This window comes from Acinetobacter sp. YH01010, from assembly GCF_013420775.1.
Taxonomy (GTDB): domain Bacteria; phylum Pseudomonadota; class Gammaproteobacteria; order Pseudomonadales; family Moraxellaceae; genus Acinetobacter; species Acinetobacter amyesii.
On the sequence record NZ_VOYF01000007.1, the window covers coordinates 1 to 57,671 of the forward strand.

General features: G+C 39.3%; 48 protein-coding genes, 2 pseudogenes and 1 riboswitch (1 of these 51 running past the window's edge). Of the genes and pseudogenes, 23 read left to right on the plus strand and 27 right to left on the minus strand.

Going from position 1 to position 57,671, the window contains the following annotated elements:
• Nucleotides 1-225 precede the first annotated feature (225 nt).
• Nucleotides 226-477 (plus strand): annotated as a pseudogene (locus FTT77_RS07810) (ATP-binding protein); the annotation flags it as partial.
• Between the two features lie 72 nt (nucleotides 478-549).
• On the opposite strand, the gene uca reads toward FTT77_RS07810, so the two are convergent.
• The 4 genes from uca to FTT77_RS07830 all read right to left on the minus strand — a co-directional run bounded on the left by uca (nucleotide 550) and on the right by FTT77_RS07830 (nucleotide 6,791).
• On the minus strand, nucleotides 550-4,155 hold the full coding sequence (uca, locus tag FTT77_RS07815; protein ID WP_180109109.1) for an urea carboxylase: 3,606 nt from the start codon (nucleotides 4,153-4,155) through the stop codon (nucleotides 550-552).
• A gap of 4 nt (nucleotides 4,156-4,159) precedes the next feature.
• Nucleotides 4,160-4,810 carry an urea amidolyase associated protein UAAP2 gene (locus tag FTT77_RS07820; protein WP_180109110.1) on the minus strand — a complete coding sequence of 217 codons (651 nt, stop codon included), beginning with the start codon at nucleotides 4,808-4,810 and terminating at the stop codon, nucleotides 4,160-4,162.
• A gap of 11 nt (nucleotides 4,811-4,821) precedes the next feature.
• A complete protein-coding gene (locus FTT77_RS07825) occupies nucleotides 4,822-5,559 on the minus strand; it encodes an urea amidolyase associated protein UAAP1 (protein ID WP_180008856.1) in 738 nt (245 codons plus the stop codon).
• Nucleotides 5,560-5,588: 29 nt separating this feature from the next.
• Nucleotides 5,589-5,700, minus strand: a riboswitch (guanidine-I (ykkC/yxkD leader).
• A 197-nt stretch (nucleotides 5,701-5,897) separates the two neighbouring features.
• Entirely contained in the window at nucleotides 5,898-6,791 is an 894-nt protein-coding gene (locus tag FTT77_RS07830; RefSeq protein WP_078190935.1) for a LysR substrate-binding domain-containing protein, read from the minus strand.
• Between the two features lie 190 nt (nucleotides 6,792-6,981).
• On the opposite strand from FTT77_RS07830, the gene FTT77_RS07835 reads away from it, so the two are divergent.
• Nucleotides 6,982-7,683: an HAD family phosphatase gene (locus FTT77_RS07835; RefSeq protein WP_180008858.1), complete on the plus strand. Its 702-nt coding sequence runs from the start codon at nucleotides 6,982-6,984 to the stop codon at nucleotides 7,681-7,683.
• A 91-nt stretch (nucleotides 7,684-7,774) separates the two neighbouring features.
• Here the strand turns inward: FTT77_RS07835 and FTT77_RS07840 are convergent, their stop codons facing one another.
• The 4 genes from FTT77_RS07840 to FTT77_RS07855 all read right to left on the minus strand — a co-directional run bounded on the left by FTT77_RS07840 (nucleotide 7,775) and on the right by FTT77_RS07855 (nucleotide 12,998).
• The gene (locus FTT77_RS07840) at nucleotides 7,775-8,092 is read right to left on the minus strand and encodes a hypothetical protein (protein ID WP_180048939.1); all 318 of its coding nucleotides are present in this window, start codon (nucleotides 8,090-8,092) and stop codon (nucleotides 7,775-7,777) included.
• Between the two features lie 223 nt (nucleotides 8,093-8,315).
• Entirely contained in the window at nucleotides 8,316-9,815 is a 1,500-nt protein-coding gene (locus tag FTT77_RS07845) for a succinate CoA transferase (RefSeq protein WP_180008859.1), read from the minus strand.
• A 133-nt stretch (nucleotides 9,816-9,948) separates the two neighbouring features.
• Entirely contained in the window at nucleotides 9,949-11,118 is a 1,170-nt protein-coding gene (locus FTT77_RS07850; protein ID WP_180008861.1) for a thiolase family protein, read from the minus strand.
• Nucleotides 11,119-11,219: 101 nt separating this feature from the next.
• The gene (locus FTT77_RS07855) at nucleotides 11,220-12,998 is read right to left on the minus strand and encodes an acyl-CoA dehydrogenase C-terminal domain-containing protein (RefSeq protein ID WP_180109111.1); all 1,779 of its coding nucleotides are present in this window, start codon (nucleotides 12,996-12,998) and stop codon (nucleotides 11,220-11,222) included.
• A gap of 606 nt (nucleotides 12,999-13,604) precedes the next feature.
• On the opposite strand from FTT77_RS07855, the gene FTT77_RS07860 reads away from it, so the two are divergent.
• A complete protein-coding gene (locus tag FTT77_RS07860; RefSeq protein ID WP_078190941.1) occupies nucleotides 13,605-14,210 on the plus strand; it encodes a TetR/AcrR family transcriptional regulator in 606 nt (201 codons plus the stop codon).
• Between the two features lie 66 nt (nucleotides 14,211-14,276).
• Here the strand turns inward: FTT77_RS07860 and FTT77_RS07865 are convergent, their stop codons facing one another.
• From FTT77_RS07865 to cysK, 5 genes and pseudogenes are all read right to left on the minus strand, one after another.
• Nucleotides 14,277-14,471 (minus strand): heavy-metal-associated domain-containing protein, encoded by a 195-nt coding sequence (locus FTT77_RS07865; RefSeq protein WP_078190942.1) that lies wholly within the window; start codon nucleotides 14,469-14,471, stop codon nucleotides 14,277-14,279.
• A 66-nt stretch (nucleotides 14,472-14,537) separates the two neighbouring features.
• Nucleotides 14,538-14,957 (minus strand): Cu(I)-responsive transcriptional regulator, encoded by a 420-nt coding sequence (cueR, locus tag FTT77_RS07870; protein ID WP_180109112.1) that lies wholly within the window; start codon nucleotides 14,955-14,957, stop codon nucleotides 14,538-14,540.
• Between the two features lies 1 nt (nucleotide 14,958).
• The gene (locus tag FTT77_RS07875) at nucleotides 14,959-17,397 is read right to left on the minus strand and encodes a copper-translocating P-type ATPase (RefSeq protein WP_373686705.1); all 2,439 of its coding nucleotides are present in this window, start codon (nucleotides 17,395-17,397) and stop codon (nucleotides 14,959-14,961) included.
• Nucleotides 17,398-17,469: 72 nt separating this feature from the next.
• Nucleotides 17,470-17,631, minus strand: a pseudogene (locus FTT77_RS17595) (cation transporter); the annotation flags it as partial.
• A gap of 571 nt (nucleotides 17,632-18,202) precedes the next feature.
• Nucleotides 18,203-19,201 (minus strand): cysteine synthase A, encoded by a 999-nt coding sequence (gene cysK / locus FTT77_RS07880; protein WP_180109114.1) that lies wholly within the window; start codon nucleotides 19,199-19,201, stop codon nucleotides 18,203-18,205.
• A 282-nt stretch (nucleotides 19,202-19,483) separates the two neighbouring features.
• Between cysK and FTT77_RS07885 the strand changes: the two genes are divergently transcribed.
• The 11 genes from FTT77_RS07885 to gcvH all read left to right on the plus strand — a co-directional run bounded on the left by FTT77_RS07885 (nucleotide 19,484) and on the right by gcvH (nucleotide 31,935).
• The gene (locus FTT77_RS07885; RefSeq protein ID WP_078193801.1) at nucleotides 19,484-19,801 is read left to right on the plus strand and encodes a helix-turn-helix transcriptional regulator; all 318 of its coding nucleotides are present in this window, start codon (nucleotides 19,484-19,486) and stop codon (nucleotides 19,799-19,801) included.
• Between the two features lie 303 nt (nucleotides 19,802-20,104).
• Nucleotides 20,105-21,841 carry a SulP family inorganic anion transporter gene (locus FTT77_RS07890; RefSeq protein ID WP_180065082.1) on the plus strand — a complete coding sequence of 579 codons (1,737 nt, stop codon included), beginning with the start codon at nucleotides 20,105-20,107 and terminating at the stop codon, nucleotides 21,839-21,841.
• Nucleotides 21,842-22,045: 204 nt separating this feature from the next.
• Nucleotides 22,046-23,239 (plus strand): serine/threonine transporter SstT, encoded by a 1,194-nt coding sequence (gene sstT, locus FTT77_RS07895; protein WP_180109115.1) that lies wholly within the window; start codon nucleotides 22,046-22,048, stop codon nucleotides 23,237-23,239.
• Nucleotides 23,240-23,273: 34 nt separating this feature from the next.
• Nucleotides 23,274-23,948 carry a YoaK family protein gene (locus FTT77_RS07900; protein WP_180109116.1) on the plus strand — a complete coding sequence of 225 codons (675 nt, stop codon included), beginning with the start codon at nucleotides 23,274-23,276 and terminating at the stop codon, nucleotides 23,946-23,948.
• A gap of 12 nt (nucleotides 23,949-23,960) precedes the next feature.
• Complete coding sequence (locus FTT77_RS07905) at nucleotides 23,961-24,497, plus strand: DUF2058 domain-containing protein (protein ID WP_168377529.1); 537 nt, start codon at nucleotides 23,961-23,963, stop codon at nucleotides 24,495-24,497.
• Nucleotides 24,498-24,743: 246 nt separating this feature from the next.
• On the plus strand, nucleotides 24,744-25,994 hold the full coding sequence (locus FTT77_RS07910) for a mechanosensitive ion channel family protein (RefSeq protein ID WP_180048933.1): 1,251 nt from the start codon (nucleotides 24,744-24,746) through the stop codon (nucleotides 25,992-25,994).
• 635 nt (nucleotides 25,995-26,629) lie between these two features.
• Nucleotides 26,630-27,913: a sensor domain-containing diguanylate cyclase gene (locus FTT77_RS07915; RefSeq protein WP_257224245.1), complete on the plus strand. Its 1,284-nt coding sequence runs from the start codon at nucleotides 26,630-26,632 to the stop codon at nucleotides 27,911-27,913.
• A gap of 95 nt (nucleotides 27,914-28,008) precedes the next feature.
• Nucleotides 28,009-29,883, plus strand: a complete 1,875-nt coding sequence (locus FTT77_RS07920) for an ABC transporter ATP-binding protein (RefSeq protein WP_078193808.1) — start codon at nucleotides 28,009-28,011, stop codon at nucleotides 29,881-29,883.
• The gene (locus tag FTT77_RS07925) at nucleotides 29,861-30,310 is read left to right on the plus strand and encodes a MaoC family dehydratase (RefSeq protein ID WP_180008877.1); all 450 of its coding nucleotides are present in this window, start codon (nucleotides 29,861-29,863) and stop codon (nucleotides 30,308-30,310) included. The genes FTT77_RS07920 and FTT77_RS07925 overlap by 23 nt, the downstream gene beginning before the upstream one ends.
• A gap of 149 nt (nucleotides 30,311-30,459) precedes the next feature.
• A complete protein-coding gene (locus FTT77_RS07930) occupies nucleotides 30,460-31,488 on the plus strand; it encodes an AraC family transcriptional regulator (protein WP_078190954.1) in 1,029 nt (342 codons plus the stop codon).
• Nucleotides 31,489-31,560: 72 nt separating this feature from the next.
• Nucleotides 31,561-31,935 (plus strand): glycine cleavage system protein GcvH, encoded by a 375-nt coding sequence (gene gcvH, locus FTT77_RS07935; protein ID WP_180008881.1) that lies wholly within the window; start codon nucleotides 31,561-31,563, stop codon nucleotides 31,933-31,935.
• A 97-nt stretch (nucleotides 31,936-32,032) separates the two neighbouring features.
• On the opposite strand, the gene FTT77_RS07940 is transcribed toward gcvH, so the two are convergent.
• Nucleotides 32,033-33,223, minus strand: coding sequence for a PilT/PilU family type 4a pilus ATPase (locus tag FTT77_RS07940; RefSeq protein ID WP_180021768.1), 1,191 nt, complete (start codon nucleotides 33,221-33,223; stop codon nucleotides 32,033-32,035).
• A 270-nt stretch (nucleotides 33,224-33,493) separates the two neighbouring features.
• Entirely contained in the window at nucleotides 33,494-34,576 is a 1,083-nt protein-coding gene (locus FTT77_RS07945) for a 3-deoxy-7-phosphoheptulonate synthase (protein ID WP_180008883.1), read from the minus strand.
• A gap of 700 nt (nucleotides 34,577-35,276) precedes the next feature.
• On the opposite strand from FTT77_RS07945, the gene FTT77_RS07950 reads away from it, so the two are divergent.
• The gene (locus FTT77_RS07950) at nucleotides 35,277-36,860 is read left to right on the plus strand and encodes an ATP-binding cassette domain-containing protein (RefSeq protein ID WP_180109117.1); all 1,584 of its coding nucleotides are present in this window, start codon (nucleotides 35,277-35,279) and stop codon (nucleotides 36,858-36,860) included.
• A gap of 122 nt (nucleotides 36,861-36,982) precedes the next feature.
• Here the strand turns inward: FTT77_RS07950 and FTT77_RS07955 are convergent, their stop codons facing one another.
• From FTT77_RS07955 to FTT77_RS07965, 3 genes are all read right to left on the minus strand, one after another.
• On the minus strand, nucleotides 36,983-38,152 hold the full coding sequence (locus tag FTT77_RS07955; protein WP_180109118.1) for an acyl-CoA desaturase: 1,170 nt from the start codon (nucleotides 38,150-38,152) through the stop codon (nucleotides 36,983-36,985).
• 35 nt (nucleotides 38,153-38,187) lie between these two features.
• Nucleotides 38,188-39,207: a flavin reductase family protein gene (locus FTT77_RS07960; protein ID WP_180109119.1), complete on the minus strand. Its 1,020-nt coding sequence runs from the start codon at nucleotides 39,205-39,207 to the stop codon at nucleotides 38,188-38,190.
• 258 nt (nucleotides 39,208-39,465) lie between these two features.
• Nucleotides 39,466-40,581 carry an S-(hydroxymethyl)glutathione dehydrogenase/class III alcohol dehydrogenase gene (locus FTT77_RS07965; RefSeq protein WP_180109120.1) on the minus strand — a complete coding sequence of 372 codons (1,116 nt, stop codon included), beginning with the start codon at nucleotides 40,579-40,581 and terminating at the stop codon, nucleotides 39,466-39,468.
• 125 nt (nucleotides 40,582-40,706) lie between these two features.
• On the opposite strand from FTT77_RS07965, the gene FTT77_RS07970 reads away from it, so the two are divergent.
• Nucleotides 40,707-42,263: a phospholipase D family protein gene (locus FTT77_RS07970; RefSeq protein ID WP_180109121.1), complete on the plus strand. Its 1,557-nt coding sequence runs from the start codon at nucleotides 40,707-40,709 to the stop codon at nucleotides 42,261-42,263.
• Between the two features lie 92 nt (nucleotides 42,264-42,355).
• On the opposite strand, the gene FTT77_RS07975 is transcribed toward FTT77_RS07970, so the two are convergent.
• Entirely contained in the window at nucleotides 42,356-43,024 is a 669-nt protein-coding gene (locus FTT77_RS07975) for a class I SAM-dependent methyltransferase (RefSeq protein ID WP_180008894.1), read from the minus strand.
• Between the two features lie 138 nt (nucleotides 43,025-43,162).
• Here FTT77_RS07975 and FTT77_RS07980 point away from each other — a divergent pair, with 138 nt between their 5' ends.
• Nucleotides 43,163-43,600 (plus strand): hypothetical protein, encoded by a 438-nt coding sequence (locus tag FTT77_RS07980; RefSeq protein WP_180008896.1) that lies wholly within the window; start codon nucleotides 43,163-43,165, stop codon nucleotides 43,598-43,600.
• A 74-nt stretch (nucleotides 43,601-43,674) separates the two neighbouring features.
• Here the strand turns inward: FTT77_RS07980 and FTT77_RS07985 are convergent, their stop codons facing one another.
• Nucleotides 43,675-45,066, minus strand: a complete 1,392-nt coding sequence (locus FTT77_RS07985) for a PLP-dependent aminotransferase family protein (RefSeq protein WP_180040324.1) — start codon at nucleotides 45,064-45,066, stop codon at nucleotides 43,675-43,677.
• A 253-nt stretch (nucleotides 45,067-45,319) separates the two neighbouring features.
• On the opposite strand from FTT77_RS07985, the gene FTT77_RS07990 reads away from it, so the two are divergent.
• Nucleotides 45,320-46,195 (plus strand): DMT family transporter, encoded by an 876-nt coding sequence (locus FTT77_RS07990; protein ID WP_180007797.1) that lies wholly within the window; start codon nucleotides 45,320-45,322, stop codon nucleotides 46,193-46,195.
• Nucleotides 46,196-46,327: 132 nt separating this feature from the next.
• Nucleotides 46,328-46,822, plus strand: a complete 495-nt coding sequence (locus FTT77_RS07995; RefSeq protein WP_180007801.1) for a pyridoxamine 5'-phosphate oxidase family protein — start codon at nucleotides 46,328-46,330, stop codon at nucleotides 46,820-46,822.
• 39 nt (nucleotides 46,823-46,861) lie between these two features.
• Here FTT77_RS07995 and FTT77_RS08000 read toward each other — a convergent pair whose 3' ends face one another.
• On the minus strand, nucleotides 46,862-47,470 hold the full coding sequence (locus tag FTT77_RS08000; protein ID WP_180007796.1) for a uracil-DNA glycosylase family protein: 609 nt from the start codon (nucleotides 47,468-47,470) through the stop codon (nucleotides 46,862-46,864).
• Between the two features lie 39 nt (nucleotides 47,471-47,509).
• A complete protein-coding gene (locus tag FTT77_RS08005) occupies nucleotides 47,510-48,226 on the minus strand; it encodes an SGNH/GDSL hydrolase family protein (RefSeq protein ID WP_180007795.1) in 717 nt (238 codons plus the stop codon).
• 192 nt (nucleotides 48,227-48,418) lie between these two features.
• Between FTT77_RS08005 and FTT77_RS08010 the strand changes: the two genes are divergently transcribed.
• Complete coding sequence (locus FTT77_RS08010) at nucleotides 48,419-49,819, plus strand: alpha/beta hydrolase-fold protein (protein WP_180007794.1); 1,401 nt, start codon at nucleotides 48,419-48,421, stop codon at nucleotides 49,817-49,819.
• 64 nt (nucleotides 49,820-49,883) lie between these two features.
• Here FTT77_RS08010 and FTT77_RS08015 read toward each other — a convergent pair whose 3' ends face one another.
• The 5 genes from FTT77_RS08015 to FTT77_RS08035 all read right to left on the minus strand — a co-directional run bounded on the left by FTT77_RS08015 (nucleotide 49,884) and on the right by FTT77_RS08035 (nucleotide 55,156).
• Nucleotides 49,884-50,930, minus strand: a complete 1,047-nt coding sequence (locus tag FTT77_RS08015; RefSeq protein ID WP_180007793.1) for a fatty acid desaturase — start codon at nucleotides 50,928-50,930, stop codon at nucleotides 49,884-49,886.
• A gap of 294 nt (nucleotides 50,931-51,224) precedes the next feature.
• The gene (locus tag FTT77_RS08020; RefSeq protein ID WP_180007792.1) at nucleotides 51,225-51,968 is read right to left on the minus strand and encodes an SDR family oxidoreductase; all 744 of its coding nucleotides are present in this window, start codon (nucleotides 51,966-51,968) and stop codon (nucleotides 51,225-51,227) included.
• Nucleotides 51,969-51,987: 19 nt separating this feature from the next.
• Nucleotides 51,988-52,686 carry a histidine phosphatase family protein gene (locus tag FTT77_RS08025; protein WP_078193820.1) on the minus strand — a complete coding sequence of 233 codons (699 nt, stop codon included), beginning with the start codon at nucleotides 52,684-52,686 and terminating at the stop codon, nucleotides 51,988-51,990.
• A complete protein-coding gene (locus FTT77_RS08030) occupies nucleotides 52,683-53,804 on the minus strand; it encodes a phosphotransferase family protein (RefSeq protein ID WP_180007791.1) in 1,122 nt (373 codons plus the stop codon). Before FTT77_RS08030 ends, FTT77_RS08025 begins: the two co-directional genes overlap by 4 nt.
• 110 nt (nucleotides 53,805-53,914) lie before the next feature.
• The gene (locus FTT77_RS08035) at nucleotides 53,915-55,156 is read right to left on the minus strand and encodes an acyl-CoA dehydrogenase family protein (RefSeq protein WP_168377546.1); all 1,242 of its coding nucleotides are present in this window, start codon (nucleotides 55,154-55,156) and stop codon (nucleotides 53,915-53,917) included.
• Nucleotides 55,157-55,249: 93 nt separating this feature from the next.
• Between FTT77_RS08035 and FTT77_RS08040 the strand changes: the two genes are divergently transcribed.
• The 3 genes from FTT77_RS08040 to FTT77_RS08050 all read left to right on the plus strand — a co-directional run.
• Nucleotides 55,250-56,167, plus strand: a complete 918-nt coding sequence (locus FTT77_RS08040; RefSeq protein WP_180109122.1) for a LysR family transcriptional regulator — start codon at nucleotides 55,250-55,252, stop codon at nucleotides 56,165-56,167.
• A gap of 217 nt (nucleotides 56,168-56,384) precedes the next feature.
• Entirely contained in the window at nucleotides 56,385-56,939 is a 555-nt protein-coding gene (locus FTT77_RS08045) for a thermonuclease family protein (protein ID WP_078193824.1), read from the plus strand.
• A gap of 139 nt (nucleotides 56,940-57,078) precedes the next feature.
• On the plus strand, nucleotides 57,079-57,671 hold the 5' portion of the coding sequence (locus tag FTT77_RS08050; RefSeq protein ID WP_180109123.1) for a DUF805 domain-containing protein. Its footprint extends 184 nt past the window's final position; the window shows 593 of its 777 coding nt (coding positions 1-593); the start codon lies at nucleotides 57,079-57,081; its stop codon lies beyond the right edge, outside the window.

The following is a 57,671-nucleotide window of genomic DNA, read 5'->3' on the forward strand; positions in this document are numbered from 1 at the left end:
TTCAGCAAGTGTTTTTTCTGCTTTGATCGCAGCAAGTGCTACCTTAGCCTTAAAGTCGTTTGAATGATTTCTTCTTGGTCTACGTGCCATAAAATACTCCATATATTGATGTTTATAACATCATTTGGGGAGCAAAATATCACTTATAAGTGTTGTTCAAATTTCCTGATCCACCTCTGGAAGACCTCTCAAGGATTTAATATCGAAAAGCTAGAGGGAATTAATTCATTAGATTATTTTGATCATAAAGATTATGGCATAGGAAAATTATTGGATGATCAAATACGAAATCCAAGAACTTCTGCTGAAAAAACTGCTTTTGCCGATGGTACAGGTGTAGGAACCATTAAATATAAACTAGATTTTTGTCGTGAAATCATCAAATATTTTGATGAAAATCCTGATTGGGAACTGACACCAAAAGCAAAGGATCTATGCATCCGAATTTTCAAACATATTGAAAAGTGTAATTCTTAAATCTCCCCTAACCCATCTTTAATAAAGAGGGGAAATTCCCTCCTTTGAAAAAGGAGGGTTAGGGAGGATTTTTTAAGACACTGGCGCTAACGTAAACAACACTTGCCCCGTTTTCACCGTTTGCCCTTTTTCAATGGTAATCGCATCTACACGCATACGTTCAGGTGCAATAATTGGAATCTCGATCTTCATTGCTTCAATCACTGCAAGCGTAGCACCTTCTTCCACAATATCACCTGATGCACATTCAATTTTCCAAATACTGCCCGGCATGTGAGACTCTACCGCACAGCCACCATCAGGTATTTGAATATCACTATCATCGGTTACAGCATCTAAACTTTCAGACACATATTCTGCAAGCCCAGCTTCATGCCAACGACGACGTTCTTCATCAAAATTGGCTTGTTGGATGGATTTAAATGCTGAGATTGATTCTGCATTTTCAGTCAAGAAGTCATTGTATTCTTTTAGGTTGAGTACACCTTCTTCTACACGCAGTTTTAAACGACCTGCTTTGAAGTCCTCACGCATTTGCATAAGTTCAGTTTCAGACACTTCATAAAACTTAATTTGGTCAAAGAAGCGTAATAACCACGGCATACCTTGCTCAAAGTCAGGGTTTTTACGATAACGAGACCACATTTGCGTAGTACGACCCACGAACTGATAGCCTCCCGGACCTTCCATACCATAGACACACATATATGCACCGCCAATACCGACAGCATTTTCAGGCGTCCATGTCCGTGCAGGGTTATATTTGGTGGTCACTAAACGTTGACGCGGATCTAATGGTGTTGCCACAGGTGCACCTAAATACACATCGCCCAAACCCATGACCAAATAACTCGCGTCATAAACCACATCTTTGACCGCTTGTTTGTCTTTTAAACCATTAATACGACGGATAAACTCAATATTGTCAGGACACCATGGCGCATCTGGACGTACGGTTTGCATATAACGCTCTGTCGCTAGCTGGGTTTGTGTATCCTCCCAAGCAAGTGGTAAATACACAGTCCGTGACGGTACTTGCATTTGGGTCACATCAGGCAGTTCAGCTTCAGCGATTTGTAGCAAACGCAATAAATCCAATTGATCAAGCTTGATCGAATCAAAATGGATTTGTAACGAACGAATGCCCGGTGTGAGATCAATAATCCCTGTGATATTTTGCTTTTCAACCCATTGCATGAGTGCATGAATACGGAAACGTAAGTTCAGATCTAAAACCAACTCACCATATTCCACCAACATGTAGTTGTTGCCAGCAGGACGATACACCACATCCGGCAAGCCATTCTGACCTTTTAAAGTGTCAAGCACCGCATTTTTTAAGGTGGAAAGTTCAGGATAGAACGATTCGTCAAAAGCTACAGCCTGCGTATCAGATGCTTCTAATTGTGCATGATATTTTTCATTTAAAAGTTTCGCTTGATGATAACTCACAGGTATAAATCTGACTTTGTCTCCTGCTTTCAATTGACCAAGTTTCCAAAGCTCAGAATTAATCACCACGGCAGGACAAACAAAGCCTCCTAAACTTGGACCATCTGGACCCAAAATAATCGGCATATCACCCGTAAAGTCGATAGCACCAATGGCATAAGCATTGTCATGAATATTCGATGGATGCAAACCGGCTTCACCACCATCCTCACGTGCCCATTCAGGTTTTGGACCAATCAAACGAATACCTGTACGGCTTGAGTTAAAGTGAATCTCAAAAGTATTGGCAAAGAAGGTATCAATGTCTTTTTTAGTAAAGAAGTCTGGTGCACCATGCGGGCCGTACATCACCGCAATTTCCCATTCATGACTAAACGTTGGCACTTGTTCAGGCGCAAGCGCTGTCACTTGTTCAGATGTAAATGCCATGATTGGCAACATATCTCCAATCAATAAATTACGACCAGCATGACCACCAAACTGACCAAGGGTAAAGGTTGCTTGTGAGCCTAAATATTCAGGTACATTCAAACCGCCTTTAATGCCGATATAGGTACGGCAACCTGTGGCGATTTTTCCACATTTTAAAATCTGACCTTTACGCACATTCACGGTTTGCCACATTGGTACAGACATACCATCAAGCGTTGATGGCATATCACCACCCGCCAATACAATTTGGCTATCACAGTGGAATTTTAAACTTGGGCCTTGCAAAGTGCATTCAAGCCCTGCCGTGTTATATGCATTGCCTAACAATTGATTCGCAACATTAAGTGACAGCGGATCAATCGCACCTGATGGTGGCACACCCACATCCCAATAGCCCAAACGACCTGTGACATCTTGCACAGAAGTTTGAATGCCTGATTGCAACACTTCAATTTTTTGGGTTTTCCACTCAAATGTATTTAAGAATCGTGTGGTTTGCGTACCGGCTTTAAATACATCGCAGTTGATAATATTTTGTAGATATTCAAGATTAGTTTCAATGCCTGCAACCGATGTTTTGGCGAGTGTTTCGGTCATTGCAGCAATTGCAGAGTCACGATCATCCGCTGTGACAATGATTTTCGCAATCATCGGGTCATAAAATGATGAGACATTTGAACCGGTTTCTACCCAAGTTTCATTGCGTGCCTGCGGATCAAAATCGACATAGGTCAACAGCCCTGCACTCGGTTGGAAGTTTTTAATTGGGTCTTCTGCATATAAACGTACTTGAATTGAATGACCTTTCGATTCAAGTTGTGCTGTTGGTGCAATCCAATCCCCACTACCGAGAGTCACCATCCATTCCACAAGGTCTACACCAAACACTTGCTCTGTCACACCATGTTCAACTTGCAGGCGGGTATTCACTTCTAAGAAATAGAATTCCTGTGTGTCGGTATCCATCACAAACTCAACTGTACCTGCCGAACGGTAACTCACCGACTTCATCAATCCAATCGCGACAGATTGAATATAGGCACGTTGCTCATCATTGATATGTGGTGCTGGGGTTTCTTCCACGACTTTTTGGTTACGACGTTGTACCGAACAATCACGCTCGCCAAGTGCCAAGACTAAGCCATTACCATCACCAAAAATCTGCACTTCGATATGACGGGCATTCTGTACGAATTTTTCTAAATATAAACCTGCGTCTTTAAAGTTGGCTTGGGCAAGATATGACACTGTAGAATAAGCATCTTTCAGCTCTTCTTCACTCCACACCAAACGCATACCAATACCGCCACCGCCCGCGGTACTTTTCAGCATCACAGGATAACCAATACGATTGGCTTCAAGCAGTGCTTCAGCTTCATCTGCCAAAAGCTGACTGCCCGGAAGAAGTGGTACATTGGCTTGAATCGCGAGTTGACGCGCGGTATGTTTTAAGCCAAAGGATTTCATTTGCGCCGAATTTGGCCCTAAAAATACAATGCCTTGCGCTTCACACAGATCACAAAATTCTGCATTTTCAGACAAGAAGCCATAGCCGGGATGAATCGCTTCTGCACCTGTTTGCTTTGCAACTTCTAAAATTTTATCGACATTTAAATAGCTTTGGCTGGCAGGACTATCACCAATAAATACCGCTTCATCAGCTAAGGTCACATGCAAAGAATCACGATCTGCTTCTGAATACACTGCAACGGACTGAATGCCTAATTTTTTCAGTGTACGGATCACACGGCAAGCGATTGCACCACGGTTGGCAATGAGGACTTTATTGAACATGGTATTACTCCTCGCCTTCACGAATGATCAATTGAATTTTTGTTGGGTTATAGGCATTACATGGGTTATTCAGTTGTGGGCAATTGGAAATGAGGACGATTAAATCCATTTCCGCTTTCACTTCGACATATTTACCTGGTGCAGAAATACCATCATCAAACTTTAAATGACCCTCGCTTGTCACAGGAACATTCATAAAGAAATTAATATTTGGGCCGATATGGCGCACGTTTAAGCCATGTTTTTTTGCAATCGGATGTTGTGACAACGCAATCATGAAATTATTACGGCAACTGTGCATTGGAAATTTGTCATGTGCATAGCGAACAGTGTTGCTTTCACATGAACATGCACCGCCTAAGGTGTCATGACGGCCACAGTTGTCGTCATGTATGGTGGCAATTTTGTTGCCGAAATTAGTATAAAGTTCTGTACCTTTTTCTAAATAAATCTGTTGGTTAATGGCTAAGGTATCCGTTGCGCTATAGCGCTCTTCAGGATTCTGTGCAGAAATAAACAAGGTATCTACCGCTTGGTTGCCTTCAAGGTCAACAATACGGAAATATTGCCCTTTCTTAACCTCGCACATCCACGCTTCACCGGCAGGACATACTTCACTGAGCACTGATTTTTCTAGGTTGACAAGTGCAGTCATGATCATTCCCCTTAAGCAGTTAAAGCGTAGTAGCGGTTATTATTTTGGAATGCACGCTGATTTTGCGGGCAAGAATCACGGCAAACGTCGCTGTCGCCTAAAGGAAGTGCTTTATATAAAGACAATTGAACATCCGCAGGTGCATATTCCGTGCTGTTATCTAGAGCATGTGGTGCACTAGATAAAAAGACCAAACAATCCATTTCAAAGCGCAGTTCAATAATTTGATCGGTGTTATCGGAGTCGATATAAGACAAGTTACCTGTATCATCAGGCGCAACCTTAGAGAAGAGATTAAGTGTTGAACTTAAGTCGGTTGCAGATAAACCAAACTTGGTCATTTCAAGCAATAAGCTGTCTTTGCCATTACGGTACATATCATTACGTGCATCTTGAAACGTTTTTGAACCAAATTGTTGTTCAATTTGCTGTGCATTGCATGGTGCACAAAATGCATCATTCCAACCGTGGTCATCTTTGACAATGGAAATCATCGCGCGACCAAGGTCCGATGCAAGGATATGCCCAGTGCTTAAAAATGCCGTATGTTGCCCTTTTAAGCTGTCTGGCATGTTATACCGTTCGAGCTTATCTTCACTATTTACACAGTAGAATGCCACATTGGCATTTTGCCCTAGCGATTTAAGCTGTAATACTGCCCCACGCTGAATACGCGCTGACCAGTGGTGTCCACCCGGTAAAAGTTCAGTCCATAGTGCTTTATCATCATGATAATGTGTTGTGCTCATTGCAGCCTCTGCCTAATTCTTAACTATTTACCTCCCGGGCTTTTATCCCTCCGTGTAGCTTGAGCTTGCAACTTAAGCCGTGAACTCTCGGTCGCAGACCTACATGAAACTTCATGTATCGGAACCCTAGATCACTTTATGATGTATGTAGAAATGCAAAGGCTGTGCCAATTTAGTATTACCAATTTATATAAACGTAATACTGCTATTTATTAGACTTTTTTATAGTATTGAGCTATAGCATGACCAAATCGGGTGCAGCCCATGCACAAAATTGCTGCAAAAATTGCAAAAAAAAAGCCCAAAATCATTTTTGGGCTTTATGTAATGCATAAAAATTATTTTACCAATATCTCATGGAACATATGACGTAGCCATTGATGGCTGGTTTTATGATGGCAAGACATATGCCAATATTGCTTCACGCCATAGGTTGGAAATGCAATCGGTGCGTCAAATATTTTTAAGTTGCCGCGCGAAAGCAATACTTCACTCAAGTAATACGGCACAGTAGCAATCGCATCAGTGTCTTGCACGACTAAGCCTACACCTAAATAACTAGGTAAACGCATCAAAATATCACGTTTTAAATCAAGGTTAAGCAGCTCATTTTCAATATGGTAGTGCCCCATCCCTGCATCAATATCAATGTGCGACTCTGATAAATATTGCTCAGTTGTAATGGTGTCACCCGTTAATCGTGGATGGTCCTTGGCTGCAATCACCACATAATATTGCTCAAACAGTTTTTGCTGATAAAAGCCGCTTTCCAAATGCGGTAAAAACCCCAGTGCTAAATCAATTTCACCATTCGCCATCTGATAACTGGTTTCAGTGGTAATCGGGCGTACATTCAGACGTATTTGTGGCGCGTGTTTTTTTAGATATTGGCTGATTTTAGGCAATAAAACCAAATGCGAAACATCGGTCATGGCCAAAGTAAATTGTTGATCTGAAATAGCTTGATCAAAATTAATCGTAAAATTATTAATGGCTTCAACTTTACTCAAGGCTTCGCTGACTAAAGGAAATAATTGACGCGATAACTCCGTAGGCACCATTTCATTGCCGATACGTAAAAATAAGGGGTCGTTATAATGCTGTCGTATTTTATTTAAAATATTACTGACTGTAGGCTGACTCATTTGCAAGTGTTCAGCAGCTTGCGACACATTTTTGTACTTATAAACATGAAAAAAAATGCTAAGAAGTTTACAGTCCAATTCAAACACGAAAGATTTAGTCCCTAATTAAATATTGCAAGTTATGCTGTGCATCATCTGCTGAATTATACAAAAAGCCAATAACGAAATATTACTTTTATTGCAGATGAAACGCCAGTTTAGCCTGCTCAGTTGAGTTCAGCTTTTCAACACTCCAATCAGTCCGCATAATAGACATAGCTCGAATTTGGATATCAACATGCTTCAAGGAAAAAAACTGGTTTGTTTTGATTTAGATGGCACACTTATCGATTCTGTTGGCGTGTGGAATCAGGTCGATGCAGATTTGATTCAACAGTTAACTGGACAAACCATCCAATTGGATTTCATTCAACGTGAACGTGACATTCAGCTGCAATTATTTAAAAACACCGCAGACCCTTACTTAATGTACTGTAACTATCTAAAAGATACTTATAAAATTGAACAACACACGGCTGATCAAATCAAACAGCAACGATATGCCATTTCACAGCATTTTTTAGAACATATCATCTTGCTTAAACCACATGCAGCGTTATTTGTTCAACAGCTCATTCAGCAAGGTATTCAGGTGGCAATTACCACCACGACCAGCTTGCAAAATATTTATCGATATCAAAAAAATATCAACATTTATCCAAAGCTGCATTTTGAAAATACTTTTGATCTGATCCTGACCCGTGAAAGTGTCAAAAATATTAAGCCGCATCCTGAAGTCTATTTACAGGCGATTGAACATTTTGCAGTAAAACCTGAAGAATGTTTAATTTTTGAAGATTCGCTCATTGGTGTAGAAGCCGCAAATGCCGCAGGCATTGAAGTCGTTGCCGTGTATGACGCATATTCAGAGCACGAAATTGAGCAAATCAAAAATAAAGCGGATTACTTTATCCATGATTTCTCTTCTGTCTTAAACTAATGACTAGTAATCAATCATTCGCTTTAGAGTTAAAAAAAGCAGCCCAATTTAGAGGCTGCTTTTGATATTTTTGCATCAATAGATAATTGATCTATTTTACTTTTTTATAAATTGATCCAGATCCGACTAAATTTCCAGTTTTTTCGTCAATTGCAAATTCAACAGCACCTGTCCCAGAGTTTAAAGCGAGTAAACCAGATTCAGCGACAGATGCAGGTACAGGATTTTTCTTTTCAGATTTACCACTTTGTTTATCTTTTAAAGTATTGGTAATGAAATAGTTTTCACCATTTTTACTAATAATCAACGCATTTTCAAGTTGCGGATCTACTGCGGTATTTTGCCATGTTCCAGCATAATCAGGCGCTGGACTTTGTTTACATGCAGTGAGGAGAACTGCGAACAACATCGCAAAAAAAAATTGAATCTTTTTCAAAATACTGACCTTCTTTGTCAATGAATTTTGCATTATAGAAAGCCTTGAACAGAACTTAAGACCGTTCGTGTTGTGCAAAAGTTTCAAACCAAGTGCTGCTGTTTTTCTTTTGTCATGTTTTGAAACATTTGTAGTCTTTCATAAAAAATAAGCCCACTTGATCATGGGCTTATTTAAAAATTTTCAATCTTTAGATTTATACGATTTGACGCATTGAACCAGTTTCTTCAAAAGTGGCATGCCAAGATAAAGCCTCTTTTAAAATATGCGGCGTTTGACCACCACGCTCACATGCGCGTTCAAAGTAGCTCAACAATGCTGCGCGATAATCTGGATGCGCACAGATTTCAATGACTTTACGTGCACGCTCACGTGGTGAAAGACCACGTAAATCTGCCAAGCCCTGCTCTGTAACCACGATATCAACGTCATGGTCAGTATGGTCGGTATGACTCACCATTGGGACTACAGATGAAATCGCACCGCCTTTTGCAATCGACTTGGTTACGAAAATGGCAATGTGCGCATGACGAGTAAAGTCTCCAGAACCACCAATACCATTCATCATTTTGGTACCCGTCACATGGGTCGAATTTACGTTTCCGTAAATATCAAACTCAAGCGCCGTATTAATCGCGATAATGCCTAAACGTCGAATGATTTCAGGGTTATTGGATAGCTCTTGTGGACGTAACACAATTTTGTCTTTGTACTGATCAAAATTGTTCATCACGCGCTGTGCGCAAGGCTCAGACAACGTCATTGAACAGCCTGAAGCAAATTTCATTTTTCCAGAATCAATTAGCTGGAAAGTACAGTCTTGTAGTACTTCTGAATACATTTCCAAATCATGAAAATTCGAATGCTCAAAACCGGCAAATACAGCGTTGGCAATCGAACCCACACCTGACTGTAGCGGGCCTAAATTTTCAGGCAAACGCCCTGCTGCGACTTCACCTTCAAAGAAATCAATCAGATGCTGAGCAATCGCTAGGGTTTCAGCATCAGGTTCATCCATTTTAAACTGGGTATCTGGCAGATCATTCAACACAATAGCTGAAATCTTATCGGGGCTGACATTGATCCCAATCGTACCGATACGTTCACCGACCTGAGTCAGTGGAATTGGCCCACGGTTTGGTCGCGCTTTCGGCACATAAATATCATGTACACCTTCTAGCACTGGGTTAATCGTATTATCAATTTCAATAATCACATGATCTGCCATTTCAATGAAATTGGCTGAGTTACCACATGAACCTGTCGGAATAATTTGACCATCTTCGGTAATTGCAGTCGCTGCAATAACGGCCACATTAATGCGCGGTAAATTATGATGACGAATATTGTCAGCCATTTCAGACAAGTGTTGGTCAATATACATGACCTCGCCAGCGTTAATGGCTTTACGTAAACCAGGATCTGCCTGATACGGATAACGACGTTCTATCGCATGTGCCGCATTGAGACGACCATCGATACTATTTCCTAAACTAGCACCCGTTGCCAAAGTGATACGAAGAGGATGTGAAACTGCATGATCTGCAAGCGCCAAAGGAACCGTCTTTGCCTCACCTGCACCACCAAAACCACTTAAACCAACCACTGAACCATCTTGAATTAACTCAATCGCTTTTTCAGCAGACATCACTTTGTCGCGAAGGGAGAGTAAGCGAATGCGATCTAAACCATTCATAATTAAATCTCAAAAAATAAATATCTCAAAATAAACATCTTTTTTCGCCATCCCAGCGAACTGAGATAGCGTTTGTTATTGCTTATCTAAAAACGTACTTATCTAAAAGCTTACTTATATAAATTGAGGCAAATTAAATCAGTTCAACCGCAATTGCAGTTGCTTCACCGCCACCAATACACAGTGCTGCGACACCTTTTTTACCGCCAGTGCGTTTTAAGGCATGAATCAGCGTCACAATAATACGTGAACCTGATGAACCTAGTGGGTGACCAAGTGAGCAAGCACCACCATGAATGTTCACTTTTGCTTCATCTAAGTTAAATCCATCAATCGCCAGCATTGTAACCATAGCAAATGCTTCATTGACTTCCCACAGGTCAACCTCTTGTGCATCCCAACCCGCTTGTGCAAGCACTTTCTCAATAGCACCGACTGGAGCAATCGTGAACTCTGACGGATGCTGTGAATTTGTGGCATAAGCAACGACTTTTGCTAGTGGTTTTAAACCACGTGCTTGAGCCGTTTCTTCTGATGTAACCACCAAAGCAGATGCACCGTCAGAAATTGAGCTGGCATTGGCAGCTGTGATCGTGCCGTCTTTTTTGAATGCAGGACGCAGTGTTGGGATTTTTTCAGGCTTAGCACTTAATGGCTGTTCATCTGTGTCAACAACGACGTCACCTTTACGGCTTTTAACAGTAACTGGCACGATTTCATTTTTGAAGAAACCGCCTTGAATCGCGGCAACGGCTTTATTGAGTGAGTTGATGGCAAAAGCATCTTGCTGTTCACGGGTATAGCCTTTTTTATCTGCCATATCTTGTGCCAGAATACCCATCGATAAACCTGTCTCAGCATCTTCTAAGCCTTCTTGGAACATGTGATCTGTGGTTTTACCATGACCCATACGATAGCCTGAACGCGCTTTTTCAAGTAAATATGGCGCATTTGACATCGACTCCATACCACCAGCAACCACAATATTAGCAGAACCGGCTTTAATCGCATCAGCTGCTTGCATCACCGCCTTCATGCCTGAACCACAAATTTTATTAATCGTGGTGGCACCCGTTGTATCTGGTAAGCCTGCTTGACGCATCGCTTGGCGTGCAGGACCTTGTTTAAGACCAGCCGGTAATACACAGCCAAAAATAACTTCGTCAATATCTGTAGGTTCTAAACCTGCACGTGCAACAACAGCCTGAATCGCTGCAGCACCTAAGTCTGGGGCTGTACAAGATGAAAGTGAACCCTGAAAACCACCCATCGCTGTACGTACGCCATCTACAATTACAATCATTTCTTATTTCATCCTGTTTTAAATCTTTTAACCCCAAGGAACCATGACTGGTTCCTCAGATTTTCCATCTTAATGTTTTTCACAGTGGTTTCGATGAAACCTTAAGATTGAGCGGTGAAGTATTCTTCAGATAGCTGCATGATAAGTTCAGAACCTGCTTTAATGCGTTGAGCACGGGCAGCAAGGTCAGGTAGAACTTTCTCAACATAGAAATCTGCGAGTACCAGTTTGTTTTGGAAGAAGCTCTCTGGTTTTGCAGCAGCAGCTTTGCTAATACGCGCAAACATATACACAAAGCTGAGTAAACCAACAGCGTGCAGGTAATCGACTGCCACCGAACTGCTAAAGTCTGGGGTGGTCTTAGATTGTTCAATAATGAATTGCGTTAATGCTTCAACTTCGTCAGAAACTTGCAATGCTGCAGATTTAACTTTTGAATCAGCCATGGTTGCAGCAAAGTCACGAATTTCAGCAATGTAATCGGCAATAAATGCACCATTACATTTCGTAGTTTTGCGTCCAATTAAATCAATCGCTTGTACGCCATTTGTGCCTTCGTAAATCTGTGAAATACGTAAGTCACGAATGCATTGCTCCATACCCCATTCACGGATATAGCCATGACCACCAAAGCACATTTGCGCTTCTAAAGTAGCTTGTAGGGCTGTATCTGTTAGGTAGGCTTTTGCAATAGGTGTCAATAAAGCCACGCGGTCATTGGCTTTTTTCACAGCAGCTTCATCAGTTGAATATTTTGTAATATCCAGTTGCTGACCAACATACACAGCAAATGCACGAGATGCTTCGTTGTTGGCGCGTACATTCAACAACATACGACGTACATCACCATGTACCAAAATAGAGTCTGCTGGTTTTTCAGGAGATTTCACACCTGTCGCAGAACGACCTTGTAGACGATCAGTCGCATACTGTGCAGCATTTTGGTAAGCAAATTCTGCAGCACCAATCCCTTGGATACCCATCGATAAACGTTCATAGTTCATCATGACAAACATCGCCGCAAGACCTTCGTTTTCTTTACCAACGATATAACCTTTGGCGCCATCAAAGTTCATGACACACGTTGCAGAACCTTTAATACCCATCTTGTGTTCAATTGAACCCGCTGAAACAGCATTGCGTTCACCGACTGAGCCATCGGCATTGACATGGAATTTTGGAACGATAAACAATGAAATACCACGTGAACCCGCAGGTGCATTTGGCGTTTTTGCTAACACAAGATGGATGATGTTTTCACACAGATCATGTTCACCACTGGTGATGAAAATTTTCGTGCCTGTAATGTTAAATGAACCATCTTCATTCGGCTCTGCTTTGGTTTTAATGATCCCCAAATCAGTCCCTGAATGTGGTTCAGTTAAACACATAGTGCCTGACCATTCACCCGTATAAAATTTTGGAAGATAGGTTTCTTTTTGCTCTTGCGAAGCACGGTCATTAATCGCCATACCTGCACCCACAGTCAGTAGTGGATACAACATAAATGATGGATTGGTACTCCAAATCATTTCGTCAGCAAGTACCGTCAACATTTTCGGCATGTTTTGGCCGCCCCATTCTTCAGAAGCGCCTAAACCAACCCAACCACCTTCGGCGAATTGTTTAAAAGCGTCTTTAAACCCTGTAGGCGTAGTAACAACACCATTACTAAACTGCGCACCACCTTCTTCATCGGCTGTACGGTTCAAGTCTAGAATAACGTTTTTAGAAAACTTAGCCATTTCTTCTAAAATAGCATTTGCAGTCGCCATATCAATATGAGCTAAGTTTTCATTTGACTGCCAGAACTCATCTGCATTGAATACATCATTTAAGATGAAGTCCATGTCCTTTAACGGCGCATTGTATATTGGCATTGTACTTTCCTTTTCTACAGGCTTTGTCAGCGTCTTTGACAAAGTACTTTTTTAAAGTTGCACGCTCCCGCACAAAATCATCAAATCAATTTTGTGTGGATTTTTTTAAAGATCTGTTTTTTCAGATAGATATCTAAAAAGAATATAGATAATGTGTTTTTACCGACAAGTGAAAAATAACCACCTGATATTTTGAGCAGCATTATTTTATTACACTTAAATAAATTTATTGAGTTGACTAAATTTATAATTGGTAATTGATTAAAACCAAACATAATAGTACCCATAATCATGTTTAATTTAGGTTGTATTAATAACATAACAACCAAGACCGTTTTGTTAAATGCTGCTTTTGTTGTAAAAGCGAAAAGACAATAAATTAAAAAAAATAAAAATGGAATTTTATTTCAAAAAAATGACCTCAAGGGTTCAGTTTTATTGACATTAATTTTATGCTATGAATTCTATATGCTTTACGCACTCTACTAATGTGTTTATTTTTAAACCAATTTATGTAATATTTGAGACCATAGTGGAATGTAAGATTCACAAGATTTAGCTTAAGCTAGGCTTGTTCACCCTCAAGCTGTTTATGGAACAGGTATCATGAGTTCAGTACGCCAACAAAATTTTATCCTTCGCAAGGAAAAAATTTTAGCCATGGCAGAAACCCTGCTATTAGATAATAATCAAGACATCACCTTAAGTGAGTTAGCTTGTGAACTAGATATTGCCAAAGGCACGATTTATAAACATTTTAAAAGTAAAAACCAATTATATTTAGAACTGATTATCTTAAATGAAAAACGATTATTAGAAATTTCAAAAAAATATAATCATGATATTAAAACTTATGTTTCACAATATATGCTTTATAATATGTTGAATTCTAATCGAACTATATTATTACATGTCATTGAAGAACGTCTAACCAATAATGAACGTAAATTAAAAGAGTTATTTGAAGAGCTCTATCGTGTCCGTGAAGAACGTATTATTGAAATTAAGGATATGACCAGTGATTATCTAAAATCACTTGAAAGCGCAATGTCGATTCGTGATTATTTATCCTATATTTGGACGGTCACTTATGGTGCGTCCCTACTCCTCAATTCGACGCATTATCAAAAATCTATCGGTTCTCGTGAGCGTTTAATCAAGCTATATATTAATCAGGCGCTGATGACGCCAGATAAAATTTCAGCCGTATAAAATTGATTGAGAAATAAAAAAGCCGAACAACTGTTCGGCTTTTTTATATATTGCACAATATCTAAGTTATGCAATCACAGGTGGGAAACCATCTTCGGTTAAAGCGCTAATCAATTGTTCTGCACTGGCACTAGATTCAACATCAACTAATTTTGTTGCTACATCAATAGTAACCGTTGCATTTTCATCTAAGTCTTTAATCGTTGCTGTCACGCTACGTGCGCAACCACCACATGTCATATTATCAATACGAAATTTCATGCTGTTCATCCTTCTTTTCTAATAACAACACTATAAACCTTGCCACGATTGTAAGGTCAAGCGAGTTTAATTCTTCGATGTATGACAACACTCAGCCATGCCCGTTTCGATTTGATTTAAAATCGTACAATCGGCTTGATCATTACCGGCACAACCATCGACAGACTGTTGCAAGATCTCAACCATGGCCTGTAAGTCTGCGATTTTTTGATTTAAGGTCTGGATATGTTTTAACGCCAATGCTTTAACTTCTACACTTTGCCGACTTTGATTTTTCCAAAGCCCAAGTAAATCTTTCATTTGTTCAGAAGAAAAACCTAAATCACGCGCATGTCTCAAGAAACTCAAGGTTTTAATATCGGTTTCTGAATAAATTCGATAACCTGCATCGGTGCGCTGCGCATTATTTAACAGCCCAATCGATTCATAATAACGGATCATTTTTGCAGAAATGCCCGAAGCTTTCGCTGCTTGTCCAATATTCATCTCAAGACTCCTGAAAAACTGGCCCTTTAAATGCTTTTAAACGCAAGGCATTTGACACAACAAACACCGATGAAAGTGCCATTGCACCTGCTGCGAACATAGGTGAAAGCAGTATGCCAAAGAATGGATATAACACACCTGCAGCGACAGGAATCAATGCTGCATTGTAAATAAATGCCCAAAATAGATTTTGGCGAATATTATTCATCGTCGCAGTACTCAGTGCGATTGCTGTCGGTACCATTTGTAAATTACCCGACATAAGCACAACGTCCGCGGCCTCTATCGCCACATCTGTCCCTGTACCAATCGCCATGCCCACATCTGCTTGCGCAAGTGCAGGCGCATCATTAATACCATCGCCAACAAAACATACAACACCATGTTCTTTTTGCAACTGTTGTACAGATTGCACTTTTTGATCTGGCATCACTTCAGCAATCACATGATCAATTTTCAACTGTCGTGCTATGGCAGAAGCAGTATGTCGGTTGTCGCCTGTAATCATGGCCACTTTCAGCCCTAAATCATGCAAAGCTTGAATGGCTGCGAAGGTTGTAGCTTTGATCGGGTCGGCTACAGCAACAATGGCAGCAAGCTGTTGATCGATCGATACATATAGCGGGGTTTTCCCTTCATTGCCCATGCGTTCTGCCAGTGCTGAAAAGATTTGTGTTTCTAAACCAAGTTTATGCATCAAATGATCTGCACCAATATAAATGCTTTGTCCTTCAACAACCGCCTGAATCCCAGCACCAGTCACGGAATCAAACTGTTCAACTTCTAAAAGTTGCACTTGCATCTCTTTCGCAGCTTGTACAATGGCATAGGCAATCGGATGTTCAGATTTCTGCTCTACAGAGGCCAATAACTGAAATACGCGATCTTTATCAAAAGCTTCAGTGACTTCAAAATCAGTCAGTTTCGGTTTACCTTCCGTCAAAGTCCCTGTTTTATCAACTGCAACCACTTGTGTATTTTTGAGTTGTTGTAAGGCTTCACCTTTACGGAATAAAACTCCAAGTTCTGCACCACGCCCTGTACCGACCATGATAGATGTTGGCGTTGCCAAACCCATTGCACATGGGCATGCGATGATCAGTACTGCTACAGCATTGACTAAAGCATAGGTTAAACTCGGTTCAGGTCCTACAACATACCAAACTAAAAAGGTGATCAAGGCCAACGCCATCACCACTGGTACAAACCATAAAGTGACTTTATCCACCAAAGCTTGAATTGGTAATTTTGAACCCTGAGCCTGTTCGACCATATGGATAATTTGTGCCAAAACAGAATCTTGACCCACCGCAGTGGCTTGTATTTTCAATGCCCCATTTTGGTTAATGGTTCCACCGACAACTTGATCACCGGCTTTTTTCTCGACAGGAATCGGCTCTCCACTGATCATGGATTCATCAATATAACTGTTCCCAGACACTACAGCACCATCGACTGGGCAACGTTCACCAGGCCGTATTTCAATCAACATACCTGTTTCAACATCACTAATCGGCAAATCTATAAAGGTACCAGATTGCTCTACACGTGCTGTTTTGGGTTGCATGCCGACTAAGTATTGAATAGCTTGCGATGTTTTACCTTTGGCTTTCGCCTCCATAAAACGACCCAACAGAATCAACGCCACAATTACTGCGGCTGCTTCAAAGTACACATGAACGGTACCTTGCGGTAATAATTGCGGAGCAAACGTGGCAACACAAGAAAAACTATAAGCAGATAAAGTCCCGACTGCGACCAAAGAATTCATATCTGGGGCAAGTCGCGCAAGTGCTGGTATGCCATGCTGATAAAAGCGTCTTCCGGGTAGGATTAACACCAAAGTAGTTAATATAAACTGAATATACCAACTATTTTGTGTCCCTAAATTATGTGCAATAAAATGATGAAAAGCTGGAATCATGTGTGATCCCATCTCCAAGATAAAAACAGGAACAGCGAGTACCAATGCGATGATTAAATCACGTTTGAGTAACCGAGCTTCGTCGGCTTTTTTTTCTGCCATTGTCGGTTGTTGCTGCGTAGCAACGGTCGCATTGTATCCCGCTTTTTTTACTGCCGCGATCAATTCTTGTGTTTTTGAAACTGGCGCCTGAACAAAGGCTTTTTCACTGGCTAAATTTACCGTTGCTTTACTGACACCGTCTACAGCGTTTAAGGCTTTTTCAACCCGTGCTACACATGAAGCACAGGTCATACCGTCAATATTTAATTCAATATTGGGCTGTGCAATATGAAAACCTGCTTTTTCTACGGACTTCGCCAATGCAGAATTTTCAACAGATGCCAATGCCGTAATTGTGGCTTTTTCAGTTGCCAAATTCACTTTTGCATCGATGACTTCTGGAACTGTCTTTAAGGCTTTTTCAACACGTGCAACACACGATGCGCAAGTCATTCCTTCAATTTCAAGTTCAATCTGCTTTTGTGCAACGCCAAAACCTGCCTTTGCAACGGCCTGAATTACAGCAGAATAATCCACATTTTTATCACTCTGAACATGTGCTGTTTCAGTGGCTAAATTCACTTGAGCATCAGTGATGCCATCGACTTTTTTTAAGGCTTTTTCCACCCGTGCCACACAAGAAGCACAGGTCATCCCTTCAATAGCAAGTATGCCATCAAAAAGTTTGCGTTCTGTCGAATCTGTCATGGCAACATCCCAATCATATGTGCTTGTTTTAGGCTATAGCTTAAACTTTACCACAATGGGAAGGTCAAGTTTTTCTGACTCACAGCAAGGCTTTTCTTTAAGGTATAAAGAATTGCGAAGATTTAAAAACATAATCAATAATATTGAATAATGATTATTCAATTAGTTTATTTTTCTGATATTAAAACTACACATTTCCTCATTATTCAGTAAGATAGAGATTCGTGACCGCCAAACGAATTACTCTCTTTCGCATGTACAAACTGTCGAACATTTGCTTTAACTGCGCATATTTGTGTGCTTTTTTATTTTTAATTTTAAGTTGGAGTCGGGATCATATTGATGTTTGGGTCACTCAAGTGGTTATCCCTGCTGTCACGATATGCATACTCTTAGGCTTCCTGTTTAAATACATCGCTCGAAAGTTAGGACATGAACCACCTAAACGAAAAACTAAACAACAAAATCCCAAAAACGATGATCACGACGCGTCTTAAGACACGTACAAATAGCAAAATCATCAATAAAAAAGCCCATTCAAATGAATGGGCTTTTTTTCATGTCAGACCTATTAGTCAGCACTAATATCTTCAAATAAAACGGAAGAAAGGTAACGTTCACCACCATCCGGTAAAATGACCACAATGGTTTTGCCTGCATTCTCAGGACGTGCAGCAAGTTTTGCCGCCGCAGCCATTGCCGCGCCACTAGAGATACCCACTAAAATACCGTCGTGAGTAGCCGTTTTACGTGCCCACTCGATCGCTTCAGCACTTTCAATACCGATCACTTCATCAACAAGGTCTAGATCTAAGTTACCCGGAATAAAGTTAGCGCCAATCCCCTGAATTTTGTGTGGCCCAGGAGTCAGTGTTTCGCCTTTTTTCGCTTGGGCAATAATCGGAGATTCAGCCGGTTCAACCGCAACAGAATAAAGTGGCTGATTTTTCACTTTTTCAAAATAACTTGAAATGCCAGAAATCGTACCACCTGTACCTACACCCGATACTAAAATATCCACTTTACCACCAGTTGCTTCCCAAATTTCTGGGCCAGTGGTCAATTCATGAATTTTAGGGTTTGCAGGGTTTTCAAACTGTTGTGGTAAATAATACGTTTCAGGATGTTCGGCAACGAGGCGCTGTGCTTCTTCGACTGCACCTTTCATGCCTTTAGCAGGTTCAGTCAATACGAGATTTGCACCAAAAGATTTTAACACCTTACGGCGTTCGATACTCATACTTGCTGGCATGGTTAATGTAATTGCATAACCTTTCGCAGCTGCAACAAATGCCAAAGCAATCCCTGTATTACCACTTGTAGGTTCTACAATATGCATACCCGGTTTTAATAAACCTTTTTCTTCTGCATCTGCAATGAGAGCTGCACCTACACGACATTTCACTGAAAATGCTGGGTTACGGCTTTCAACTTTAGCCAAGACCGTTGCTTCTGACTGAATCGCACGATTAATACGAACTAAAGGTGTATTACCAATCGCTTCAGCGTTATTACTATATACTGCGATACCTAAATTAATCGTTGCTGGAAAAGCTGAATCTGTTGTCATGACTATTTATCCCTTGTGTATTTATTGAATACGATCTTTAGATGATACAATTATTTTCAAAGTGTGCATGATTTTTTAAGCTAATGTCTTATATTTATGTGCATTTTGTGAAAGCTTGCACTAAAATCAAGCAATAAATTTAACTGATTAACTAAATTTAAACTTATAAAAATTAATGATATTTGATTTCATAAAAAACCATAGAAATTGTCTTATTTATTCAATGTATTAAGCCGCGATATCCGTATACTTGAGCTGTTGTTAATCGTATGGACATATCCAATGAATACCGATCTGGAAATCACTACTATGCGTGATTCTGCCGAATTAGTCGTGGGCGTTTTAAAGTCGCTGGCAAATACGGATCGTCTACTAATTTTATGTCATCTAGCACAGCAAGAATTGAATGTGTCTCAGATTGAAGAAATCACTGATATTAAACAGCCAACCCTCTCACAACAACTGATGATGTTACGCAAAAGTGATGTTGTGACCACGCGTCGTGATGGAAAGCAAATTTATTATTCAATTAAAGATGCAAATTTAGTTCAAGTTCTCAATACTCTTTACCAATTGTATTGCAACCAATCTTATAAATAACACTCAGTTATTTTAAAATTTCAAGCCAGACATGCTGTTCTTGCACCACTATAGATGAATTATCGCAATGGACAGCAATTCAATACCTTAATTTACCCTCCAGACTTCTTTTAAATATCAATAATTATTTCGAATATCCTAAGCTTTAAAACAGCTTATCCTTTTCATTAATTCATTTAAAATGATGGCTTCTTAAATATCCCCTTAAATTTCCTGCAATATTGTACGGTCAAAATTTATTGCACAAGACTTCTTAGCATTTTTTATGCATAATATATATGAAATTGTGATTTAGATAAGTTTATGTCAGATTTAAAACCTCATTTCTTACAGAAATTTCCTGCTTGGCAGTGGTTACAGCACTACAGCACTGTGAAATTTAAATCTGATGTACTTGCTTCGCTGATCGTTATTGCCATGTTAGTCCCTCAAGGTATGGCGTATTCCATGCTGGCAGGTTTACCCCCAATCATGGGTTTATATGCTAGTATTTTACCGATGATTGTCTACGCCCTCATTGGTGGAAGTTCAACCTTATCTATAGGCCCTGTGGCAATCATTTCGATGATGACCTTCGCCACGCTCAATCCGCTGTTTGAAGTCGGTTCGCCTGTTTATATTGAAGCAGCGACACTTTTGGCCTTAATGGTCGGGCTGATTTCTCTGCTGCTAGGTGTATTACGTTTCGGTTTTTTAATTCAGTTGATCAGTCATCCAGTAATTAAAAGCTTCATTATTGCTTCGGCTCTGCTCATTGCACTAGGTCAGTTTAAGTTTCTCGTCGATGTCCCGCTAAAAGCCAACAACATCCCTGAGTTTGTTTTAAGTCTGTGGGAATACCTGAGTTTAACTCACTTTGCTTCACTCATCTTTGGTGTGCTGGCCATACTGTTTTTAATCTATGTACCAAAAATGTTGGCCACTCAATCGATCCAATCTCGATTCGGCTCTACTGCCTTTCTAAGTAAAGCACTTCCATTGATACTAGTGGTGATCTCAATTGCATCGGTGATGTTATTTGACCTGCAAAATGTCGGCATTAAAACCGTCGGTGAAATTCCTTCAGGATTTCCACCCTTAAGCTTTCCACATTGGAACTGGGAACTGGTACAAACCTTACTGCCCGGTGCAACAATGATTGCCATGATCAGTTTTGTTGAGTCACTGTCTATTGCCCAAGCCACTGCCTTACAACAACGCAGCCAACTCAATAGTAACCAAGAGTTGATCGCTTTAGGTTTAGCCAATCTAAGCGCTGGGGTTAGCTCTGCCTTTCCTGTGACAGGTAGCTTATCGCGTACAGTTGTTAATGCAGATGCAGGTGCAAAAACCCCGATGGCTGGCGTGTTGTCGTCATTGCTGATTATCGTTGTCAGTCTTTACTTCACTGGTTTTTTCCAAGACTTACCTTTAGTCATCTTGGCGGCCACAATTATTGTTTCTATTTGGAAATTAGTCGACTTTAAACCTTTTGTGGATACATGGCGTTATTCAAAAGCTGATGGTATTGCGATGTGGGTGACCTTTTTCGGTGTGGTGTGTATCGATATTTCTACGGGTCTCATTATTGGCATCATTTCTACCTTTATTCTGTTGTTATGGCGTATTAGTCGGCCACATATTGCGGTGATCGGCTTGGTTGAGGGCACACAGCATTTCCGTAATGTACAGCGTCATCATGTCTATACCGCACCACATATACTCTCGCTCCGTATAGATGAAAATATCTCGTTTTTAAATGCCAATACGCTTAAAGGTTTCCTGATCAATGAAGTCAGTCAAAATATTGACCTAGAGCATGTTGTTATCAATTGCTCAAGCGTCAGTTCAATTGACTTAAGTGCCTTAGAAATGTTGGAAGAGTTAAATGCTGAATTATCAAAATTAGATATTCGACTGCATTTTTCTGAAGTCAAAGGTCCTGTCATGGATAAATTGCAGCACTCAAAATTACTCACTCATTTGAGTGGTCAAATTTTTCTCACCCATTATCAAGCCATGACAGAGCTTGCTACAGCCAGTTCTGAATACCAAATTTAAAGGTGTATTCGCTCACTGTTTAATCAAACCAAATTTGATAAACAGTGAGTTTTGAAAGGCTTACATTTTAATACACAAAAATAGATTATAAAAAACAAAGATTTATTTTTAAATAAAATTATTTTATAAGCATTCTATATTTTCGTATAAAATACAGCACTAATTTTCATCATTTTGTCATTGTAATTCTGACAAGGCTCTCCTATGTTTTCAGCATTTACACGCTTGAGTTTAGTAACCCGAATTATTATCGCCATTATTTTAGGTGTATTGGTTGCTGTTGTGGCTCCGGGCGTTGCACCCTATTTAAGTTTGCTTGGTGATTTATTCATTAAGGCATTGAAATCCGTAGCACCGATACTGGTCTTTGTACTTGTACTGTCATCCATTGCAAATTTCAAAGTGGGTAGCAGTAATTCTTACATTAAACCGATTATGTTGATGTACGCTATTGGTATGTTCCTTGCTGCTTTAAGTTCAGTAGTAGCAAGCCTTTTATTCCCTAGTACATTAATTCTTGATGTTGCTGCAGAAAACCTTGTGCCGCCAGGCAGTCTTGCTGAAATATTGAAAAACTTATTATTAAGTTTTGTCGCAAACCCTGTTACAGCAATTTCTGAAGCAAATTTCATTGGTATTTTGGCTTGGGCTGTTGCCTTAGGTATTGCATTTCGTCATGCATCAGAGAACACCAAAGTCTTTTTATCTGACGCTGCTGATGCAGTGAATAAAGTGATCCGTTTAGTGATTAACTTTGCACCTATTGGTATCTTCGGTTTGGTTGCTGTTACATTTGCCGACTCAGGTCTAAAAACGCTTGTTAGTTATGCGCACTTACTTGCGGTATTACTCGGTACCATGTTCTTTGTTGCCTTGGTCATCAATCCACTAATGGTGGCATTTATGACCCGCTCAAATCCGTTCCCATTGGTTTTCCAATGTTTACGTGAAAGTGGTATCACTGCATTCTTTACGCGTAGTTCTGCTGCAAACATTCCTGTAAACCTTGACCTTGCGAAGCGTCTTGGTGTACCAGAGTCAACTGCAAGCGTAGCAATTCCTTTAGGTGCAACTGTCAATATGGCAGGTGCATCGGTCACAATTACAGTCCTCACACTAGCAGCAGTTCATACTTTGGGCATTTCTGTTGATTTCAGCACAATGTTGATTTTATCAGTCGTTGCTACCGTTTCTGCATGTGGTGCTTCAGGTGTTGCTGGTGGTTCATTGCTGCTTATTCCAGTGGCTTGTGGCCTGTTTGGTATTTCAAGTGATATCGCGATGCAAGTTGTAGCCATTGGTATGGTTATTAGCGTACTTCAAGATTCAACTGAAACCGCTTTAAACTCTTCGACTGACGTATTATTTACAGCTGCAGTAGACCGTGGTTTAAGATAATATCCTGATATTGGATACTTTTTAAGGCGAGGCCATGCCTTTTCAGACTTTACCGCTTTGGATACAACTGGGTGCTTTTTTTCTCGCAGTGAATGCAGGAATGATTAATGTACTCGGCCTGGTGACGATCTTGCACCAGTCGGTATCTCACATGACGGGTAATGTCAGTATGTTAGCCATGGCCTTCATTGCATGGCAGCCAAATACGATTATTTATTTGATTTTAGTCTTACTCTGTTATGTGATTGGCTCATTTTATAGTGGGCTTATTCTTGGAAATAGTCACTTTAGCTTAACCAGACGTTATGGCGTCCCATTAAGCTTGGTGGCTTTTTTTATTGTCCTGTGTTGGCTACTATTGCCCTATTTTCCACGTTACGCTTTGCTTTGGGCATGTGTGGCGATGGGTGTACAAAATGCAATGGTTAGCCACTATAAAGGTACCATTATTCGTACCACACACCTTTCTGGTATTTTGACGGACTTAGGTTTGGCTTTGGGTTATAAAGCCCGTGGACTTCCGGTTGAGTCGAAACGTGTGGTCTTACATTTATTAATTTTGGCGGGATTTATCGTTGGTGGCATACTTGCCAGTTGGCTTTATCCTTATTTAAAATTAAACGCATTCCTAATTCCTGCCGCACTCAGTGTAGTTATGAGCGCAGTATATTGGATCATCTATTTTCATTATCGACATATACACGATTAGTTGGAACGTACTATGGTTAAAAATGCATTACAGGCGCAACTGCTTAAAGCAGGTCTGGTCGATAATAAAAAGGCAAAAAAATTGTCTAAACAAGCCGTACATGAAAAACGTACTGGTGAAAGTAAAGATGCTGAAATCAAGGCGAAAATTGAGCAAGATCAGCAGCAGAAAATGGCCAAAGATCATGCTTTAGAGCAAGATCGTAAAGCCGTTTTGCAAGAAAAAGAATTAAAAGCTGCCATCATGCAAATGATTAATCAGCATAAAATTCGTGATACCGATGGCGAATCGACCTATCAATTTATCGATGATGCCAAGATTAAAAAGCTTTATATCAATCAGCAAATTTATAATGCCCTGGTTGCTGGCAGTCTTGTTATTGCACGTGAAAATAGCAACTATGCTTTTTTACCAAAAGAATTAGCCGACCGTATTAATGCGAAAATGGAAGGCTTTATTATTGTGAATAATTCTGAAGTCAATGAACAAACCACGGATGAAGAAGATCCATATGCAGCTTATGTAATTCCTGATGATTTAATGTGGTAAGCATTTCATATCGCTAATGAAGCTCCTAATTAGGGGGCTTTTTTTAGCTCAACATTTATTTATTTTAGTTCATCAATTAGGTTATACCTTCAAAAAATCATTTTTAGCACAAAATAAGTAACATTATGGACTATACATGTCGTAACTCCGTAAAGTTTACGAGTATAAAATTGCTTATATAATCATCATAATTACAATAGTTTGATCATTAAACCTTTCATTTACTTCAATAAGAGTAGGATAATTTTGGAAAAATTTCAGTTCATTAAAAATATTCAAGACTGGTCAGATCAATATCCGTGGCTAGAAATGCTGACTTCGCTCAGTCTTATTATTATTTTTGCCATTATCGCAAATTTTATCGCCAAGCAAATTGTGGTACGTGGTATTCGTAAGCTCGTGTCTAAAATGGCCTTTAGCCACAGTCAAATTTTGTCAGAACATAGTGTGATTAAACGCTTTGCCAACATTGTTCCAGCAATTGTAATCTTAAATGGCATAACCACAGTCCCACATTTATCTGTGAAGTTTATCTCAATCGTTCAAATGGCTTGTCAGGCCTTTATCTTCCTGACCATTGCTTTAGCCATTTCTGAATTACTAAATATTTTTAATCTGATTTACCAACGTAATCCAAAATCTAGAAACAAACCGATTAAAGGCTATTTGCAGTTGGTCAAATTGATTATTTTTTTGGTGTGTGGCCTGATGATTTTAGGTACTTTCTTGAAAAAAGATGTATTTACATTACTCGCAGGCTTTGGTGCTATGGCGGCCGTGCTCATGTTGGTTTTTCAGAACACCATTTTGTCACTGGTGGCTTCGGTACAAATTTCTTCTTATGACATGGTGCGAATTGGTGACTGGATTGAGATGCCTTCGCTTAATGCGGATGGCGATGTCATTGATATGTCATTACATACTATTACCGTGCAGAACTTTGATAAGACCTTTACCACGATTCCAACCAATAAACTGGTGACTGACACCTTTAAAAACTGGCGTGGTATGGCACAGTCTGGTGTGCGCCGCATCAAACGCTCGCTTTATATTGATCAAAGCTCTATTCATTTCATGACTCAGGATGAGCAAAACAAACTCAAAGAATTTTTATTATTAGATCAATATCTTGATCATAAGCATGAAGAGCTTGCTCAGTTTAATCAGCAACTTTCAAATCAATCGAAATATAATCAGCGCCGTTTAACCAATCTTGGGACCTTTCGTGCCTATGTAGAATTCTACTTACAACAGCATTCAGGCATTGCCCAACACCAAACGATTTTGGTGCGTCAGTTACAACCCACGAGTGAGGGCATACCTTTAGAGATTTATGCTTTTAGTAAAACCATTGCATGGAAAGATTATGAAGCGATTCAATCTGATATCTTTGACCATCTGATTGCAATCACACCTGAGTTTGGTCTTAAAATCTATCAAGCCCCTTCTAGTGCCGATTTTAAAGCCCTCGTTCAACCAAATGTTGATAAAAGCTAAGACTTAATTGCGCATCTCCCCATGTATATTTGAAGAAGAAATTCTTTAGGTTAAAGAATTCACAATGTCGATTGAATATATATTGGGGGCGTTTTCTTTAAAAGCTATTCGACATCTGCTAGTGCTTGTTTATCGCGCAATGCAAGGATTTAGAGCAGGCTAGATAAATGCGCTGATCGTATAATTTCCTAAAAATATAATGCATCTGAAACAACTAAAAATAATTAACTGATGTTACGCACATAACAGTAATTTCACATTTTAAAAATGATTTTTAATTCTATTCGACGGAGTCTTACATCTAGGGGGTGAATAAAGGGATTAGCCTTCGGCTGGAGGTACTTTTGTTTTGGCAAAAGCACCCAAAACCATTGTCATCCGCAAAACTCGTTCACTAGCGTCAAATTATTCAAAGTATCGCAAAAACATTTTTGATTAGAAGAAGTGCTGTCTCAAACACTTGCGGATGACGTTACCGCGTATCATACTTTTATTTAAATCAAATTACGCTTCTGGTGTTACTGCGTAACATCAGTAATTAAAAAAACCCAAACAAATACTATACAAATGTAGACAATTTTAGATACTATTTGTTAACAGTTGCATAAAAACGCTTCTAAAATAGGAACTTGATCATGGAAGGCCTCAATCAACCTTCTCAGAAATCAGTTAAAAACGAATCACAATTACTCATTGAATCGATGAATCGCACTTCTGCCAAACATACGCTCATACAGGCAGAAGCATGTGACCTAGAGAATCGTGTCCGTATTGAGCGTGCTTTATCCGACCCGATTGCACGTATTCCGGCACAGTTTAAAAATGCTTATTACAAGTTTTTGTACTATAACCAGAAAGACTATTTAAAACAGGTCAACTATTTCGCTCAATTGGCCTTTTTAATCTATTTTTGGGCAGATCACTATGTGCTGCCAGACGTAGAAATGCTTTCAGGTGTGATTCGTATCATTGCCATTATTGGTGCATTTAGCCTGAACTATGTTCTGTTTAAATATATCAAACAGATTAAATTGCTCGATTTGATTTTGCCACTCTCCACTTGCCTTTCAGCGATACTCTGGTTTGAGATATTACTTCAGTCGCAAAATGAACTGGTGCATAGTTATCAATATGCTGCCATTATTTTGATTGTATTGGGTAATTTAAGTATTCATGTGCATTTTCGCCCTTCGATCATCACCTCTGCCATGATCTCGGCAGCGATCCTTTTTGGCGCATGGCGCATTAATGATTTTGGTGATTTTACAATATTTTTATTGGTGTACGTTCCTGTGCTGCTGTTCAGTATGTATATCTGCTGGAACTCTACGCTCAACTCTCGTAAAACGTTTCTAAGAGCGCTGCTAGATGACTGGAACTTTCATACCCTGCGCAAAATTGCCCATACGGATGAATTAACCCAGTTAAGCAATCGTCGCCAATTTGTACATGCTGCAAATAAAAAAATCCAAGAAACCCCTATGACGGTCTGTACCAGTCTTTTGATTTTTGATGTCGATCATTTTAAAGCGATTAACGATCAATACGGACATGATGTCGGCGATCAAGTATTATGCCAAATTGCTGAAATTGCACGGAAAGAAATGCGTTTTTACGATATATTGGCGCGTTTCGGGGGTGAAGAATTTATTGTACTTTTGCCTTATACCGTCCCAGAAGATGCATTAAAAATTGCTGAACGGTTAAGACATAAAATGGAACAATACCAGTTTTATATAGATGGTCAATTGGTGAAATTTTCGATCTCCATTGGTGTTTCCAAAATTGACCCTAACCACGCCAAACTTGATCAGTTAATTAAACAAGCCGATATTGCTCTATACGAAGCAAAACGCCAAGGTCGTAATCGGGTTGTACATTTTAATTCTATGAACTTTTGCAGCCAAGCTTTTAAGTAAATAAACAAATCAAAATGGAGAAAAACCAGCGAATCCATTACACTCAGAGCTGAAGAAAGAAAGATTAATTACAGCAAAATTCTCAGGTTATCTGCATGCTTAAATGGTTTGAAAATTTAGTTGACGCTTATCCTGAACAGGACTTGAATAAACCATTGCCGACAAAATTTTTCCCCTTTGTATGGCAAGCTGCGACGGGTGTAAAAAAATACCTATTGTTATTGGTACTCTGTACAGCAGGTGTAGCGAGTTTTGAAGCACTGCTTTATTCCAAAATTGGCGAATTAGTCAATTGGATCAGTAAGTCTCAACCTGAAACCTTTTTACAGCAGCACCAGACGAATCTGACCATTTTAAGCTTTATTTTATTGGCAAATATCTTCTTTTCTTGCCTTCAAACCATTATTAAACATCAGATTCTATATAGCACCTTTCCAATGCGCCTACGTTGGAGATTTCATAACTTATTACTGAAACAAAGTTTAGATTTCTTCCACAACGACTTTGCAGGTCGTTTATCTGCCAAAGTCATGCAAACTTCACTGGCTGTACGTGAGTTTTGGATTATTCTTGGTGACATGTTGGCCTATGTCTTCATTTACCTGATTTCGATCACCGTGATTTTAGGTGCTATATCGCCACTGTTGATTGTTCCATTATTACTTTGGCTGGCTTTATTTATTGGTTCTGCATGCTATTTCATCCCAAAATTAAGCAAAATTTCAAATGAACAAGCCAATGCACGCGCAGTAATGACTGGTCGTGTCACCGATGCCTACACCAATATTCAAACAGTGAAATTATTTGCCCATGCGGGCCGTGAAAGCCAATATGCCAAAGCCTCAATGAAAGAATTTATGGTGACGGTGTATAAGCAAATGCGACTTGCTGCAAAATACAACATCGCGACGAATTTGCTGATCATTGTTTTATATGGTGGCGTACTTGGAACAGCCGTTTGGCTCTGGATGGATGGTCAAGCTGAGCTTGGGGTCATTGCAGCAGCGACCGCCATGATTTTAAAACTCAGTAGTATTTCCGAGTTTATGATGTGGCAAACATCTGCCCTATTTGAAAATGTCGGGACCATTCAAGATGGGATGAAAACTATGGGCCGCCCAATTCATATTCAAGATAAAGCTGATGCAACCGACTTAAAAGTACAGCAAGGCGAAATTAAATTTGAAGATGTCAGTTTTGCTTATAATGATAAAAAGGTCATCAATCAATTTAATTTAACCATTCGACCAGGTGAAAAAATCGGTATAGTCGGGCGTTCAGGTGCCGGAAAATCGACATTAATTCAACTTTTACTCCACTTTTATGATATCAATCATGGTCGTATTTCGATTGATGGCCAAAATATAGAAGATATTACTCAAGATAGCTTGAGAAAAAATATTGCTTTGGTGACCCAAGACACCTCGTTATTGCATCGCACGGTTGAAGAAAATATTAAATATGGCCGTCCGAATGCGACTGATGAAGAAATGTATGATGCAGTACGCAAAGCGAAAGCTGATGAATTCATTCCTCAATTGATCGATTTACGTGGTCAACGTGGCTATGACGCATTTGTTGGTGAACGTGGTGTTAAATTATCTGGCGGTCAGCGTCAACGTATTGCAATTGCTCGAGTATTTTTAAAAGACGCACCAATTTTAATTTTAGATGAAGCCACAAGTGCGCTCGATTCAGAAGTCGAAGCTGCGATTCAATCGAGTTTAGATGATTTGATGCAAGGCAAAACTGTGATTGCCATTGCGCATCGACTGTCAACAATTGCGCAAATGGATCGATTGATTGTCTTGGATCAAGGACGTATTGCTGAGCAAGGCACCCATGAAGAGCTTGTCGCTTTGAATGGTATTTATGCACACTTGTGGCAGCGTCAAACCGGTGGATTTTTAATAGAACAACATAAAGTAGAATCAAAGGAAGATGAAAATGCTGTATCTGGAAGACCTTAAAGTTGGTGATCACTTTAGCAGTCGTGAATATGAAATGACTGTTGAAGAAATCAAGCAATTTGCCAACGCTTTTGATCCTCAGGAATTTCATACAGATGAAGTCAAAGCCCAACAGCACCCGATCTTTCAAGGGCTAGCGGCAAGTGGTTGGCATACTGCTGCTGTAACAATGCGCTTATGGACTGAATGTTTCCTTGTGGCTTATGGCTTAATTGGCTCTGAATCAAGTCTGCGTTGGCCGCGCCCAACACGTCCGGGGGATAAAATTCGTGTAGAAGTTGAAATATCTGCAATTACTCCGTCGAAAAGTAAGACAGACCGCGGCATTGTGACCTATGTTACGCAAGCGCTCAATCAGCACAATGACGTTCTTTATATGTCTACGACCAAAATTGTGGTCTTTTCCAAAGATTTTAAACCGAATTAATCCTTAACGGCCTACTTTACAACGCTAAGGTAGGCCGCTATAAATAGTTGAGCCTAGTCAGTTTGTCCAACAATTTTTGTGGGATACAACACGGAATCATGCCAATATAACCTTGAACAGAAGAAAAACCCGCATTGCAACGGAACGCTATGAAAACAATTAATTCCCGTCAGGATCAGGGTATTCCCGGAGTGTATGGATTGCTCCTTTTAGATGTGGTCTCTCGATGGGGCTACACTGCAGAAACATTATTTAGTCCATTCGGATTAAACAGCGAACAATTGGCTGAACCAGATTTCCGTATTCCAACACCCATCGCCAATCAATTGGTAGAGCACGCACTACGATTAACTGGTGAGCCAACTCTAGGTTTTCATTTGGGCAACCAAATGCGCATCTCAATTCATGGTTTTATTGGCTATGCCATCATGACGGCGAAGGACATAACTGATGCCTTAGTCTTGGCAAACCGTTTTATTCAGTTACGCATGCCCTTTTTACAGCTTTTTTTCTCAACTTTTGGAACCAAAGCTACTGTTCAACTACAAACCGACGTTACGATTGAGCCTTTACGTACTGAGATTTCTATTGCCTTAATTTTTGGCATGATCAGCATGGGCAAAGCAATTACTGGTGTGGATTATTCTGCGGGAGAAATTGATTTTGATTTCCCTCAACCTGAAGGTTTTGAGCGGTTTATTGCCAAATATCCACGACACCAATTTAGATTTGATCAGCCACATCTCTTACTTAGTTTTGATAAGCAATATTTAACCAATAAATTGGTCCATGCAGACCCGATTGCCAGTCAAATCGCCATTAATCAATGTGAAGCTGAACTTTCTGCTTTGGGCGAACGCCACCGTATTGCCATGCGCGTTCGTGACATTTTAACCAACTCTGAGCAGCACTATTTAAGTATTGAAAGTGTTGCTGAACGGCTACACATGTCCGATCGAACCCTTAAACGCCAACTTGCTGCCGAAGGGACTTCATTTTCAACATTGGTTGACGAAGTTCGCTACCGTCATGCTACTTCGCTTCTATCACGGACTGATTTTACCTTAGAGCAAATTGCTGATGAATTGGGCTATAGCGATGTCGCCAATTTTAGCCGTGCTTTTAAGCGTTGGAGTGGTCGTAGCCCAAGCAATTGGCGTAAAGATCCGTACTTATAAGTCTTTTGTTTTACCTAAAAAGCATGTATAACTCATGCCAAAAATGAATTTAATGGATTTAAGGAGTTATCAATGAATCATCCTTCAGATTTAAAGTACGCAAGTACACATGAATGGGTGCGAATTGAAGGTGACCTTGTTGTTACAGGCATTTCTGATCATGCACAAGACGCATTGGGTGATTTAGTTTATGTTGAAGCACCAGATGTGGGCCAACATATCACTGCTGGTGAACAAGCGGGTGTGGTCGAGTCGGTAAAAACCGCTTCTGATATTCATGCACCGATTTCTGGTGTGGTTGTTGAAGTCAATCCAGACCTTGAAGATGATCCTGATTTTGTAAACGATGCACCTTATAGCAAAGGTTGGATTTATAAAATTAAACCAGACAATATGGCTGATGTAGATGCTTTATTGACCAGCGAACAATACGAAGCTGGTCTGTAAATATTTCTAATATCTAAAAAATCAGCCCTCAGGCTGATTTTTTTATTTCAATTTGATAGCTAAATTGGCTTATATACCATTTGCATGAATATGCAGCTTATATTTCTTCCGAAGCTTCGGTGCTTTCAGGTTCTTCTTTCTTTTCTTCAACCATACTAAACGATTGCGCAGCCGCTGAAGTACCATTTGCACGTGAACTTTTTAGTTTAATTTGCAAACGTAGTTCATTGGTTGAATCAGCATTTCTTAAGGCCTCTTCATAAGAAATTGCGCCGTCATTATATAAATCAAATAAAGCTTGGTCGAAAGTTTGCATCCCAAGTTCACGAGATTTTGCCATGATCGCTTTTAATTCATGAAACTCACCTTTCAAAATCAAATCTGAAATAAGCGGCGTGTTTAACATGATTTCAACGGCTGCACGGCGTCCTTTACCATCTTCAGTCCGGATTAAACGCTGCGAAACAATCGCTTTCATATTGCTCGATAAATCCATAAGCAATTGATTTCTTCGCTCTTCTGGGAAGAAGTTAATGATTCGATCTAGGGTTTGATTGGCATTATTTGAATGTAGCGTACCTAAACATAAATGCCCTGTTTCAGCAAAGGCAATCGCATGTTCCATAGTCTCGGTGTCACGAATTTCACCGATTAAAATCACATCTGGCGCTTGTCGTAGTGTATTTTTCAAAGCGTTATGCCACGAATGACTATCTACACCAACTTCACGATGCGTAATCATAGATTTTTTATGTTTATGCACATATTCCACTGGGTCTTCAACAGTGATGATATGGCCTGCACTATTTTCATTTCGATAATCAATCAGCGCCGCTAAAGAGGTTGATTTCCCCGAACCTGTACCACCAACCACTAAAACCAAACCACGTTTTTCCATAATCACGTGCTTAAGCGAAGCCGGTAATTTAAGTTTTTCAAAATTTGGAATTTCTGCGGTAATGGTACGAATGACCATACCTACATGTAACTGTTGCTGAAATACATTGACACGAAAACGCGAAACGTTTGGCACACTAATCGCAAAGTTACATTCTAATTCTTTCTCAAATTCTTTGCGCTGCTTCTCATTCATCAAACTATAGGCGAAAAGCTTTGTTTTCTCAGCATCAAGCGCTTGCTGCCCAAAGGGTTTCATCATACCTTGATGTTTAATACTTGGTGGAAAATCTGCCGTAATAAATAAATCAGAACCACCATATTCAACCACTTTTGTTAACATGTGGAACATAAAACGGCGTGCTTCTTCCAACAATTCAGCAGTGTACATCAACTTCCCCAATATAAAATTTCAAACACCCAAGCACAGATTGTCATTATTTCTGGCGCTGTATTGGGCTTAGACATTATTGTGCATAAAAAGTGTGACTCACTCAAACATAAAATACTGAATTATCAGTATATATTTTAGTAAATATGCCATTTTTCAATTTTTATATCACAGTAAACAACAAAGGATTTTTCAAAATAAAAGCCTTAGAACAATCAATATTCTAAGGCTTTGGGCTACATCAATTCAGAGTGAGTATGCTTTTGATTGTTAAGCACTACGTTTGATTTGTGATGCACGAAGTTCATTCGCAACCTGTTGAATCAAATCAATGGTTTTGTCCCAACCTAAGCATCCATCTGTTACAGATTGACCATAAGTCATGTCACAACTAATTTTTTGATTTCCGTCCACCAAATGACTTTCCAACATCACGCCACGCACTTGAGTATGCTCACGCTCTGCTACAATTGTGCGTAATACTTCAGGTTGCTTCATTGGGTCTTTATGGCTATTGCCATGACTACAATCGATCACTAAAGCCGGTAAATCGCCTTTTACTTTACTACGAATTTTGTCTATTTCAGCCAAACTATAATTTGGACCTATATTGGAGCCACGTAAAATCAAATGTGCTTGCGGGTTACCAACGGATTCTAAAATACACGGTAAGCCAGTTTGACTCATACCTAAGAACTGGTGTGGATGCGAAGCAGATTGAATGGCATCTAGAGCAATTTGGATTGATCCATCTGTTCCGTTTTTGAAACCGATACTGTATGGCATATGACTTGAGATTTCACGATGAATTTGTGATTCGCTGGTACGTGCACCGATTGCACCCCACGCCAAAAGGTCATCAAAATAACCTGTCGCCATTGGGCTTAAAATTTCAGAGGCGATCGGCAAACCCATTTCAATAATTTGTAAGTACAACTCACGTGATTTTTCTAAGCCCAACTGCATATTAGATGATCCATCTAAACTTGGGTCATACATATAGCCTTTCCAGCCCACTGTAGTACGTGGTTTCTCAATATATGCGCGCATCACAAGAAAAATTTGATCTGAAACCTGTGCCTGTAATTGTTTTAATTTTTCAGCATATTCCAAAGCAGCAATCGGATCATGGATTGAACATGGACCTGTAATAATCATTAGACGCGGGTCTTGACCCGTCAAAATATTTTGAATCGTTGCACGATGTGCAGCAATTTGTTCTGCAGCATGAACTGATAAAGGTAATTGTTGTTTCAGTTGATGTGGCAAGCTCAAAAGCGTTTCTTTTGACTGTGTAGATTTCTGAATTTCTGAATTTTGAGTTTGTTGTAAAGCTGTATTTAGCGCATTCATTGGTTCTATTCCTTTGGACTGTACGTATAAACAGTCCGATCTTTTATCTGAGCGTTATGGGACTTTGGGACTTCAGGGCTTTAGACATAGACTGACTAAAGTAAAACCAATAACCGTTGCTAAAATATGAATTATTTACTGTAAACATGAGATTTCTCCAAAAATATTATAAAAATCAAGACATAAAAAAACCTGATCAGGGTTGCCGATCAGGTATAAACTTGGTGGGCAACCTTTTTCATGCCCGAACGCGTTCAGGCAATTATCTAAACTGCCAAAAGTAATAATATGCGTTTAAGATTAAAGGTTGCTTTAACATCTTGATTTCATCAAAAAGTATCTGTCTGAAAATTAAAATACGCTGTATTCATCGGTTTGACAATAGTTTTTTGCTATTTTGTTGTATTAAATAACTCTACTGTCAATTACTGCGACCTATTTTTAAAATTTGATGTATTGATTAATAAATAAACATTTATTAGACTGCACAACATTAGGCTGTTTAAAGCTTTTTTCCACTTATTTTTAATTCGAGTATTTGCCAATGAAGTAAGCCCTGTTTTTTTCATCATCAAATCCATTTTTTTGATGTGCAAACACATGGCTAATGACTTCGACTGCATTTTCTCAAATATTGTCTTTTTTATAGAATAAAATTAGTTATTTGTATTGCGCATCTTTGCTATCGCAAGGTGCATCTATGACTCAAACAGCTTGTACAATTTCCCAATTAAGTTTGGAATTTCCATCCAAAACACTTTTTAAAAACCTGAAATTTAACCTCAATCAACAACAACTTTCGGCATGTATTGGTCGCAATGGTTTAGGAAAGTCCTGCATCCTTAAAATCTTACATGCGCAAAATCTGAAAGATCTCCCCTATGAAGGGGAAATTTCATGGAATGTACCACATGCTTATTTATCACAATTTTCTCGACTAGAAGCTGACACGATTGCTTCTGCACTCGGTGTGGAAGATTTATATGACTCATTTCAACGTATCGAAATAGGCAATGCCAGTTTTGAAGACTTTGAGCTGACTGAAAACCAATGGCACCGTCCTGCACTATGGCAGCAACAACTTAAGCAGGCTTCACTTCCAACAGATTTAAATTTCCCAGTCGCTCAGCTGAGTGAAGGTCAAAAAACCAAATTGGCATTGTGTGCATTATTTTTAAAACCCGACCATTATTTGCTTTTGGATGAGCCAAGTAATCATTTAGATGTATCTTCACGTTTATGGCTCATCGATCGCTTAAAAAACCATCCTGCCGGTGCATTTTTTGTCAGTCATGATCGAGAGTTGCTGCAACATGTAGAGCATATCTATGCTTTAAATGAGTTTGGACTCAGTCATGTTACTGGCAACTATGAAGACTACGTTCAACAAAATGATCTGCAAAATAAAGCCTTACAGCGTAATGTTTTACAGCATCAGCGTGAGTTAAAACAACTCAAATCACAGCAACACAAAACACAGATGAACGCGCAAAAACGAGAACAACAGGGTCATGCACTACGCAAGTCAGGCTCCCAAGCCAAAGTATTACTCGATTTTAAAAAAGAACAAGCCGGTCAAAGCCTCGCGACAGTTCAAACGCAACAGCAGAAGCAATTGGAAGAAAAGAGATCTCAACTGATTCAGTCACAGCAACTACTTGAACATGTCAAAGAGCAGAAATTCGTTTTTCAACATCACGCTGAAAAAACAGGAGAAATTTTAAGAGTTAAACATTTTCATCGCAAAACATCTCAGCACCTTCCTTTCGATTTGGCCTTACAGGCAGGTGAAAAAATTCATTTAAAAGGAAAAAATGGTATTGGTAAATCTACATTTCTAAAATATCTGAGTCAGATCACATCACAGTCTAGCCATGAATTATTTTTGTCTGTGCATACCCTGTATTTAGACCAAAACTTGAGTGATTTATCACCTGAACTGAGTGTTTTGGACAATCTAGCAAAGTTTAATCGTGATGTTTCCTCAACGGAATGGCGTAATCAACTCGGTCAACTTAGAATCCGCGGTCAAAAAGCGGAACTACCATTTCACTGTTTAAGTGGTGGTGAACGTTTAAAAGCGACCTTGTTGGGCTTAAATTATTTAACATCGAATATTGAGCTTTTATTGTTAGATGAACCTGAAAACCACTTAGATATAGAGTCTAGAGCGTTATTGGCTCAAGCCATTCAGCATTATACAGGTGCGGTGATCCTCGTTTCACATGATGCATATTTTGTAGAATCTTGTGTCATTCAGAGTAGCGTGCAATTAGTTGAATAACTCTTGCTCACTAGATATATCTAAAAAAGCCAAAGTAGATGAACGCTACTTTGGCGAATTTAATGCTTTAGAAATCATCCATTGGAAGCATTAAGGGCAATATTGCTAAACAATACTGTATTTTAACACCCGATTTTCTTCATGATTTTTTGTTTAAGACGCTGCTGAAGTGATGCTGAGCGTTCCTTGAGCTCGGCTCTCCAGTCATTCGGCACTGAGCATTTCGCGAGGCGAACCCAAACGCTGGCAAACTGTTTTATAAAACTGGCTTCGTTATAGTGAATACCATATTCTTCACAAAGTGCTTTAATTTTAGGTGCAGCTTCTGCATAGCGGTTTGCAGGCATATCTGGAAATAAATGGTGTTCAATTTGGTGACTCAAATTACCACTGAGTATATGCAACCATTGTGTTCCACTAAAATTACTTGAGCCACGAATTTGACGGAGATACCACTCTGCTCGAGTTTCATTTTCGGTATTATCCATCTCAAAGTTTTCCGCATCTTCTGTAAAATGGCCATTAAAGATGACAGCGGAAGCCCATAAGCTACGAATCACGTTGGCTACAGCATTTCCTGCAAATACCGGAATCGCATTGGGACCTGCAATAAGCGGGAAAAACACATAATCTTTAATCACTTGGCGCTTAATTTTCTGACGTACATCGGCCGCTTCATGCCATACATCTTTCCAAGTTTTGGTTTTATACGCAATAACATCTTCTAAATGTAAACGTTGAATGCCGACATACCACTCAAAGAAAACCATGAGTTGGGCAGCCAGTGGGATATTAAAAAGAAAACGTGGCTCCCACTTTTGCGATTCACTCACACGAATTAAACCATAGCCGACATCATGGTCCATACCGACAATATTGGTATAGGTGTGATGCACATAGTTATGGGTATATTTCCAGTCTTGGCCCGTGGCAATGGTATCCCAATCATAATTAGCACCATTTAAACTCGGGTCATTTAACCAATCAAACTGACCATGCATCACATTGTGTCCGAGTTCCATGTTCTCTACGATTTTAGAAATACCCAATAGGCCTGTGCCGAGTAACCACACTGGTGGAATCCAGCCTGCAAACATCAACATGCCACGAGATGCGATCTCGCTATAACGGACAAAATTGCGAATTTTATAAATATACGCTACATCTTTTTCACCCACACTCTGGATGATTTCACGGCGAATTTGCTCAACTTTTTCGCCAAATTCAGCAGTTTGTTCGGGTGATAAATAACGTGACTTACTATTCGGACTAATATATATCGATTGATTCATGATGACGCCCCTGATTTGTTTTTATGCGGCTTGGGTTAGAGTTGAATGCGTACGGGTGAAATTGCCTGAGAGACACATAACTTGATTTGTGTGTTATTCGCATGATCAATTTCGCCAGTGAGTAAGTTTTTCACTGAACCCTGTAATTTGGTACACGAACAGGTATTACAAATACCCATCCGACAGCCATGCGCAGGTTTTAAACCGGCTTTTTCAGCACTTTCAAGTAAGTTACCTTCTGCTAAAAAATCTTGCTGGGCTAAACTAAAAGTGACAGGTTGAGCAGGTACTGAATCATCAGCAATCATTTGAAAATATTCAGTGTATAAATAATCTGAAAGCTTGAACTCACGATACAGTTGCTCAATGCTTTGCATCATTGGCGCTGCACCACAGGCATAGCAATCTCGCTGCTTAAAATCAGGGACCATGTGATTTAGCACCTCTGGTGTGATATGCAATTTGGTTTTCAGCGTATTAATCCCATGTAAATGTGCATGGTTAGATTGCTTCGCCAGTTGAATCAATTCATCCAAATAAGCATCATCTCGATTGAAATAAATCAGGTCAACCGTACGCCCAAGCTGAATTGCTTGTTTAAACAAAGCCATGATTGAGGTAATGCCACTACCAGAAGCAAGCAGCAAAATTGGTCGATCCGAATTTAGCTTTAAGCCAAACTCACCTTGCGGTTGCGATAATTCAACAACCTCACCTGTTTTTAATTGCGTCAGGCAATTGGACACTTTGCCTTGCTGTTTAACTGCAATCACCACATGACCAGATGTATTGATTTCGACGATGCTATAGCTACGTTGATGACGTACACCATCCTTTACAACTGTCACCAGAACACATTGGCCTGGTCGATAGTTTGCTACTTTAAAGTTGTGATTCGCTAAAAAACTCAGTTCATAAAACCCGATTCCCACACAACGTGATTTAACCAATTGTGCTTTTACACGTTTGTAGGACCAAATTGCATCAAATTTTTCTGCAATAAAATCAATAAAATCTTCCCGAATCCACTCAGGCTTGTAACTTGTAGTTGTCATTTTTTGCCTCGGATAATGCATTAATATACATTTGTTTTTAAATTATGCTTACCTTATGTTTAGTGCTAATTTCCCACCATGTGAATTCGGGACAAAATCTATCATTTGGCATTTTTTATCATTTTATGTCTAACAATCTGTCACTTTTTGCAAATCCTAATTTGAAGTTTTGATTTGTTATAACGACACAAAAAAAAACTAGGCCAAAGCCTAGTTTTAAAACAGTGAAAATTAACGCATTAATATTTACATCAATGCTTAATCTTCAAAATGTACAACAGAGCGAATTGATTTACCTTCATGCATTAAATCAAAAGCTTCATTGATTTTATCTAGCCCCATGGTGTGGGTCACGAATGGTTCAAGTTTGATCTCACCTGACATGGCCTCTTCTACCATACCCGGTAATTGTGAACGACCTTTAACACCACCAAAAGCAGTGCCTTTCCAACTACGACCTGTAACCAATTGGAATGGACGGGTTGAAATTTCTTGACCTGCACCTGCCACACCAATAATCACAGATTGACCCCAACCACGGTGAGCACATTCCAAAGCAGAGCGCATCACATTGGTATTGCCAATACATTCAAATGAATGGTCGACGCCCCAACCCGTCATTTCTACAATCACTTCTTGAACTGGACGATCATAATCTTTTGGATTAACAAAATCTGTAGCGCCAAATTCTTCAGCCAGTTTGAATTTGTCAGGATTGGTATCTACCGCAATGATACGACCTGCTTTGGCTTTTTTAGCACCTTGTACCACAGCCAAACCAATCCCACCTAAACCAAAGACTGCAACTGAGTCACCTTCCTGAACTTTAGCGGTGTTTTTAACTGCACCTAAACCAGTAGTTACGCCGCAACCCAACAAACATACATGTTCATGGTTCGCTTCAGGGTTAATTTTTGCCAAAGACACTTCTGCAACCACAGTATATTCAGAGAATGTTGAACAGCCCATATAGTGATAAATCGGCTGACCATTATACGAAAAACGTGTTGTACCATCTGGCATTAAACCTTTCCCTTGTGTTGCTCGAACAGATACACAAAGATTCGTTTTACCCGATTTACAGAATAAACATTCACCACATTCTGCAGTATAAAGCGGAATAACATGATCACCCGGTTGCACTGAAGTCACACCTTCACCGACTTCAACCACAACACCTGCACCTTCATGCCCTAAAATAGCTGGAAATACACCTTCAGGATCATCACCTGACAATGTAAATGCATCTGTATGACACACACCTGTATGGCTAATTTTGACTAAAACCTCACCTGCTTTCGGTGGTGCCACATCAATTTCTACAATTTCTAAAGGCTGACCCGGTCCAAAAGCAACGGCTGCACGTGATTTCATGTCTAAAAACATCCTGTATGGCTTATATTAACAGATGAGTTACAGTAACCTCTTTTTAAGCCTAAATACAACCTTAAAACATGATGTTATGATGAATTTTTCAAGGAATGATTAATGCTATTCGAATGATACAATTACGTGAAATAAGTTGTACTGTCGGTTTAACTGTTTCGATCAGCCTATTAACTGGATGCAGCTTACCTAGCAATCAGTCAAAAAAAGATGTCCCTATACAATCACATGCAGAAAAATGGATTACGTCTGCTACGGATTTTGAAAAATTAAAACAAAAACAAACGGCTTATTTAGCCTTAGATGATGCTTTCTTAAGCATTGCTTCTCGCCTACATTTAATTCGAAATGCAAAATACACCATCGATTTGCAATATTACATTTGGGGAAATGATGCTATTGGGCATCTGATGTTTCGAGAATTACTGCATGCCGCTGACCGTGGGGTAAAAGTAAGGCTATTAATTGATGATCAAAACGGGACGAAACTCGATCCGACCTTACAATCCTTTTCAGCTCATCCCAATATTTCAATCAAACTGTTTAATCCCTATAAATTCAGAAATTTACGTGTCATTGATTATGCATTTCGCTTAAAGCATATTAACCATCGTATGCATAATAAATTAATTGTTGCCGATGGTTTTATGGGCGTAACTGGCGGTCGTAACATCAGTAATGAATATTTTGATGCCAGTGAAAGTTTTCAATTTACAGATTTGGACATCCTTTTCTATGGCGAAGCCATTCAACAAGCCAATCAGGTGTTTTTGAACTTTTGGAATGATGATTTAAGTTATTCTGTCCAGCAATGGATTGGTGCAGGTACAAAAGAAGAATTAAATCAATTAAGACAAACATACCAAGAAAATTCTACAACGTTGACTAAAGATCAGCAGCGCATTAACTATGCACAACAACAACTGGCGGCTCAGCTTAAACTTAGACCGGTGAACTGGGCTGAAGCTCATTTTATTGCAGATAGTCCGAATAAAATACGTGGTGAAGCCAAAGAACAAGAATTGATTTATAACCAATTTTCTACTTTGATGGGACAGCCCAAAGAACGCATGGAATTGGTTTCAGCTTATTTTGTTCCTACGCAACAAGGTACTGACTTTCTGACGGGTCTTGCAGGTAAAAATGTAGAAGTCCGTGTGTTAACCAATTCATTTTTAGCCAATGACGTCGCTGTCGTTTATGCGTTTTATCAGAAATATCGCAAAGACTTACTCGAAAATGGCGTGAAATTATATGAATTTAAACCCTATATAGAACGCTCTAAACGCACATGGTATGAAGTCATGACTGGAAATATCATCCCTGCGAAAGGCAAAAATGCCTCTAGTTTGCATGCAAAATTTTTCGATATCGACGGAATGGTGTTTATTGGATCATTTAACTTTGATCCACGTTCCGCAAATTTAAATTCGGAAGTTGGCCTTGTCGTGAAATCTGATCGATTACAAAATGATATTTCTGCCGCATTAAACGAATATTTACCGCAAATTGCGTATGAATTAAAACTAGATAAAAATGGCGAAATCATTTGGTTAGAGCATCAAAAAAATGGAAAAACCAAAACCTATACCCATGAACCTGAAACAACTCGATTCCAACGATTTAGTATAAAAGCAGTGTCATACCTCCCGATTGAATGGATGATGTAATGACAACGTACTGCTAAATGATTGAATTGCCCTCGTCGAGGCTATTTATTGAAATAATCTGATAAGTTCGATCAAGTCAAAAACGGTCTTAGTCAGTCTCGTTCATATGAGTGCTGGCTTTTGAAAAGAACCAAACCATTGACTTCACCCAGACATTCCACTTGGCCATAATTGGCTGCTTTCAGCGCATCTAAATGCTCCTTAACAGACATATACAACTCATGATTTTGCTGAGCATTTGGTGCATATAGATGATCACACACAATATACACGCCTTGTGTATTTAACAACGTTTTTACAGTCCGATGAAACTCTGCTGCATACGCCTTATGCCTCAACTCATGTAAAGCTTGATGAATAACAATCACATCAAAGGTGCTTTTCTCATTGAAATGAAGAGGTTCTTCCCAATTAGATTGTTTGAAATCCCCTGTTGTAAAATTACATTTTAAGCGTTGCGATGCACTTAGTTTTCCTTTTGCCAAGTCATGCATAGCTTCGGAAAAATCAAATGCTGTGTAATCTATATTTGGACAATGATTGATTAAAAACTCAGCCAAATAGCCTGGGCCTGAACCGAGTTCAAGCACGTGCACATTCGTGTTGAAAGCCAAAATAGAGTCGACATACATTTGAAAGATGTCATAACGCCACGGACGTTTAAGATTGACTTCAGCAGCCCATTGTTTAGCTTGGATTGGATCTTTTAAGTCTATGGGGCTTGGTACATCGTTTGTGTGTATATTATTTTCGCAATTCATTTTTCTTAGACTTAATTTAGATAGATTGAATGCTATTTATACATAAAATATCTCAATAAAAGCAAAGGTTTTACTCAAACTTGATGATGCTTTAACATCCACCTCTTATTTTGTTTTATCTCCTCCTAAAGTTTTCTAATGCAATTTTTTGATTTAAGCCGCCAATTTAATTTAAGTGATATTTTAACGCCTTTTACGACACTTCCTGAACTTGGTCATCAAGAATGGTTTTTGTCGAAAGTTCGGGTTGAGCATGACTGCTTATCTGACAATGACATGATTGAAGGCCAAGCTGTGCTTAAATCTAATCACAATATCCAAATTGAGTTGGAATGGTTAATCCAAGATACAGGTCATGGATTACAGCTTTTATTTAAAGGCATTGAAACTGCAGCTAGCGAAGAAACTTTGGTGATCGTGAAAGGCGCACAAATTTTAAATGATGCAAACAAAAAAGTTTCATCTCAGACACTGAGTTTATGGATCGATGGTACTTTACTACCTATGCTGCCGAATATTCGCAAAGAAATTAAAGCGCGTTTAAACCTTTGGGATTATGTTGAATATGATGGCTAATGCCTCGCCTGAAAAACTGTTTGGCCTTAAAAAAGGTAATCAATCACAGACCTGAAATCTGCATCATTTTTTAGTTAAGCTGTATCTTGCAATTTCAGCTCATTCAGACACTGCTGCAAAACATCAAATACTTTTTTGTCGATGCACTGCGCGACATTAAAACGCATGTATTGCCCTGCGTTCTGTGCTGAGCTGAATGAATTGCCTGGTGCAAGAATGATACCTTGCGTCAAACAGCTTTTTGATAGCTGTGCTGCATCAATATTTGCAGGTAATTGACACCATAAAAAAATGCCAGCTTTGGGCATAACGACTGGATGAATGTCTAGAGCTGCAAGTTTCTTTACGGCATCCATCATATGTTTTTGTAGCTGTTTTTTGACCCATTCAATATGCCTTATATAACTACTGTCCATAAGGGCTTGATAAATAATCTCTGCATTTAAATGACTGGTATTAAAATGAGTTGCAATATTCAAATCAATCAGCTGATCAATTATTGATTCGTGAGCAATGATATAACCACAGCGCACCGCAGCAGAAAGCGTTTTGGTAAAACTGCCAATTTGAATTACCTGCTTTAAACCCAATAAAGTTAAATAACGTGGCGCATGTAGATACTCAAATTCGGCAAAAATATCATCTTCAACGATGATTAACCCACTTTGCTCTGCCAATTTAGCAATTTCAAATGCCGTTTGCATAGAAAGTGCTGCACCAGTTGGGTTGTGTATGCCTGAGTTGGTTAAATAGATTTTGGGCTGAAACTGCAGCACTTGCTTAAATACTTCTACATCTGGACCATTTTTGCCATACGGTAATGTAATGCAATTCAGCCCATGTGCCTTAATCAGTGCCCTAAAATTAAAGTAACATGGATCATCGATCAGAACCGTATCACCAGTTTTAAGTAAATGCCGAAAAATCAGATCAATAGAATGTGTTGCAGAATCACTAATGAAAATCTGCTTCAAATTAAGCATTACATCATAAACCTCACCTTTACGAGCAATATAGCGGCGTAAATTTGTATGACCGTGTGGCGCCGAATAATCTATTAAGAAACTGCTATCAGATTTAGCAGCCGTTTTTAAGGCTTTACGTAAAGTCTGCTCTGGCATCCATTCTTTTGGCAGCCAGCCGCAACCGGGAATCAGCATACCTTCATGAGCATCTAGCGATTGGCGTGAAATCCACAACGGATCGACCTCTCGGTTATATTCAATAGCATGCTCACTTAATAAAACATTTGCAGTAGAACGTTTGCAGACATAATAGCCAGCTCCAATTCTTGACTCCAATACACCGCTACTGACCAACCGTGCATAGGCTTCTACAACAGTTGAAACCGAACAGCCCAACTGTTGGGAAAATTGACGTACCGAAGGAATGCGGCAGCCTTCAGAAAGCTGTTTCTGATCGATCAGTGTTTGGACTTGCTGCATGACCCATTCGATTTTTGTCATCTTTTCATTTCCTTATTCATGCAGTTTTAGTGAAATATTACGACACACTTTGAACTTATTAACTGACAGTTCAGTCTATTAATCGTTCTAAATCTTGGCTTTACAGCTTATTCAAAGATGGCTATAGATGCAAATTGTATGGGTATTTTATCCATAACAGTTCTTTTTAATTGTATTTGACTGTATCTATTTCAGTCATACAGTACGGTATAAATTTTATTACATATCTTTAGACCAAAAATATGGAATGAACATGCAATTTGACCTCAAAGAAGTTCATCAGGGCTGGCTCAACGGTTTTATTGGCGTTGTTATTTTTGCAGGTTCTATGCCTGCAACCCGTGTTGCCGTTCAAGGCTTTAGCCCCGAATTTCTGACAGGCGCTCGCGCCTGTATTGCAGCTATTTTAGCATTGATACTTTTATTCGTTTTAAAGCAGCCTAAGCCATCTATGCTGCAAATTAAATCCTTATGTATTGTTTCAACAGGTGTTGTCATTGGTTTTCCATTATTTACGGCACTGGCTTTACAAACAGAAACTGCGGCTCACTCTTTAATTTTTGTAGCTTTACTACCATTGGCCACGGCTTTTTTTGCAGTGCTACGTGCCAAAGAAATCCCTAAAAATGCCTTTTGGCTGTTTGCAGGTGCAGGCAGTGCTTTAGTCATCTTTTTCATGCTACATCAATCTGGTGTTAAAGGAATTTCTCTCGGTGACATCTATATGATTATTGCTGTTCTGCTCTGCGGATTGGGCTATGCCGAAGGTGGCGTACTGTCTAGAGCTTTAGGTGGATGGCAGGTCATTTGCTGGGCTTTAATCATTGCTTTGCCACTGATGCTGCCACTCTGCTGGCTCTATTTCCCAAACGATTTTCAACATATTCCTCTCAGCGCATATATTGGCTTAGCGTATGTGTCATTGTTCAGCATGTTAATCGGCTTCTTTTTTTGGTACAAAGGCTTAGCTTTGGGTGGAATTGCCAAAGTCGGTCAAATCCAGCTAGTACAGCCCTTTATTGGCCTTATGCTGTGCGCCGTATTATTAAATGAACAGATTAGCCTACTGATGATTGCGGTATCTTTAGCTGTAGTGAGCTGTGTTGTTCTAGCTAAAAAGTACGCTTAAATATTTTTTAAATTGCCTAATTTTAAAGCAAATACAGTGGCATGAATGACCAGTTTATTGCCATTGTTTAGCACAAAAATAGTGAAAAACTCTGATAGAGTGATATGCATAGACAATAATAAAAAAGGCAAAATCATGAATCATCAGAATTGGACTCAAATTCGTAAAGTCGTTGCAAATGCCCAACGTGCGTCTATGCATTGCTCGATTGCTACGGTTGATCAAAATTACCAACCAACAATCACCCCAATTGGCACTTTATTTTTACATGAATCAACCTTTTCAGGTTTCTTCTTTGATACTTATTCAGCGTCACTGCGGGATAATTTAACAATGAATCCAAAAGCCTGCATACAAGCGATAAATAGCAGCAAAGCCTTTTGGCTAAAATCATTAATCAATGGTCAATTTCAAGAATATCCAGGGATACGCCTATATGCTGAAATTGGTGAGTTACGGCCAGCAAGTGAAACAGAATTCGCTTTGGTTCAACAAAGAATTAAGGCATTAAAATGGACTAAAGGTAGCCGCCTAATTTGGAATAATTTTCATCAAGTGCGTGATTTTTCTGTACATGACTTCAAATGGGTACAATATCCTGCAATGATGCCTAAATCATCTTTCTAAGGAAAGCAACCATTGATAAAAGATTACACCAAAGCTTTCTTATAGTAAGTCAATTTCTTTAAATAATTTACTATACGCTTCGGCTTTTTTTTCCAATGCTAGTGGATAAGCTCTAGATGATGACGGCATACGGTATAAAGTCAAATCTCTGCCTGCAAATTCGGTACGAACAGCATGCCCAATGCGTGGTTTTTCAGTATTTTCTGGCATCGAGAGCATCAACGTATCAGTCGCCTTGTCTCCCGTCGTCATAATACTGCGGCAATTCGGCATCTGCGTGAGTAACTTCGCAATATCGGTTGGCTGATAAATCTGTAAAAACTTGTCTGATGCATTACCTTTCAAACGAATCACTTGATAGGCAGTATCAAAAATGCCTATACCTTTTTCATTTAAAAAATCTCGAATGAGCTGTTCTTTAAAAGTCTTGCTCTCTAGATTGAGAAAATGATTTTTATCCTGAAAAAAACATAGGCCAAAGATTTTCCACATGTCATTTTGAAAATTTGGATAATAAAAATCCATCTTCCAGCGGGTTTTTGGAGGTGGAAAACTCCCTAACATCAAGAGTTTCCCATTTGATGGCAAAAATGGCGCTAAAGGATGTGTTTCGATTTGCGGATTCACGCCTGAAATATCTTTGCTCATGTAAATTTAACTTCGCCCAGTGGTTGAATCATAAAATGTCTATGAAAATTGTTCAGTGATTTGTTTTGCTATTTTTTCAGCCCATAACTGATAAATTTCTTTGCTCGGGTGAAAGCCGTCTTTTGCCATTTGTAAATTTTTTTCACGATATTCTTGTAAATCGTATTCAATTAGCCTCGTATTAGGCTTTGTTTTAATAAAATTTTTTAACAGCGCATTCATCTTCTGAGAATATTGTCCAAACAGCCATGACAATGGAAACGGTAAAGCTGGAAACTCATCCATTGGTGGCACACCTGAAATGATCAATAGCTGTGGTTGAAACTTTTCCTCGACAGTTTGATATAAACGCTGCTGGAGCTTCAACCACTGGTCTGGTTGTTTTAATGCTGTGACATCATTGACACCAACAGAGCTGATCACGACATCAAAGTTCTGCGTTGTGACATTATCCAAAGCATTGATGATTTGCTGGCTGTTAAGCCCCGTTGTGGCTTCAAGGCAAAAGTGAACTTGATAATCAGGCGATAAAATTTTAAGCAATTGTCCCAATAGCGCATCTGACTGATGCTCGACGCCGACACCTGCTGCTGCTGAATCACCTAGTATTAATAGCGATAATGGTCGATTACCCTGACCACTCATCCCACAACGTTCTCCCATCGGTTCTGCTAAACGTGGGGTATTTTTTTTCACACGGTAACCTTGGATCAGTAACGCAGGTAACAGCAGCAGTGTTGATACTTTGACTAGCATAATATTTGGGTAATGATTTAAAGCTTATCGTCTTCATTATTTTAAATAGTTTAAGAAACAAAGCATTGACTCTATTGTTATTTTTCTACATTTTCTTTTATTAAAAGCATCATTCTGGGGCATATTGCTAGTTTTTTATATTAATAATGATTATCATTTATTGGTTTTCATCCTACCTATTTTATTATTTCAATGAAAGAACTTTCCCCACTTTTTTTAGCTTGCTCAATTAGCTTTGCTGTTACTTCTGCTTTTGCCCAAACTCAAAATTCACCCGCTTTAACCGATACAATAGAAAAAAAACATTTTCCCTATGCTGCTGCATGTGAAGATGTCAAAGCGCAAAGCCAAATATTATTAAACCTACAACATCAGTTAAATCAAAATCCAAAACAACATGCTCAAATTATTGAAGATTTTTGGAAGCGTGTAGAGCTTATAGGTACACCAATCATTGAAAACTATGATGAAAAACATGACCGTATAATTTTTTTATGGAAAGGTGCGCAGCATAATGTACGCCTTATTGGTGGCCCGAGTAATGACCATGAATGGTTAACACGCCTACCAAATACCGATATTTGGTTTAAAGAATCGATTATTGATCATCGTTATATTGGCAGTTATAGCTTTGCTGTCGACTTACCGAACTTAGAAGGTTATCTGTCAAATTATTGTCCGCATCTGAATCCTAAACTTAAAGAATCAAGAACGCAGCGTCGTGCTGTGATACAAGTGCAACGGATTGATCCTTTCAACAAAAACACTTATCTCGCAAGTAATGATACATCAGGCTTGCGTAATGAAAATTTAGTGGCGCTTAAAGATGCCCCGCCTTTTATTGATCCAAAACAATATCCAAATGTGAAACAGCCCAAATTACTAGAGTTTGTTCTAGATAGCAAAATTTTGAATAACTCACGTAAAATCCTAATTTACCAATCTAAAGCCAAGAAAAACCAAAGCTATATCACTGCTATATTTTTTGATGGTCAGCAATATAACGAGTTGCTTAATGTTCCAAAGGCATTAGATATATTAGTTGAGCAAGGTCAGTTACCGCCAATTCAAGCCATTTTTGTTTCTCCACCGAATGATCAGGAACGACCGAAAGAATTAACACCCAATGCTAAATTTTCAGCATTTTTTAGTGATGAACTGATGCCTTGGATTCAAAAAAATGCACCGGCAAAAGTCGATTCGAAAAAAACGGTATTACTCGGCTCAAGCCTAGGCGGTTTAAGTTCAGCTTATTTAGCCTTAGAAAATCCAAATCAAATTAGTCACGTCGTACCGTTATCTGGATCATTTTGGTGGCAAAATGAAGCGACAGACCTCCCAAATGGCATGAGTAAAATCATTCGTGATAAAACCTCACAACCTAAACAGCATTGGTTTATTACTGCCAATAGTTATGAAAGCTCACGAAATAATAATGAACTGAGTATTTTAGAGACTTCGCCTATTGTTGCAGCCGACTTAAAAAATAAAGGTCATGATGTGCATTATCAATCGTATATCGGCGGACATTCCTACGCGGTATGGCAAGTTGCCTTGCAAGATGCACTCAAACATTTTTTTGCGCAAAAGTAGTTTATAAACGTTTAGATCATAAAAAAGCCCTCAATTGAGGGCTTTTTTTGAAGATTGTATTTAATTAATTCCAGCGGTTTATGCGTTTAAAGGTTCCAAAATCATTGAAACGTACACCAACTTCACGCATGACTTGGTGTGCCGTTTTTGCAGTTAGGTGACGAATATAAAACGGCTCTTTGACCACAAAATGGTGAATGGCATGGGTCGAACCGAAGTTAAAGCAAAACAATTGCATTGGGAACAACCACCACGGATTTAACACCTGAGTTTGTTTAATGACATCACGTGGGTCAATATCACCATAATAATGCATATTTGAGCTGATAAATTGTAAGCAGAAAGAGCGTATAAAGTTCGGAATAATCCAAACCACGGCTAGAAAATTAATCGTTGGAATTAACTTCACTAAATTAACTGACCAACTAATACTTTGTCCTAACATTGGACCAATACCATTCACCACATGATAAATGACAAAAACATACCAAATGCCGTAATAAACAAAACTTAAAGGAAAAAATCCAGTCAGTTGAGAGATCAATGCAGTTTTACGTTCTTTTTCAGGTTGTTTTTCAATGAATTTCCCAATCATTTTAAACATTTGAAATGGGCGCAAATACACCGTCATCAATTGATCGCTAATGACCAATAGACGACGCAATCCCCACGGCATGCCATTACTGATGCCCCGTTCTTCCAAATCGTATTCGGAACCTGAATACTTGTGATGATTGAGGTGCAAACGACGACGTGCCCAAGGACTAATGGTATTGGGACGTGCTAACCAAACCAAAGCCAACATGAGATGGTGAGCCCATGGCGTCTTTTTAAAATACATATAATGAATCAGGTCATGTTCTAATTCATGTGTCAGTGAAGCAAACATCGCCACCAAAATCACACAAGCCCATGCCGGTAAAATGCCAACAGCAAACGCCCAAGCTGAACCCAACATTCCCAGTAGCGCAAAAATAAGGATGGCTGCGCCTATAAAGTTTTGATGTTTTAAAATGGGATATTGCTGACGTAAGTCTTCACCAGCTTTCGTTACGACAGTTCTGACTTTGTTAATTCGCTGTTGATCTGTCATATCGGAAGACATAGACATAGTACAAACCTAAAAATTAATGAACAGTTGTACATTAAAGCAAATTAAAAAAAAGGAAATCGCTATTTTGAGAACAAATCATCGTCTGTTCAAATATTCAACATTTTATTTATTTTCAATATCTTATTTATAAATAATCTGAGTAATTACTCCAATTTTTCTTTGCAAAATCGGCTGCTTTTAATGTCTTTTGATCACAGGTTTTATGTATTCCTTTTTAACCTACAGAGGAAGGTGAAGATCATTTGAGAATAAAAAAGCCCCAAAATTGGAGCTTTATTATTGAATAAAGGTTTAACCCAATTTATTCACAATTTTCAACGGCAATACTTTCATTGCAAGACCTAAAGGCAACCAGGGCCATTGTGGTACATAAGCTTTAACCGGTGCTTTCTCAATGGCTTTTGCTAAAAGATGTGAACCAGTTTTTTCATCGACTTCAAATGGCAGTTTTTTCGCACCTTCATTGATCTCTGTACGAATATAACCAGGGAAAATAGTCGTCACTTTAATTGGGGTATCAATCAGTTCTGCACGAATACCTTCAGCTAGAGCAGCAACACCTGCTTTACTCGCACCATAAGCCGTTAAATGTTTAGGCATGCCGCGCATAGCACTCATCGAAGAAATCACCACCAAATGCCCTGCATTTTGGCTACGGAAAATTTCAACCGCAGCTTCACATTGCGCTAATGCAGAGATAAAGTTAGTTTCAACTGTGGCACGGTTAATTTCAAAATTGCCTTTACCAATACGACGACCTTCACCGATACCTGCGTTGACAATAACACGGTCAATACTGCCAAAATCTGCTTTAAAGGCACGGAACACTTCAAACACTTGATCGTAATTTGTGACATCGAGGGTTTTCGCAATCACTTTGATGCCATATTGGCTTTCCAGTTCATTTTTTAGCGTTTCTAGACGCTCTAAACGACGTGCACAAATGGCTAAGTTGTAGCCTTTTTGTGCAAACTCGCGTGCCATTCCTGCACCAATCCCTGAGCTTGCACCTGTAATTAAAATTGTTTTAGCCATGATAATTCCTTTGTTTATCTTAGATCCAAGTTAATAAATTTGGATCAACTGCTTTTATAAAATGGTGTTCATTTAAACTGAGTAATTGCGGTTCATTTCCAACCAAACGCAGTGTTGTCATACTGGTATTGGCAATGGCCCAATTAAGTGCAAATGTTTTTTCAGGACTCAGCCCTAAAATTTTACCGACTGCAACGGAGATCACTCCACCTGAACTAAACACAACGGCATAACGCGGTTTGGTTTCAGCCAGTTGAGTGCATAACTTTTCTAGCGCTGTTTCGACTCGACTTTTAAAATGTGGCCAAGATTCATCATATTCATGATGAAATTCTCCGCCTGTCCAACGTTCAATAGCGCCTTCAAAAATTTTAGATAAATAAGCACGCGGGTTTTCATGCTTAGATACATCTTCTTTTAATAAATGCGGCTGGTTAAATCGAGGTTCATACTGAGCAAAAACTTGCTGATGATTAAATTCATTCCATGCGTTATCTGTATCAACTTGTGCTTCTGGAAAGCATTCAGCCAATGCAAGATTGGCTGTTTGTTGATGACGTTGCATGGAGCCCGCAACCACATAAGGACTTTCTTTTAAAATACGGTCGAAATACTGTCCCAGCACCTTAGCCTGTAGCTCACCATTGGGAGAAAGCTTGTCATAGCTTTCTGCACCAAAAGAAGCCTGACCGTGCCGAATTAAATATATCGTGGTCATTTCCCTAAAATATCCTTCATTTTTTCAATATATTTTTGTGCCACTTCATTGGCTTCAAGTTTTTGCAAACCGATAAGTTTTAAGGCACGAATATGTAAAGCATGAATCACAATCCAAAAATCTTTAAATGCTGGATTATTGGTTTGCTTGTGGTAAAAGCGGTAATAAATTTGCTGTGCGATTACCGCTAAACGGAAAATGCCGAACACTTCATAAAAGGTCCAGTTGTCTGTTTGTAGACCAGTTTTATCCAAATAATATTCAACGACTTCTTTACGGCTAAACATGCCTTTCAAGTTGGTCGGCTGACGGCGTGTGGCTTTAAAAATTGCGTTATCGCCACTTTCAACCCAATACGCCAAAGCTGAGCCTAAGTCCATCAGTGGATCACCTAATGTTGCCATTTCCCAATCCAATACACCAATCACTTGGGTAGGATCATTTGGATCTAAAATCACGTTATCAAAACGCCAATCGTTATGAATTACACAGGTTTTAGAGTCAGCAGGAATATTGTCTTTGAGCCAATTACGGACATATTTAAAAGAAGGAACATTTAAGGTTTTGGCTTTTTCATAGCGTGCGTCCCAACCTTCCACTTGACGACGACAGTATCCGTCGCCCTTGCCTATTTTTTCTAGAGCTGTGCCTTCATAAGGCACTTGATGCAGTTCAATTAACTTGTCGATGACGTTGGTACACAACGCTCGAACTTGAGTTTCATCAAAATTGATTTCTTTGGGTAAGTTTGCACGTGGAATGATGCCTTCTACGCGCTTCATCACGTAGAAATCACAGCCAATCACTGATTCGTCCTGACATAGTGCCACCATTTCAGGGAGCACAGGATAAAATTCAGATAATGCTTTCTGTACGTTATATTCACGTGCCATATCATGTGCAGACTTGGCTTTGGTGCCTTTCGGTGGACGACGTAAGATTAAATCAGCATTGTCGTATTTTAAGCGATAAGTCCAATTTGATGCACCGCCTGAATATTGAGTGACTTCTACAGGCCCTTCTATTTCAACGCCATGTTCAATCAACCAATTGCCTACAGCACGTACATCCAGTTCTTCACCCTCACGAACTGAACCGCCTACATCGATCACTGACATGCTTTTCTTCCTAAACTTGAATCTATCATGATGATAAAAATATAATTTTCTATAGTTTTATAGCATGGACAACTCCGGGTTGCCATGCCAAATATGTGGCTACAACTTGTTTATTTTTTACGACGGCTGCTGTAACCGCGCTTTGCCAATTCTAATTTAGCAATCATACCTTTATGCACTTCATCAGGGCCATCAGCTAGACGCAGTGAACGTGCTTGCGCAAAGAAGCCTGTGAGTGGTGTATCTCGAGAAACCCCAGCACCACCGTGGATTTGAATCGCCATATCAACAACTTTTTCTAAGACACTCGGCGCGACCACTTTAATGGCAGAAATCTCGGTTAATGCAGCCATATTCCCAAGAGTATCCATTTTATATGCTGCATAGAGGGTCAGTAAACGTGCTTGATCGATCGCAACACGTGCTTCTGCAACACGCTCTAAATTGCCACCGAGTTTTAAAATTTCTTTACCAAAAGCAGTACGGCTCATACCACGGTCAATCATCAGTTCTAGCGATTTTTCAGCTGCACCAATACACCGCATACAGTGATGAATACGGCCTGGGCCTAAGCGACCTTGTGCAATTTCAAAACCTTGACCAGCGCCGCCAATAAAGTTTGCAACAGGAACACGTACATTTGTGAAGCTAATTTCTCCATGTCCATGAGGTGCATCATAATCACCAAAGACTGGAAGCATACGTTCGATTTTCACTCCAGCAGTTTCAACTGGTACTAAAACCATAGAATGCTGATGATGACGGTCTTTGCTTTCATCTGGTGTATGTGCCATAAAAATAATGATTTTGGCATTTGGATCACCTAAACCTGAAGACCACCATTTACGGCCATTCAACACAATTTCGTCGCCTTCAACGACAGCTGTTGCTTCCATATTGGTGGCATCACTTGAAGCAACAGCAGGTTCTGTCATGCAAAACACCGAACGGATTTTGCCTTCTAGTAATGGTGTTAACCACTGCTGCTTTTGTTGTTCCGTACCATAGCGCCAAATCACTTCCATATTGCCGCTGTCTGGTGCATTACAATTGAATACCGTGGGTGCAAGTAAGCTACGGCCTGAAAGTTCTGCGATGTGTGCATATTCTTGTACAGATAAGCCTTGCCCAAGTTCAGGACAAGGTAAGAACATATTCCATAAGCCTGCAGCTTTGGCTTTATCCTTTAAAACCTCTAACTGTGCCGGCCATTGCCATTTGGTCCAATCACCACCTTGGTTCAACTCATGAACTTCTGCCCAAAACTCAGTTTCTACAGGCTCAATTTCATCTTTAATAAATTTTTTTGTTCTTTCAATATAATCTTGTGCACGTGCTGAAAGTTCAAACATGACAATATCCTTTAAATATTATGTTCTTTACGCTTTACAACACCATAACCTGAAATCTAATATGAACAAAATGATTTAATTCAATAGATGAACATGAATAGTATTCATAAAAACACCGTCATTGATATGGGGGTTTTCCACCGTATGGATATCAATTTATATCCACTGTATATCGCAGTTTATGAACAAAAAAGCATTTCAAAAGCAGCACAAATTTTGTGTATTACTCAGTCTGCAGCGAGTCATGCACTTCAACGTTTAAGACAACATTTACAAGATGACTTATTTGTACGTGCTGGGGCAAAAATGCTCCCGACTCCATTTGCTGAACAGATTTATCCCGTAATTAAAAATGCGCTTATTGCGATTCAAAGTATTTCTATCCAAAAACAACAATTTACTCCTTCAATGGTACAGAGCTTAAAAATTGCCGTACATGATGAAATTGAACCGATTATTTTTCCTAAGTTAGTTGAACACTTTCAACAACAACAGTTTCAGATCCAATTTTCCAGTATTAAATTAGACCGCAAAACCATTGTGGCTGACCTTGCTGCACAGCAAATCGATTTTGCGATTGATCTTGAGCAAAACTTTGGTGAAAAAATAAATTTTCAAACTTTAGTTGAAGACCAATTCGTGGTTTGTAGTCAACATTCCAAGATGGATGAATCTATTTATCTTTCTGCTCCTCACATTGGGGTTTCTTCCCGACGTGCAGGTGTATTAGTTGAAGATATTTATTTAAATCGTAAAAAACACTCTAGAGAGATTTTTTTACGCTGTCAGCATTACTCTACTGCGCTACAAATTTTGGCACAGCAACCCAAGGCGATATTGACGATTCCGCAAAATATTTTGACGCATTTACAGGTTGCTCCCGAACTGAATATTTTTGATGTACCTGTAGACTTGCCGAAAATTAAATTAGGGATGTATTGGCATAATGATTTGGAATTAAATTCACGGCATCTTTTTTTGCGAAGCGAAATTTCTAAAATATTTGCTTAGGCTATTTTATGATGATATATCAGCTTGCTTAGGCTATTTACATGGATTTAGATTTAATTCTGCGTGATGAAACTTGCTGTATATTTATAGATCAAATACTGATTATTTAAGGTATTTTTAACTGACCGTCGGTTTATTCGACAGCCATAAATTATGAGTTCTTATAAAATCTAAATTCCTGTTTTTATGCGATATGAGCTCGTTCATATCATTTTGTATGCTTTCAAATCTCTCCGCGAATTGGCTCATGGCTTTAGGTGCAGTACTGTGCCTGATCACAGTCTATGTTCTTTATAAAGTCACCATTTTCTTAAAGGATTTTTTCCAACCTTTTAAGAAAGGAAAATCTTACCTCTGTCGTGTATCTGATATTAGTGATGGCGACACCCTCACCTGCTATCGGATGAATCTAAGACGTTCTAAAACCAAACTTCGCTTTGCTTATGTGGATGCGCCAGAATCGACACAAGCCTACGGTAAAGAGTCCGCTCGACTGATCAAATCCATGGTTTACAAGAAATTTGTTCGCGTAAAAATCACTGATGTAGACCGTTATGGCCGCTGCGTTGGGGTTATTTATCGCTATCGTAAATGCATGAATGAAGAAATGGTAAAACGTGGTGCTGCGTGGGTTTACGAAGAATACATCCGTGACCAAAAGCATTTGCACTATATGATGAATTTACAAAGCAAAGCACGTAAACAAAAGAAAGGTTTGTGGAAAGCCAGTCGTCCAATGCGCCCTAAAGAGTATCGTAAATTACATAAATAACAGACCACATTACAGCATGGCTAAGGAATATTTGACGACTTAGCCATGTCTAATATTTGACCTTTTTTTACTTCGCTATACAATAATGCTGCCCTTTTGGGCATAGAAAATAAATTAGATAATTAAAATTGGAATAATAATGACTGAACTTACTTCAAGCGAATTGAATCCGTTTCAACAAGATCAAAATATTCAGCCTCAAATTCAAAAAGCCGATCATCCACTGTCTCCTGAAGGACGTTTTGGCCGCCTGTCCTATTTAGCGTGGTTATTTATCATTAGCATGATTTATACCTGCCTATTGGGCATCAGCGTCGCGCTGGGTCTTTTTGCATTTTTCAATTCAGCAGAACGTAGTATTGAAGCACTTTTTAATTCATTCTTAGGACTCAGTGCGATCGCACTGATTGTCGTTTCCATCGTTGCAATGTTTGCTGCAATGATCTGTATTACGATTCGTCGCTTACATGATCTGAATAAAAACGGTTGGCTCTGTTTAATTTTTCTCATCCCTCTGGTCGGTACCATCTTTAGCATTTATGTGATGGCTGCAAAAGGTACCGAAGGTGAAAATAAATATGGCATTAAGCGTCCAACGGAACAAACAGAGAAAGTCATTGGGTCATTGTATCTGGTCCTGATGATTGTTTATTTATTGGTTATGATTCCATTGATGTTCAATATGCAAAGTATGATGAGTAATCTAGAACAAGCCCAATTACAAGAAGAAGC

Excerpts from the sequence above, each read along its gene's own strand:
- uca (WP_180109109.1), bottom strand. The coding sequence starts at position 4,155 with ATGTTCAATAAAGTCCTCATTGCCAACCGTGGTGCAATCGCTTGCCGT.
- FTT77_RS07820 (WP_180109110.1), bottom strand. The coding sequence starts at position 4,810 with ATGACTGCACTTGTCAACCTAGAAAAATCAGTGCTCAGTGAAGTATGT.
- FTT77_RS07825 (WP_180008856.1), bottom strand. The coding sequence starts at position 5,559 with ATGAGCACAACACATTATCATGATGATAAAGCACTATGGACTGAACTT.
- FTT77_RS07835 (WP_180008858.1), top strand. The coding sequence starts at position 6,982 with ATGCTTCAAGGAAAAAAACTGGTTTGTTTTGATTTAGATGGCACACTT.
- FTT77_RS07840 (WP_180048939.1), bottom strand. The coding sequence starts at position 8,092 with ATGTTGTTCGCAGTTCTCCTCACTGCATGTAAACAAAGTCCAGCGCCT.
- FTT77_RS07845 (WP_180008859.1), bottom strand. The coding sequence starts at position 9,815 with ATGAATGGTTTAGATCGCATTCGCTTACTCTCCCTTCGCGACAAAGTG.
- FTT77_RS07850 (WP_180008861.1), bottom strand. The coding sequence starts at position 11,118 with ATGATTGTAATTGTAGATGGCGTACGTACAGCGATGGGTGGTTTTCAG.
- FTT77_RS07855 (WP_180109111.1), bottom strand. The coding sequence starts at position 12,998 with ATGCCAATATACAATGCGCCGTTAAAGGACATGGACTTCATCTTAAAT.
- FTT77_RS07860 (WP_078190941.1), top strand. The coding sequence starts at position 13,605 with ATGAGTTCAGTACGCCAACAAAATTTTATCCTTCGCAAGGAAAAAATT.
- FTT77_RS07865 (WP_078190942.1), bottom strand. The coding sequence starts at position 14,471 with ATGAAATTTCGTATTGATAATATGACATGTGGTGGTTGCGCACGTAGC.
- cueR (WP_180109112.1), bottom strand. The coding sequence starts at position 14,957 with ATGAATATTGGACAAGCAGCGAAAGCTTCGGGCATTTCTGCAAAAATG.
- cysK (WP_180109114.1), bottom strand. The coding sequence starts at position 19,201 with ATGACAACAGATTCAGCTTTTCCAGCAACGATTAATTTAGGTATCGCA.
- FTT77_RS07885 (WP_078193801.1), top strand. The coding sequence starts at position 19,484 with ATGAATACCGATCTGGAAATCACTACTATGCGTGATTCTGCCGAATTA.
- FTT77_RS07890 (WP_180065082.1), top strand. The coding sequence starts at position 20,105 with ATGTCAGATTTAAAACCTCATTTCTTACAGAAATTTCCTGCTTGGCAG.
- sstT (WP_180109115.1), top strand. The coding sequence starts at position 22,046 with ATGTTTTCAGCATTTACACGCTTGAGTTTAGTAACCCGAATTATTATC.
- FTT77_RS07900 (WP_180109116.1), top strand. The coding sequence starts at position 23,274 with ATGCCTTTTCAGACTTTACCGCTTTGGATACAACTGGGTGCTTTTTTT.
- FTT77_RS07905 (WP_168377529.1), top strand. The coding sequence starts at position 23,961 with ATGGTTAAAAATGCATTACAGGCGCAACTGCTTAAAGCAGGTCTGGTC.
- FTT77_RS07915 (WP_257224245.1), top strand. The coding sequence starts at position 26,630 with ATGGAAGGCCTCAATCAACCTTCTCAGAAATCAGTTAAAAACGAATCA.
- FTT77_RS07920 (WP_078193808.1), top strand. The coding sequence starts at position 28,009 with ATGCTTAAATGGTTTGAAAATTTAGTTGACGCTTATCCTGAACAGGAC.
- FTT77_RS07925 (WP_180008877.1), top strand. The coding sequence starts at position 29,861 with ATGCTGTATCTGGAAGACCTTAAAGTTGGTGATCACTTTAGCAGTCGT.
- FTT77_RS07930 (WP_078190954.1), top strand. The coding sequence starts at position 30,460 with ATGAAAACAATTAATTCCCGTCAGGATCAGGGTATTCCCGGAGTGTAT.
- gcvH (WP_180008881.1), top strand. The coding sequence starts at position 31,561 with ATGAATCATCCTTCAGATTTAAAGTACGCAAGTACACATGAATGGGTG.
- FTT77_RS07940 (WP_180021768.1), bottom strand. The coding sequence starts at position 33,223 with ATGTACACTGCTGAATTGTTGGAAGAAGCACGCCGTTTTATGTTCCAC.
- FTT77_RS07945 (WP_180008883.1), bottom strand. The coding sequence starts at position 34,576 with ATGAATGCGCTAAATACAGCTTTACAACAAACTCAAAATTCAGAAATT.
- FTT77_RS07950 (WP_180109117.1), top strand. The coding sequence starts at position 35,277 with ATGACTCAAACAGCTTGTACAATTTCCCAATTAAGTTTGGAATTTCCA.
- FTT77_RS07955 (WP_180109118.1), bottom strand. The coding sequence starts at position 38,152 with ATGAATCAATCGATATATATTAGTCCGAATAGTAAGTCACGTTATTTA.
- FTT77_RS07960 (WP_180109119.1), bottom strand. The coding sequence starts at position 39,207 with ATGACAACTACAAGTTACAAGCCTGAGTGGATTCGGGAAGATTTTATT.
- FTT77_RS07965 (WP_180109120.1), bottom strand. The coding sequence starts at position 40,581 with ATGAAATCACGTGCAGCCGTTGCTTTTGGACCGGGTCAGCCTTTAGAA.
- FTT77_RS07970 (WP_180109121.1), top strand. The coding sequence starts at position 40,707 with ATGATACAATTACGTGAAATAAGTTGTACTGTCGGTTTAACTGTTTCG.
- FTT77_RS07975 (WP_180008894.1), bottom strand. The coding sequence starts at position 43,024 with ATGAATTGCGAAAATAATATACACACAAACGATGTACCAAGCCCCATA.
- FTT77_RS07980 (WP_180008896.1), top strand. The coding sequence starts at position 43,163 with ATGCAATTTTTTGATTTAAGCCGCCAATTTAATTTAAGTGATATTTTA.
- FTT77_RS07985 (WP_180040324.1), bottom strand. The coding sequence starts at position 45,066 with ATGACAAAAATCGAATGGGTCATGCAGCAAGTCCAAACACTGATCGAT.
- FTT77_RS07990 (WP_180007797.1), top strand. The coding sequence starts at position 45,320 with ATGCAATTTGACCTCAAAGAAGTTCATCAGGGCTGGCTCAACGGTTTT.
- FTT77_RS08000 (WP_180007796.1), bottom strand. The coding sequence starts at position 47,470 with ATGAGCAAAGATATTTCAGGCGTGAATCCGCAAATCGAAACACATCCT.
- FTT77_RS08005 (WP_180007795.1), bottom strand. The coding sequence starts at position 48,226 with ATGCTAGTCAAAGTATCAACACTGCTGCTGTTACCTGCGTTACTGATC.
- FTT77_RS08010 (WP_180007794.1), top strand. The coding sequence starts at position 48,419 with ATGAAAGAACTTTCCCCACTTTTTTTAGCTTGCTCAATTAGCTTTGCT.
- FTT77_RS08015 (WP_180007793.1), bottom strand. The coding sequence starts at position 50,930 with ATGTCTATGTCTTCCGATATGACAGATCAACAGCGAATTAACAAAGTC.
- FTT77_RS08020 (WP_180007792.1), bottom strand. The coding sequence starts at position 51,968 with ATGGCTAAAACAATTTTAATTACAGGTGCAAGCTCAGGGATTGGTGCA.
- FTT77_RS08025 (WP_078193820.1), bottom strand. The coding sequence starts at position 52,686 with ATGACCACGATATATTTAATTCGGCACGGTCAGGCTTCTTTTGGTGCA.
- FTT77_RS08030 (WP_180007791.1), bottom strand. The coding sequence starts at position 53,804 with ATGTCAGTGATCGATGTAGGCGGTTCAGTTCGTGAGGGTGAAGAACTG.
- FTT77_RS08035 (WP_168377546.1), bottom strand. The coding sequence starts at position 55,156 with ATGTTTGAACTTTCAGCACGTGCACAAGATTATATTGAAAGAACAAAA.
- FTT77_RS08040 (WP_180109122.1), top strand. The coding sequence starts at position 55,250 with ATGAATAGTATTCATAAAAACACCGTCATTGATATGGGGGTTTTCCAC.
- FTT77_RS08045 (WP_078193824.1), top strand. The coding sequence starts at position 56,385 with ATGCTTTCAAATCTCTCCGCGAATTGGCTCATGGCTTTAGGTGCAGTA.